The organism is Phenylobacterium sp. CCH9-H3, from assembly GCF_001557235.1.
Lineage (GTDB): Bacteria > Pseudomonadota > Alphaproteobacteria > Caulobacterales > Caulobacteraceae > Phenylobacterium.
In genome coordinates, this window is sequence record NZ_LSJI01000203.1 from 1 (window position 1) to 50,635 (window position 50,635).

Below are 50,635 nucleotides of genomic sequence, written 5' to 3' on the forward strand. Positions count from 1 at the left end.
GGTTTGCGGCGCGGCGGCCGGCGCGCCGCAGCCTCCGGTCCAGGCCGCCCCTCCGCCGGCCCAGGCCGCCGCGCCCGCGCCGCGTCCGCAGGCGCCTTCCGGCCCGCCGCCGGCCGGCCAGACCCGCACCTATCAGCCGTCGCACGATCGCCGTGACGACCGGCCGACCACCACCACCTACCGTCCCGAGCGTCCCCAGGGCCGCTACGAGAACGCCAACTTCGGCCAGCGCGCGCCTCGCGCCGACGGCCCGCGCCCGCCGCGGGACGATCGCGGCGCGCCGCGGCGCGACGACCGTGGCCCTCCCCAGGGCGGCGCGCCGCGTCCCGAGGGCGGCACCGTTCGCTATTCGGCCCTGGCCCCGCGCCCGGCGCCCGGCGGTGCCCGCGGCCCCGGCGGCCCGCGTGGTCCCGGCGGTCCCCGGACCGGCCCGGCCGCTCCGCCCGCCACGCCCGAAGTCCAGCGCGCCGCGCGCCAGGCTCCGCGCCCCGGCGGGGCTGCGATGGACCGTCGTCCGGACGAGGACGACCGTCGCCGCGACGCTGGCCCCGGCAAGGCGATCAGCCGCGTCAAGGGCGCGCCAACCCGCCGTGAAGGCCGCCTGACCATCCAGACCGTGGCCGGCGACGCCGAGGGCGCCGAGCGGATGCGTTCGCTCGCTTCCGTCCGCCGCGCCCGCGAGCGTGAGCGCGAGAAGCGCAGGGGCGGCGTCCAGGAACAGGCCCGCGTGGCCCGCGAGGTCGTCATCCCGGACGTGATCACGGTGGGCGAGCTCGCCAACCGCATGGCCACGCGCGGCGTCGAGATCATCAAGTTCCTGATGCGTCAGGGCGTGATGCTGAAGATCAACGACGTCATCGACAACGACACCGCCGAGCTGGTGGCCACCGAGTTCGGCCATACCGTGAAGCGCGTGTCCGAGGCCGACGTCGAAGAAGGCTTCATCGGCGCCGAGGACGTGGACGATCATCTGATGCCGCGTCCGGCCGTCGTGACCGTCATGGGCCACGTCGACCACGGCAAGACCTCGCTGCTCGACGCCCTGCGCTCCACCGACGTGGTCGCGGGCGAGCACGGTGGGATCACCCAGCACATCGGCGCCTATCAGGTGCGGCTGGAAAGCGGCGAGAAGGTCACCTTCCTCGACACCCCCGGCCACGCCGCCTTCTCCGCCATGCGGATGCGCGGCGCCAACGTGACCGACATCGTGGTGCTGGTGGTGGCCGCCGACGACGGCGTGATGCCGCAGACGGTCGAGGCGATCAATCACGCCAAGGCCGCCGGCGCGCCGATCATCGTGGCGATCAACAAGATCGACAAACCCGGCGCCGACCCGACCCGCGTGATCAACGAGCTGCTGCAGCACGAGATCGTGGTGGAAAGCCTGGGCGGCGACACCCAGGCGATCGAGGTCTCGGCCACCCAGAAGATGGGTCTGGACAACCTCATCGAGGCGATCCTGCTGCAGGCCGAAGTCCTGGATCTGAAGGCGAACCCCGACCGCACCGCGGACGGCGTCGTCATCGAGGCCAAGCTGGATCGCGGCCGGGGCGCCGTCTCGACCGTGCTGGTCAAGCGCGGCACGCTGAAGCGCGGCGACATCGTCGTGGCCGGCGACACCTTCGGCCGCGTGCGCGCCCTGCTCAACGAGCGCGGCGAGCAGCTGGACGAAGCCGGCCCCTCGGTGCCGGTGGAGATCCTCGGCCTGGACGGCACCCCCGCGCCGGGCGAGCCCTTCGCCGTCGTGGAGAACGACGCCCGCGCCCGCGAGCTGACCGAGTACCGGATCCGGGTGAAGCGCGAAAAGGCCGGCGCGCCGGTTCAGAGCGCGAGCCTGGCCGACATGATGGCCAAGCTGGCCGACAAGAAGGTCTCGGAGCTGCCGGTCATCATCAAGGCCGACGTGCAGGGGTCGGCCGAGGCCATCGTCGGGTCGCTGGAGAAGCTGGCGCACGAGGAGGTCCGCGCGCGGATCATCCTGTCGGGCGCGGGCGCCATCAGCGAGAGCGACGTCATGCTGGCCAAGGGCGCCGGCTCGCCGATCCTCGGCTTCAATGTCCGCGCCTCGAAGCAGGCGCAGGCGCTGGCCGAGCGCGAAGGCGTCGAGATCCGCTACTATTCGATCATCTACGACCTGATCGACGACATCAAAGGCGTGCTCTCGGGCATGCTGGCGCCGATCCAGCGGGAAACCTTCCTGGGCAACGCCGAGGTCCTGCAGGCCTTCGACATCTCGAAGGTCGGCCGGGTCGCCGGCTGCCGGGTCACCGAGGGCGTGGTCCGAAAGGGCGCGCGCGTCCGGATCATCCGTCAGGACGTGGTGGTGCTGGAACTGGGCGTCCTGCAGACGCTCAAGCGCTTCAAGGACGAGGTCAACGAGGTCCCGTCCGGCCAGGAGTGCGGCATGGCGTTCCAGGGCTTCCAGGACATCAAGCCGGGCGACGTCATCGAATGCTTCAACCTCGAAGAGGTGAAGCGGAGCCTGTAGGGCGCAATGGCCCGACGCGGACCCCATATCAGGCGTCCGCGCGGGAAGTGCTCGACGGCCGCCAGGTTCGACAAGCGGAAGGCCCCTCCAGCGATGGAGGGGCCTTTCTGCATTCGGCTGCTACAGGTTCAGCGAGACGACCGCCCGCTTGAAGGCTTCCATCTCCTCGCCCGATCCGATCGTGATCCGTGAGCGGGTCGGCCAGATCGGCCAGTTGCGGCCGATCTCGACGCCTTGCTCGGCCATCGCCTTCTTCACCTCGACCGCCGGCCGCTTCCAGTCGACCATGAAGAAGTTCGCCTTCGGCGGGATGTAGTCCAGCTTCCGCCTGTCGAGCAGGGCCAGGGTGTCGGCCCGGACGCGCTCCATCTCCTCGCGCCGCTTCCGGATCAGATCCGCCTGGGTCAGGCTCACCGTCCCGCAGACGACAGAGGGCGTCGGCAGGGCGAAGCTCGCCATCATCCCGTCGTAGCGCATGGTCTTGGCCATCAGCGCGGGCTTGGCGATGGTCGCGCCGAGCCGCATGCCGGCCATGCCGAACAGCTTCGAGAAGGTGCGCAGGACGATCACATCCTCGTCCTGCGCCGCCAGATAGGCGCCCGCCGGCGCTTCGCTGAAATGGATATAGGCCTCGTCCAGCAGCACGATCGAGCCGGCCGGCTTGTTGGCCAGCAGCCACTCCACGTCGGGCAGGCCGGTCAACGTGGCGCTCGGGTTGTTGGGCGTGCAGATGTAGTAGACCCCGGCGTTCGGGTCCGCCGCCAGCATCGCCTTCACGTCGTGGGCGTAGTCCTTGGTGAGCGGCACGCGCTTGACGGGCGCGCCGATGTAGCGCGCGACGCCCTCGGCCAGCTCGAAGGTCGGGTCCGCCGTGACCAGCCCGCGCGACGGCGAGCAATAGGTGACGATGATGCGGGACATCGGATCGCTGGATCCCGGCCAGACGCTGACATAGGCCGGAGGCACGTTCTCGACGCTGGCGAGCGCTTTCACGAAGTCGGCCCGCTCGGACCCGGTATAGCGGTTGCCGCCGGAGACGGCCGCGGCCGCGGCGTGGGCGGCTGGCTCCAGCGGTCCCGTCCAGCACTCGTTGGCGCCGATGCGGACCTTGCTCACGGCCTTGCCGGCTGCGCCGCCGGCCTGGGCATAGGCCGCCGGAGCCACGAGCGGCCCCACCGCGGCGCCCGCCGCCAGCAGGCTGAACACCCGTCCGATCGCCCGCCGCGAATAGCCGCGTCCCGCCAGATCGGCCGCGACATCGCCGCCCGCCTGCTTTTCAACCCGCATCGCGATCCGCCCCAATTCCATCCGAGGGGCGAAGGGAAGCGCATCCGCCCCGCCAGGCCAAGCGAGGCTTGCGTGGTCGCCCGGCGGGCGACCCTCCTGCGGCGTTCGCCATCATCGCCCGCCGATGGGCGCCCAGCGCGGCGGCACGCGCCGGCGCCCCGGGCGTTCATCTCCGGTTCGGGATCGGGTAGTCACCATGGTCCAGCTCTCGACGGAGGATCGATGTTTCGCACGGCCCTGATCGCCCTCGTGGCTGCGACGCTCGCGGCCTGCGCCACGGTGCAGAAGCTGGATTCCGCCGGCGACGTTCATGCCCTGCTGATCTCGATCCGCGATGGCGACGCCGCCACGTTCGAGACCCTGGTGGACCGCCCGGCCCTGAAGCGGGAAATTCAAGCGCGGCTGGTGACGGAGGCGTCCAGGGATGGGCGCGTGCCGATGGGCCTCGCCGCCATCCTGGCGCCGGGCCTGGCCGAACTGGCCGGCGAGGCGCTGGTGCAGCCCGGCGTCTTCCGCGCTGTGGCCGACTACTACGGCTATCGCCCCGACATGAAGATTCCCGGCCCCATCGGCATCTCGACCATGCTGCGCGAGCTGCCCGACAGCCGCGTCTGCGCCGTGACCAAGAAGGATGGGCCTTGCCTGCTTATCTTCGCCAAGGCGCCGGACGGCCGCTGGAAGCTGTCCGGCTTCGAGGGCGACCTTTCGATGCTGCGCCTCAAGCGCTGATCGGCTTAAGCTCCCTCCGAACAGGGGGATGGGCATGGGGCACGACGCCGCGCTGGCCGCGTACGACAGGTTCGACTTCACGCACGCGGGGCGGACCTATCCTGTCTATCGTCGCGGGGCTGGCCCGGCAGTGATCGTGATGCACGAGATGCCGGGCCTGCATCCCCTGGTGATCCGCTTCGCCGACCGAGTGGCCGAGGCCGGGATGTCGGTCTTCTGCCCCAGCCTGTTCGGCGCGCCGGGCAAGCCGGTCAGCCGCGGCTACACTCTGGCGACGGCGCTGGGGGTGCTGTGCATCCGGCGCGAATTCTACGTCTGGCGTGGCGATCGTTCGAGCCCGGTGGCCGACTGGCTGCGGGCGCTGTCCCGCAAAGCCCATGCCGACTGCGGCGGGAAGGGCGTCGGCGCGGTCGGCATGTGCTTCACGGGCGGCTTCGCCCTGGCGATGATGACCGATCCGTCGATGGTGGCGCCCGTGCTGTCGCAGCCGTCCCTGCCGATCAACAAGAAGGGCGCAGCGCAGATCGGCCTTTCGGGTGAGGAACTCGCCTGCGTGAAGGGTCGGCTGGCCGATGAGGACCTGTCGGTGCTGGGCCTTCGGTTCAGGAGCGACAAGCTCGTCCCCGATGCGCGCTTCGAGACCTACCGCCGCGAGCTGGGCGATCGCTTCGAGGTCATCGAGCTGGAGGACGGGGACGCCGCGCCCGCGATCATCCCGCCCCACTCGGTCCTCACCCTTCACCTGAAGGAAGAGGGGCCGACCAAGGCCGCCGAACAGCGGGTGATCCAGTTCTTCCGGGAGCGGACAGGGGCGACTTAGCGCCCTATCTCTTCCCCCGATTTGCGAGTGCGCCGCCCCGCATCTACGTCCGCATCTGACGCACTGCCGTGTTTCTGTGTCGCCCATGTCCGATGGACCCGACATGCCCTCCCGCGAGGAGGCGATGCTGGGGCAGCTGGCCGAGCTGGATCTCGCCGCCGCCGAGAAGGTCCATGCGCGCCTGATGGCCGCCGAGGACGCCGATGAGATCGACCGCTTCGGCCGCACCTATCACCGCTTGACCCGCTCCCTGCGCCAAACCCTCGCCCTGAAGGCCCGATTGGCCCGCGAGCGCGAGATCCACCGCATCCGCACGACGCCCTTGGCCATGACGCCGCGCGAGGCGAGCCGCCGGCATCTTACGCACCCCGTCCGCGCCCATATCGACAAGGCCGCTGCGGCGGCCCTGCGGTTCGTCGAGCGCGAGCGCGAAGCGCCCGACTACGACGGCGAATACGATTTCCTCGGCCGGACCGAGATCTACGAGATCCTCGAAGATCTGGCCCCAGGAGCACGCTTTCCTCGAAATCCCCGTCGACAACCTGATCGCCGCCGTCATCGACTGCCTCAAGGAGCCGACCGGCGGCGACGCGGACGATCCGTCCCCGCCATCGGCGCCGCCGCCCGACCCGGCTGCGCCGAGCTCGGCCTGAACGACCTTCAACTGACGGGATGACAACGGCGGGGTGATGCCCTAGAAGCCGCCGCTTTCCTGCGCGGGCGTCCGATCCGCCCGGCAGGGTTGCGAAGGCTGATCCCATGAAACGTTCCCCCTCCAATGGCCGCGCCGCGCCGCAGGGCCCGTCGCAGCGGCAGCTGCGCGCCGGCGAGCTGGTCCGCCACGCCCTGGTCGAGATCTTCCGCGAGGAGGAGATCAACGATCCGGTCCTCGCCGGCGTCTCGGTGACCGTGACCGAGGTGCGGATGAACCCCGACCTGCGCCACGCCACCGTCTTCGTCGAGCCCCTGGGCGGCGAGAACGCCGACGAGGTGGTCAAGGCGCTGAACAAGCATTCGAAGTTCGTGCGCGGCCATCTGGGCCGGATGATCGACATGCGCTTCACGCCCGACGTGCACTTCCGCCACGACGAGAGCTTCAACGAGGCGGCGCGGATGGCGCGCCTGTTCGACGACCCGCGCGTGCGCCAGGACCTCACCCCGGACGCCCCTTCGGACTCCTGGAAGGACGAGGACTGATGGCCCGCCGCAAGAGGGGCCAGGCCATTTCGGGCTGGATCAATCTCGACAAACCCTACGACCTGACCTCGACCCACGCGGTCGGCCGCATCCGCCGGCTGTTCGACGCGCAGAAGGCGGGCCATGCCGGCACGTTGGACCCGCTGGCCACCGGCATCCTGCCCATCGCCCTGGGCGAAGCCACCAAGACCGTCCCGTTCCTGGTGGACGCCGACAAGTCGTACCGCTTCACCATCGCCTGGGGCCGCACGACTGCGACCTATGATCGCGAGGGCGAGACCATCGCCCAGTCCGACGTGCGGCCGACCCTGGCCCAGGTGCAGGCCGTGCTGCCGCGCTTCGTCGGCGAAATCGACCAGGTTCCGCCGGCCTATTCCGCCATCAAGGTGGACGGAGAGCGCGCCTACGACCTCGCCCGCGCGGGCGAAACCGTCGAGCTGGCCTCGCGCAAGGTGAACGTGTTCGACGCCCGGGTGGTGGACGCCGAGGATCCGGATCACATCACCCTGGAAGTGGATTGCGGCAAGGGCACCTACGTCCGAGCCCTGGTCCGCGACATCGCCGAGGCGCTGGGGGCTTGCGGCCACGTCAGCGCGCTTCGCCGCACGCGTGTGGGGCGGTTCACGGAGCAATCGGCGGTCGCACTGGAATTGCTTGAGGATTTAGGGCATAAGGCCCGCCAATCGGAGGCCCTGCTTCCGGTCGAGACGGCACTGGACGACATCCCGGTGCTCGCCGTGACCGACGAAGACGCCTTTCGATTGAAGCAGGGACGATCGATCGTTCTCGTTCCCCGACAGGTGGAAGCGGTCAAGGCCGGGCTCAAGCCGGGCTCAAGAACCGTTTCAGCCATGTCGGGCGGGTCGATGGTGGCGCTCTGCGAGATGCGTGCGGGACGGCTCGAACCCTCGCGCGTCTTCAATCTCTAGAGCGGAGACACCCGATGTCGATCACGGCCGAACGTAAAGCCGAAGTCATCAAGACCCATGCCCGCGGCGACGCGGACACGGGCAGCGCCGAAGTGCAAGTGGCGATCATGTCCGAACGGATTTCGAACCTCACCGAGCACTTCAAGACGCACAAGAAGGACAACCACTCGCGCCGGGGCCTGCTGAAGCTGGTCTCCGCCCGTCGTTCGCTCCTCGACCACCTGAAGAAGGCCGACGCGGCCCGCTATCAGGCGCTCATCGAGAAGCTCGGCCTGCGTCGCTAGTTCTTCGAACGGACCCGTTTCCTGCCAGGAAACCGGGTCCGTTTCTCATTTGAGGCTGCTCCTCCGTCACAGGCCGGGGGATCCATGCGGCGACCGGGGGGCGTGAGTTCCCCCACACACGCCGAGGGTCGGACGAGATCCTCACCGCCTGTGCCATTGGAGAGGATTTCGGAAGACCGATCCCCTGTCCGCCCCCGTCGGGAATACGCCCGCGGGACGAGAAAGAAGCAGAAATGTTTGATATCAAACGCAAGACCATCGAGTGGGGCGGCAAGACGCTCACGCTCGAAACCGGCCGCATGGCCCGTCAGGCCGACGGCGCCGTCCTGGCCACCTACGGCGAGACCATGGTCCTGGCGACCGCCGTCTACGCCAAGAGCGCGAAGCCCGGTCAGGACTTCTTCCCGCTCACCGTGAACTACCAGGAGAAGTTCTACGCCGCGGGCAAGATCCCCGGCAGCTTCCCCCGCCGCGAGGGCGCGCCCTCGCAGAAGGAAACCCTCACCAGCCGCCTGATCGACCGTCCGATCCGCCCGCTGTTCGTGAAGGGCTTCAAGAACGAGGTCCAGGTCGTCACCACCGTGCTGGCGCATGACCTCGAGAACGATCCCGACATCGTCGCCATGGTCGCCGCCTCGGCCGCCCTGGTGATCTCCGGCGCCCCCTTCATGGGCCCCATCGGCGCCGCGCGCGTCGGCTTCATCGACGGCGAATACGTCCTGAACCCGACGACCGACGAGATGAAGGAAAGCCGGATGGACCTGGTGGTCGCCGGCACCCAGGACGCCGTGATGATGGTGGAGTCCGAGATCCAGGAGCTGTCGGAAGACGAAGTCCTGGGCGGCGTCACCTTCGCCCACAAGGGCATGCAGGCCGTGATCGACGCGATCATCGAGCTGGCCGAGCACTCCGCCAAGGAGCCGTTCGAGTTCACGCCGGACGACACCGACGCCATCAAGGCGGACGTGAAGAAGCTGATCGGCAAGGACGTGGCCGCCGCCTACAAGATCACCGCCAAGACCGAGCGGCACGCCGCCCTGTCCGCGGCGAAGGAAAAGGCCGTCGCCAAGTTCGCCAAGTCCGACGCCAACCCGACCGGCGTGGCCCCCGACAAGCTGGGCGGCGTGTTCAAGGAACTGGAGGCGGACGTGGTCCGTCGCTCGATCCTCGACACCGGCATCCGGATCGACGGCCGCAAGGTCGACCAGGTTCGCCAGATCGTCTCGGAAGTGGGCGTGCTGCCCCGGGCTCACGGCTCGGCGCTGTTCACCCGCGGCGAGACCCAGGCCCTGGTCGTGGCCACGCTGGGCACCGGCGACGACGAACAGCTCATCGATGCCCTCGACGGCAAGTACTATGAGAAGTTCATGCTGCACTACAATTTCCCCCCCTTCTCGGTCGGGGAAACGGGCCGCATGGGCGCGCCGGGCCGCCGCGAAGTGGGCCACGGCAAGCTGGCGTGGCGGGCGATCCGCCCGATGCTGCCGCCCTACGAAGAGTTCCCCTACACGATCCGCCTGGTCTCGGAGATCTTCGAGTCCAACGGCTCCTCGTCGATGGCCTCGGTCTGCGGCTCCTCGCTGGCCCTGATGGACGCCGGCGTGCCGCTGAAGAAGCCGGTGTCGGGCATCGCCATGGGCCTGATCCTGGAGAGCGACGGGTTCGCCGTTCTCTCGGACATCCTGGGCGACGAAGACCACCTCGGCGACATGGACTTCAAGGTCGCCGGCACGTCCGACGGCATCACGTCGCTGCAGATGGACATCAAGATCGCCGGTATCACCGAGGAGATCATGAAGCAGGCCCTCGCGCAGGCGAAGGGCGGCCGTGACCACATCCTGGGTGAGATGAACAAGGCCATGGAGGCGCCCCGCGCCGAGCTGGGCGAATTCGCACCGAAGATCGAGACCATCAAGATCGCGGTCGACAAGATCCGCGAAGTGATCGGTTCGGGCGGCAAGGTGATCCGCGAGATCACCGCCGAGACGGGCGCCAAGATCGACATCGGCGAGGACGGCACGATCAAGATCGCGGCCGCCGAGCAGTCGAAGATCGACGCGGCCAAGGACTGGATCAAGTCCATCGCCTCGGAGCCGGAAATCGGCGCGATCTACACCGGCAAGGTGGTCAAGATCGTCGACTTCGGCGCCTTCGTGAACTTCTTCGGCGCCAAGGACGGCCTGGTCCACGTGAGCCAGATCGCCAACGAGCGCGTGAACAAGGTCTCGGACGTCCTGCAGGAAGGCCAGTCGGTCAAGGTGAAACTCCTGGGCTTCGACGACCGCGGCAAGACCCGCCTCTCCATGAAGGTCGTCGACCAGGAGACCGGCGAGGACCTGTCCGCCAAGCAGGCCGAAACCGCCGACGCCTGAGCGCGGCAGCCTAGGCTGACATGACGAGGGCGGCCGCAGCGATGCGGTCGCCTTTTTCATTGCCCGGACGACCTCACGCGGGTTCGGAAACCCGCACGCCGTAGCGGGCTGCCGGATGGGGCCTGGACAGGTTGGGCTGCAGGTTGGCTCGGGCGGCCGCGACGGCGTCCCAGTCGGCCGCGTCGGGCAGGGACGGGATCGTCACCAGTTCGCCCTGGTCGAGGCCGGCCAGGGCCGCGTCCACCAGCTCATCCACGTGCATCAGGATCTCCTCGGGCACGTTCTCGATGCCGCGGCCCGAACGGTCCCAGATTTCGGTGCGCGTGGCGCCTGGCAGGACCGCCTGCACCGTCACGCCGGATCCGGCCAGTTCATCGTTGAGCGATTCCGACAGGTAGAGGACGTAGGCCTTGGTCGCGCCGTACACGGTGCTCTTGAACTGCGGCATCAGGCCAACGATCGAGCCGATGTTGACGATCTTGCCCCGGCCGCGCTGCGTGAAGCCTGCGGCGGCGGCGTTGGCCAGCCGGGTGACGGCGGTCACATTGAGCTGGATCAGGTCGTCCAGGCCGTCGGCGGCGGCGACCGCGAACGGCTCGAACAGCGCCGCGCCGGCATTGTTGATCAGCAGGGCCACACTGGCGTCATCGCGCAGCCGCGCCTCCAGCCGGCGCACGTCGTCGCGAACGGTGAGGTCCGCCTTGATCACGTCTACCGTCACGCCGGTCTCGGCGCGCAGGCGGGCGGTCAGGGCGTTCAGTCGAACCTCGTCGCGGGCGGCCAGGATCAGGTCGTAGCCTCGCTTGGCCAGGCGGTCGGCGTACACCGCGCCGATGCCGCTGGACGCGCCGGTGATCAGGGCCGCGCCCTTGGAAGTCTTGTCGTTCATTTCGCATCTCCTGCCGGTCGTACAGGTCGCCGGCGATGCGTAGTCAGATGGAAACGGAGCCCCACAGCCCTCAAGGCGGGAAGGGGCATACTTTTATATGATGGGCATCATATTTCCTGTGGACCCGGCGAGCTTAGCTGGGCGGCTGGAACGGCAAAGGGCCCGCCTCGCGGCGGGCCCTCCGTCAGCGCTCCCCACAAAAAGGGCGGTCAGCCGCGAAGCTTGCGCAGCAGGACGTCCACGTCGCGGGCGATCGTCGCGTCTTCGCCCTTCAGGGCCTCGATGCGGCGCACCGCGTGCAGGACGGTGGTGTGGTCACGCCCGCCGAAGCGGCGGCCGATGTCGGGCAGGGAGCGGGTGGTGATCTGCTTGGCCAGCCACATGGCCACCTGCCGGGGCCGGGCCACCGCGCGGGCGCGGCGCTCGGAGATCAGGTCGGCCTGCTTGAGGGCGTAGTGCTCGGCCACGACCTTCTGGATCATGTCCACCGTCACCTTGCGCTCGGTCACGGACAGGTGGGGCCGCAGGATGGCCTGGGCCTCGTCCAGGTTGAGGCGGGCGATCTCGCCGCCGACGCGGGCCACCAGGGTGTTCAGCGCGCCCTCGAGCTCGCGCACGCTGTCGGTGAAACGGTCGGCGAGGAACTGGAGCACCTCGGGCCGGGCCGCGGGGTGGAAACCGCCCTGGACGGCCAGGGTGTGGAGCTTGCGCTCCAGGATCCCGAGCCGCAGGGCGCGGTCGGCGGGCTCGATGCCGCAGACCAGGCCGGCCTGCAGGTGCGAGCGCAGGCGCGGCTCCATCTCGCTGAGTTCGGTGGGCGAACGGTCGGCGGTCAGCACCACGCGGCGGCCGTCCTCGACCAGGGCGATGAGCGTGTGGAACAGCTCTTCCTGGGTCTGGGTCTTGCCGGCCACGAAGTGGACGTCGTCGATCAGCAGCAGGTCGGCGTTGCGCAGCTCGTCCTTGAAGGCGGCGGTCTGCTTGTCCTGCAGCGCCTTCACGAAGGTGGAGGTGAAGCGTTCGGCCGACAGATAGACCACGCGCTTGTCCGGGCAGGCGCGCAGGGCCTCCCAGGCCAGGGCGTTGAGCAGGTGGGTCTTCCCAAACCCGTAGGGGCCATGGAAGACGACCGGGTTGAAGTGCCCGTCCGCCCAGGAGGCGACGCGGCGCGCCACGGCGAAGGCGAACTCGTTGGCGGGGCCGGACACGAAGGTGTCGAACGAATAGCGCTCCTGGAGGCCCTGAAGGCGTCCCTGGCGGGCGGCGACGGGGGCCACGGCTTCCACCTCGATCTCGAACACCTGCGCCGTCTGGGCGACCGCCTGCTGGGCGGCGGCCACGCGCGGAGCCGGGCCGTTGGCCGCGACGGGCGGGCGGGCGGCCATGGACACCGCCTCGACCTCCATCCGTGACTTCAGGTCCAGGCGGCGACCCAGGGGGTCGTTCTGCGCCCAGAGCTCGCCGATCCGGCGCCAGGCGTTGTGCCGAATCCAGTCGCGCGCCACGCCCGTGGCCGCCACGACGCAGACCTCGTCGCCGGACTCCCGCAGGGCCGCCTGGCCCAGCCAGGACCCAAAGGTCGCATCGCCCAGCTCGCGCTTGAGAACCTGGCAGGTCTTGCCCCACACGGCCAATGCCGGCGCGCTTGCCATAGCTCCCGCAGCCCCCCCGCTCGTCATTCCTAGCAACCCCATCGTTCCATGCTGGCAGGCAGGGCCCCGAACCCCCTGACTACCTATTTATTCAACACAAACAGGCTCTTGTTCGCCGAACACATGTGGTCCGCCGCCGTCCCGGTTTTCGCCGGGATCAAGTCAAAGACGCCTGTAAGACCCCCGACACTAATGGGGGGACCTAGGGGGTCAACGGTGATTCTTTGCGGCGTCGAGACTTATTTCTGTTGACTCGCGGGGGACCCTTTTCAGTCCAAGGGAAAGCCCCAAAACCGTGTGCGGAGGCTGAGCAAATCGGTCGCAGGCGGCGCATCCGAAAGCCAATTTCCGCGCACAAAAAAGCAGCGCCCGCGAGGGCGCCGCTGATCAGAATTCCTAGAGGCGAAGAGGGGGAATGGCGCCCCCTACGCTCAAGCTTGGCGCCGGTCCTGAAAGACCCGCGGTCGGGCGATCAGGCCGCCGACATCTTCTTGAGCTGAGCGGCCAGGCGCGAGACCTTCCGCGAGCCGGTGTTCTTGTGCACCACGCCCTTGCCGACGGCGCGCATCAGCTCGGACTGGGCCTTCACGAAGGCGTCCTTCGCGGCGCCGGCGTCGCCCGAGGTCACAGCCTCTTCGAACTTGCGCAGGAAGGTGCGCACGCGCGAACGACGGGCGGTGTTGACTTCGGTGCGGCGGGCGATCTTGCGGACCGCCTTCTTGGAGCCGGGCGTGTTGGCCATTCGGAACTGCTCTCGAAACGGGTAGCACCCGCCGGTTGGCCGGCGGGCGAAATTGGAGGCGCGGATATACTGAAACGGGCCGGGCGGGTCAATGCCGCTTCGGCGCCATCTCGCCGCGGCCTACTTGCCCTTGAAGTCGGGCTTCCGCTTTTCGACGAAGGCGGCCATGCCTTCCTTCTGGTCCTCGAAGGCGAAGAGCGAGTGGAACAGGCGCCGCTCCATGGACACGCCGGTGGCCAGGGTGGTCTCGAAGGCGGCGTTCACCAGCTCCTTGTTCATCATCACGGCCAGCGGCGACTGGGCGGCGATCTTGGCCGCGGCCGCCAGGGCCTCGTCCAGCAGCTTGTCGGCCGGCACGATGCGCGAGACCAGGCCCGCGCGCTCCGCCTCGGCGGCGTCCATCATCCGGGCGGTCAGGACCATGTCCATGGCCTTGGCCTTGCCCACGGCCCGCGGCAGTCGCTGGGTGCCGCCGATGCCGGGCATGACGCCGAGGTTGATCTCGGGCTGGCCGAACTTGGCCGTCTCGGCGGCGATGATGAAGTCGCAGAGCATGGCCAGTTCGCAGCCGCCGCCCAGGGCATAGCCCGCCACGGCGGCGATCACCGGCTTGCGGAACTGCTCCACCCGCCGGCCCGCGGCGCCGAAGAAGTTCGAGGCGAACATCTGGGCGTAGGACTTGTCCGACATCTCCTTGATGTCGGCGCCGGCCGCGAAGGCGCGGTCCGAACCGGTGAGGACCACGCAGCGCACCGCCTCGTCGGCCTCTGCGGCGTCCAGGGCGGCCGAGAGTTCGCCGAGGAGCTGGCTGTTCAGCGCGTTCAGCGCCTCGGGCCGGTTCAGGCGTATCAGGGTCACGCCCGCGCTGGGCGTCTCGACGATCAGGGTCTCATAGCTCATGGGGCGCTCCGGTCAGGTGGGGAGCGACTTACGGCCCCGTGACCGAATAGCCAAGCGCCCGCAGACGCGCGGGAAGGCCATCGGCGCCCACGAGGTGCCCGACCCCCACGACCACCACGGTCCGGCCCTTGCCCTTGAGCCGCCTGTCCAGCTCCACGACCCAGCGGGCGTTGCGGTCGGTCACCAGGCGCTGGAAGACCCCGGGAGAGGCCCGGCGCATGGGTTCCAGCGCCTCCTGGTCCAGCGTCGTCACGTCGCCCGCAAGCCAGGCGCGGACCAGCTTGTTGTACCCCTCCGGATCCTCCTGCAGTTCGCGGACGGTCTGGTTCAGGGAGGCGATCTGTTCGGCCAGGGGCGACTGGTCGAAGAGGCCGAGCTGCTCGGCGGGCGTTTCGAGCGCCTGGCGCCGAACGCGGGCCGGCGCGGCGGCCTCGACCATCTTCTCGACGCCGAACTGGGTGTCCGCCCCGGCGGCCCGGTAGGCGGCCGCCGCAATGGCCACCTCGGCCAGCCACGGCTCCAGCCGGTCGAGCGTCGTCTTGTCCACGCCCAGGCCCTCGGCCGCGCGGAGCAGCAGCTGGGCGTCCCTGGGCGTGAGCAGGGCGAACAGCGACTGCCCGGGCGGCAGCACGCCGGTCGAGGCGGCCAGCCGGCTGATCTCCTGCTCTGCGGCCGGGCCGGCCGGCAGCTCGAACCAGAGGTCGTCGGCCCGTTTCAGTCCGGCGTCGAGCGCGGCGGGGCGCCAGGCGAGGCCCGGCGGCAAAACGTGGATCGACCCGAACAGCAGCATTTCGGAATCGGCGTCCTTCACCACCCAGACCGGCGGCGCGGCGCGGGCCGGCGCGGCCAGGGCGGCGAGGGAGAGGGCGGCGCAGAGGCCCGTCAGGATACGCTTCACTTGGGATACGCTCACGTCTGGCAGACCGGGCAGAAGAAGGTGGAACGGCCGGCCTGGACCTCGCGGTCGATGATCCCGCGGCAACCGGGATTGCTGCAGGGCTGGCCCTCGCGGTCGTAGGTGCGGAAGCGATGCTGGAAATAGCCCAGCGCCCCGTCGGCCTGGGCGAAGTCGCGCAAGGTGGATCCGCCCGCGGCGATCGCCTCCTGCAGGACCGCCTTGATCTCGGGGACCAGCTTTGCCAGGCGCCGCCCGCTGATCCCGCCGGCGGGCTTGAACGGCGAGATCCGGGCCCGGTTCAGCGCCTCGCAGACGTAGATGTTGCCCAGGCCCGCGACGATCCTCTGGTCCAGAAGGAGCGTCTTCGGGCCCTGTCGGCGGTTCGCGAAGGCCGACTTGAGGTGAGCGGCGTCGAAGGCGTCCGACAACGGCTCCGGCCCCAGGCCGGCGAACCAGGGGTGCAGGTGCAGGGTCGCGGTGTTGACGAGGGCCATGTAGCCGAAGCGGCGAGGGTCGTAATAGGTCACCCGCGCCCCGGCCTCGGTCTCGAAGACGATGTGGGCGTGCTTGGGGTCCGGGTCGGGGGCGTAGTGGAACTGGCCCGGGCGGCTGGAGCCCTCGGGCCGGGCGATCTCGAACCGGCCGCTCATGCCCAGGTGCATCACCAGCGTGTCCTCGCGGTCCAGCCGCGCCAGCAGATATTTGGCCCGCCGCTCCAGTTTCTCGATCGTGGCGCCGGTCAGGAACTGTACGAAATTGGGCGGCAGGGGGAAGCGCAGGTCGGGACGCCGCGCTTCCACGCGCGCCAGCCGATGGCCTTCCAGCACGGGCGCCAGGCCACCCCGCACCGTCTCGACTTCGGGCAATTCAGGCATGCGCTTCCGCTTGGCACGCCATCGCTGGCGCGCCAAGGCCCCACCCGCTAAAGACGCCGCATGACGGGACCTTCGGCCACCTTCGGCTTCCGCGACGTCGACGCCTCCGAGAAGGCGAGCCTGGTGCGCGGCGTCTTCGACCGCGTGGCGAAGCGATACGACCTGATGAACGACCTGATGAGCGGGGGCGTGCACCGGCTCTGGAAGGACGCGGTGGCCGCGCGCCTCAATCCGCAGCCGGGCGAGGTGATCGTCGACTGCGCCGGCGGCACTGGCGACATGGCGCGGCGCTTCGCCAAGCTGGCCCGGCGGGCGCAGGAACGGCGGGGCGGGGCGGACGCGAAGGTGTTCGTGATTGACTACAACGCCGAGATGATCATGGCGGGCCGGGAGAAGGGCTCGCCGCCCGAGATGGCCTGGGCCGTGGGCGACGCGCAGCGGCTGCCACTGCCGGAGGGCTGCGCCGACGCCTATTCGATCAGCTTCGGCATCCGCAACGTGACCGACATCCCCGCCGCGCTGCGGGAGGCCCGGCGCGTGCTGAAGCCGGGCGGGCGGTTCATCTGCCTGGAGTTCTCGCGCCCCACGACCGAGGCGCTGCGCGCGGCCTACGACGCCTATTCGTTCAAGGTGATCCCCGAGATCGGGGCCCGCGTGGCCAACGACCGCGAGAGCTACCAGTACCTGGTGGAAAGCATCCGGCGGTTCCCCGACCAGAAGGCGTTCGCGGCGATGATCGCCGACGCCGGCTTCAGCCAGGTGGGCTGGACGAATTTCTCGGGCGGCGTGGCGGCCATGCACACCGGGCGGGCGATCTAGGCTCGATGGCCTCGCTGGGCGCCTATGGTCGGCTGTTCGGAGCCGGGTGGACGCTGGTCCGCAACGACGCCCTGCTGCCGCGCGAGCTGGACGCCTTCTATTCCCCCGCGGTGCGGGTGCTGGCCGACACGCTCCGGCTGTTCGCGACGCGGCGCCAGGGCCGCCCGGGCGAACGGCTGGCGCGGTCGCTGGAGGGGCTGGGGCCGGTGGCCATCAAGCTGGGCCAGCTCCTGTCCACGCGCGGCGACATCTTCGGACGCCAGTTCGCCGAGGATCTGGGGCATCTGAAGGACCGACTGCCGCCGTTTCCGATGGCGCAGGCGCGGGCGATCGTCGCCCAGGAGCTAGGCCGGCCGGTGGACGACGTGTTCGCCCGTTTCGGCGAGCCGGTGGCGGCGGCGTCCCTCGCCCAGGCGCATGACGCGACGCTGACGGACGGCCGGCGGGTGGCGGTGAAGGTGCTGCGCCCCGGCATCGAACGCCGCGTGGCGGCGGACTCGGCGGTGCTGGAGCTGGCCGCGCGCCTGCTGCAGCGCTGGGCGCCGCCGATCCGCCGGCTGGAGCCGGTGAAGTTCGCCGATACGGTGGTGCGGGCCACCGAGCTGGAGCTGGACCTGCGGCTGGAGGCGGCCGGCGCGGACGAGCTCGCCGAGGTCATGGCCAAGGACGGCTACATGTCGGCCCCGCGCGTGCTGTGGGAGGGGGTGGGCAAGCGGGTCCTCACCCTGGAATGGGCCGAGGGCCTTGCCCTGTCCGACGAGGCGGCGCTGAGCCAGCCGGGACTGGATCGCAAGACGCTGGCCGACAACCTAACCCGGGCGTTCCTGGCCCAGGCGCTGGACCACGGCGTCTTCCATGCCGACCTGCACGAGGGGAACCTGTTCGCGGCGGCTCCGGCCCGGCTGCAGGCGGTAGACTTCGGGATCATGGGCCGGCTGGGCGCGGTCGAGCGGCGCTACCTGGCCGAGATCCTGTGGGGCTTCCTGCAGCGGGACTATCCCCGGGTGGCCCAGGTGCATTTCGACGCCGGCTATGTGCCGAGCCGCCACAGCGTCGCCGCCTTCGCCCAGGCGCTGCGCGCGGTGGGCGAGCCGGTGTTCGGCCAGCGCGCCAACGCCGTGGCCATGAGCCGGGTGCTGACCCAGCTGTTTGAGATCACCGCCCTCTACGACATGCACCTGCGGCCCGAGCTGGTGCTGCTGCAGAAGACCATGATGACCGTCGAGGGCGTGGCCCGGCGGATCGATCCCGAACACGACATCTGGGCCGCCTCCGAGCCGGTCGTCCGCCGCTGGATCGCCCGCGAGCTCTCGCCCGTCAGCCGCGTGAAGCAGTTCGCGGGCGAGGCCGAGACCGCGCTGCGCAACATCGCCCGCCTGAGCCAGCCGGTGGCCGTCGTCGAGGCCGAGCCGCCGAGAAGCAACGCCTTTCTCTGGTTCGCCCTGGGCGCGCTGGTCTCGGGCGTGGCGTTCCTGGCCGGCGGCTGGCTCACGTAGAGCCTGTGAGCCTAGGCCTCGTCGTCGTCGCGGCTGCGGCGGGAGGCCTGCCGGCGGGCCTCGCGAGCCTTCTGTTCTTCCCAGTAGGCCATGCCTTCATCGGGCTTGAACATGGTGCGCGGCGCGCCGGCCTTGCTGGCGACGGCGAAGACGTTGCCCTTGGGGTCGTAGAACAGCCGATCGCCGTTGTTGCGGGTGAGCGTCAGCGTGCCCTTCGGCGGGTTCGAGACGAAGCCGTGAGCCTTCTGAACGAACGCCTCGACGGTGTCGGCGCCGAACGCGCGGCCGTTGCGGTCGAAGGCGCGCTGGGCGTTTTCCTGGGCGGAGTATCGGCGGCTGGCCGACCACATGGGCTTGCCGTCGACCTCGGGGACCGGCTCGCGGCGGCGATCCTCCCGCGGTCCATTGTCCGAACGGAAGCTGGCGTCGGAGCCGGCGTCGTCGGCGCTGGCGGCCATCTGGGTTCCGGCGGCCTGCTTCTGCGCCACGGCCGAGGGGCCATTGTCGCAGGCGGCGAGGATCAGGGTCGCGCCGGCGAGCAGGAGGGCCGCCCTTGCAATCGTCGATTTAGCCATCTCGTCTTCCGTCTTATGGTCGAGCTGGAACAAAGAATGAACACAAGCTGTGGCGTTTGTCGAGTCCCGCCGGATGACCTACATCGGAGCCCTCTTTGACGGGGTGTCGGGCCTTGGCCGAGCAACGGGTTCTCCTCATCGTCGGCGGCGGGATCGCGGCCTACAAGGCGCTGGAACTGACCCGGCTCCTGCGCAAGGCCGGCGTTGCGGTCCGGCCGATCCTGACCAAGGCGGGCCACGAGTTCGTGACGCCGCTGAGCCTGTCGGCCCTCAGCGAGGACAAGGTCTATTCCGAGCTCTTCAGCCTCACCGACGAGGCGGAGATGGGCCACATCGAGCTCAGCCGCTCGGCCGACCTGGTGGTGGTCGCGCCGGCCACCGCCGACCTGATGGCCAAGGCCGCCAACGGCCTCGCGAGCGACCTGGCCTCGACGACGATCCTGGCCACCGACAAGCCGGTGCTGATGGCGCCGGCCATGAACGTGCGGATGTGGGAGCACGCGGCGACCCGCCGGAATTTCGAGCGTCTGAAGGCGGACGGCGTGCTGTTCGTGGGGCCCGACGAGGGCGCCATGGCCTGCGGCGAGTTCGGGCCGGGGCGGATGGCCGAGCCGCCGGCGATCCTTGAGGCGATCCTCACCGCGCTCAGCGGCGCGGCGGCGCGGCCGCTGGCGGGCAAGCGCGCGATCGTCACCGCGGGCCCGACCGCCGAGCCTATCGATCCGGTCCGGTTCCTCAGCAACCGCTCGTCGGGCAAGCAGGGCTACGCCATCGCCTCGGCGCTGGCGGCGCTGGGGGCGGAGGTGACGCTGGTCAGCGGGCCCACCGCCCTGACCGCGCCGGCGGGCGTGAAGCGCGTGAACGTGGAGACCGCGCGGGAGATGCTGGCCGCCTGCGAGGCGGCGCTGCCCGCCGACATCGCGGTCTGCGTCGCGGCGGTGGCCGACTGGCGGCCCGAGGCCGTCGGAACGGGCAAGATCAAGAAGGGCGCGGGCGGCCCCCCGGCCATCGCCCTGGTGGAGAACCCCGACATCCTGGCGACGCTGTCGAAGGCAGGCGCGCGGCCGAAGCTGGTCGTAGGCTTCGCCGCCGAGACCAACGACGTGGAGGCCTATGCCCAGGCCAAGCTGGAGCGGAAGGGCTGCGACTGGATCGTGGCCAACGACGTCAGCATCGAGGGGACCATGGGCGGCGACCAGAACGCCGTCGCCATAGTCTCGAGGGGTGGAATCGAGCGATGGGACCGCATGGCCAAGGGCGAGGTCGCCCGCCGGCTGGCCGCCCGCATCGCCGAGGAATTCTGAGTGTCCCCCACCGTCCCGATCACCCGCCTGCCGCACGGCCAGGGCCTCCCGCTCCCGGCCTATGAGACCTCGCAGGCGGCGGGCATGGACCTGCGCGCGGCGGTCCCGGCGGACGAGCCCCTGGTGCTGCATCCGGGCGACCGGTTCGCGGTGCCGACGGGGCTGGCCTTCGCCCTGCCGGCCGGCTTCGAGGCCCAGGTGCGGCCGCGATCGGGCCTGGCGTTCAAGAACGGCGTCACCTGCCTCAACAGCCCCGGCACCATCGACGCGGACTATCGCGGCGAGGTGAAGGTGATCCTGATCAACCACGGCCCCGAGGCCTTCACGATCCGCCGGGGCGACCGCATCGCCCAGCTGGTGATCGCGCCGGTGGTCCAGGCTGCCTGGGCGGAGGTCGAGAGCCTGGACGAGACCGCCCGCGGCGCCGGCGGCTTCGGGTCCACCGGTTCCGGCTGACCGCAAGGAACAAGCTCCGCCTGCAGCGGTTCTCACCCCTGCGTGCGGATAGCCACCTACAATGTGAACGGCGTCAACGGCCGGCTGGACACCCTCCTGGCGTGGCTGGAAGAGACGCGGCCCGATGTCGTCTGCCTGCAGGAACTGAAGGCGCCGGAGGAGAAGTTCCCCGAAACGGCCCTGCGCCGCGCGGGCTACGAGGCGGTGTGGCACGGGCAGAGCCGCTGGAACGGCGTGGCGATCCTCGCCCGGGGCCGCCGCCCGATCGAGACGCGGCGGGGCCTGCCCGGCGACCGGGGCGACATCCAGAGCCGCTATGTGGAGGCGGCGGTGAATGGGGTGCTGGTCGCCTCGCTCTATGCCCCGAACGGCAATCCGCAGCCGGGGCCCAAGTTCGAGTTCAAGACGGCCTGGCTGGCCCGGCTGGAACAGCACGCCGAAAGCCTGCTGGCCACCGGCCAGCCGGTGGTGCTGGCCGGCGATTTCAACATCATCCCCGAGCCGCGGGACGTCTATGCGCCGGAGCGCTGGCTGGACGACGCCCTGTTCCACCCCAATGTGCGGGCGGCCTATGCGCGGCTCCTGGCGCAGGGCTGGACCGACGCGCTGCGGACGCGGTTCCCGGACGAGCGGGTCTACACCTTCTGGAAGTACTGGCGCGGCGCGCTGGAGCGCGACGCCGGCCTGCGCATCGACCACCTGCTCTTGAGTCCGGCAGCGGCGCCGCGGCTGAGGGACGCCGGCGTCGACCGGGCGTTCCGCGCGCGCGCCGGCGCCAGCGACCACGCGGCGGTGTGGGTGGAGCTGGCCGAGGCTTAGCCGAAGACGCCGGGCCTACCGCGGCGGCCTGACGTAGCCGCGGATGTTCTCGTCGATGGCCTGGGCGATGGCGAGGGTGCGGGCGTCGCCGGCGTGGGGGCCGATGAGCTGGGCGCCCACGGGAAGGCCGCCGGCGGTGAACCCGACGGGCACGGCGGTGGCGGGGAGGCGCAGGGCCGTCGCCACCGAGATCCAGGTCAGCATCGAGTTGTAGGGCAGCGTCCGGCCGTCGGAGGTGGCGAGGGTGCGGCGCTGGAACGGGCGCCTGTCGTGCGGGAAAGCGGCCACCGGCGCGATGGGGGCCAGGATCGCGTGCCAGCCCTCGAACGCGCCCGCGATCTCGGTGCGCAGGCGGGCCCTGACGGCGTCGGCGGCCATCCACTCCGTATGTCGGGCGGTGTAGGCCATGACCATGGCGGCGTTGGACAGGGGACCGGCCCGCTCCACCTGTCCGCGCATGACGAAGCGCATCCGCTCCATGCCGCGCAGCGTCTTGGGCGGCAGGTCCTCGCCCAGCACTCCGCCCAGGAGGGTCATGTAGGCGTGCAGCAGGGCGCGCATGTCGACCGGGCTGGGGATGGTCTCGACCTCGACGCCGGCCTCGCGCAGCTGGTCGGCGAAGGCCTGGATCGCGGCGCGCACCTCGGAATCGAGCGGGCAGAGCGGATCGTCCAGCCAGAGGCCGATGCGGGTCTCCTTGAGGTAGGCGGGATCGGCTTTGGGCGCGCGGGGGCCGTTCTCGATCACCGACAGCAGCAGGCGCAGGTCACGGGCGGACCGCGCCATCGGGCCGATGACGTTCAGGTCGCGTTCGACGTGGGAGCCGGGGGCCGGCGGGACGTGGCCGCGCTGGCTGACCAGTCCCCAGGTCGGCTTGTGGCTGAACACGCCGCAGAAGCTGGCGGGAACGCGCAGGGAGCCGCCGATGTCGGAGCCGATCTCCAGCGGCGTCACCCCCGCCGCGAGCGCCGCCGCCGCGCCGCCCGACGAGCCGCCGGGCGTCCGCTTGAGGTCCCAGGGGTTGTTGGTGGCGCCGTAGAGGGCGTTGGCGCTCTGCCAGTCGGCGGCCAGGACAGGCACGTTGGTCTTGCCCCAGACGATCGCCCCGGCCCGCCGGGCATGGCCCACGGCGGCGGCGTCCTCGGTCATCCGGCGGCGGAATCCGGGCAGGCCGGAGGAGGCGGCCATGCCGGCCACGTCGAAGGTGTCCTTCACCGTCATCGGCAGGCCGGCCAGCGGCCCCAGGACCTCGCCGCGCGCGCGGGCGTCGTCCAGCGCCCGGGCGCGCTCCAGCGCCCGCTCGGGATCGGCGGCCACCACGGCGTTCAGGTCGCCGTGCGTCTCGGCGTGGCGGGCGAGGACAGCCTTCAGCAGCTCCACCGCCGAGACGCGCCTGGAGGCCAGGGCGATGAGCTGGCTGGTGGCGTCCTGGTCGAGGAACTCGCCCATCAGCCTCAGGCCTTCGCGAAGCCCAGCACGTCCTGCATGTCGTAGAGGCCGGGCGGCCGGCCCGCGACCCATCTCGCCGCGGCCACCGCGCCGCGAGCGAACAGTCCCCGGTCGCGCGCCGAGTGGCTGAGGGTCAGGATCTCGTCGTCGGCGGCGAAGGTGACGCTGTGCTCGCCGACGATGCCGCCGCCGCGCAGCACCGAGAAGCCGATCTCCTGCGCCGGCCGCTCGCCGGTGATGCCGTCGCGGGCTCTACGGGCCACCTGGGAGAGGCTGACGCCCCGCCCCCGGGCGGCGGCCTCGCCCAGCATCAGGGCGGTGCCCGACGGGGCGTCGACCTTGTGCCGGTGATGGGCCTCGAAGATCTCGATGTCGTAGGTCTCGGCGGGCAGCGCCCGGGCCGCCTGGGCGACGAGGCCCATGAGCATGTTGAGGCCCAGGGAGTAGTTGCCGGCGAAGACGATGGGCGTGCGCCGGGCGGCCTCCGCGATGTCGGCCCGCTGGTCGTCGGTGGCGCCCGTGGCGCCGATCACCAGGGCGACGCCGGCCTGGCCCGCGCGCTGCGCCAGGGCGGCGGAGGCGGCCGGGGTCGTGAAGTCGATGACCACACCCGCGGCGGCCAGCGCCTCGTCCGCCGTGACCAAGCCCTCGCCCTCGGCCCCTGGACGGTCGAACCGGGCGACAAGGTCGAGCGTGGGATCGGCCCGGACGGCGGCGGTCACCGCCTGGCCCATGCGGCCCAGCGCGCCGGCGACGGCGATCTTGATCGGGGCGGCGGACAGGACGGTCTCTCCAGGTTTCCGGCGGGCCAACGCTAGTTCCCGCGCGCCGCGCGTCGGGTCAATGGCCGGTTGAGGCCGTCAGGCCTTCACCGCATGGTCCTTGAGCACGCCCAGCGGCACGATCGCCAGGGTCTCCTCGTGGGTGCTCTCCAGGACCACCTGCGGCGCGGCGCCGGAGTCGAGGGCTTCCTTCCAGCGCGGGGCGCACAGGCACCAGCGGTCTCCGGGCTTCAGGCCCGTGAAGCCGAGGTCGGGCCTGGGCGTCGACAGGTCGTTGCCCACGCTCTTGGAATAGCTGAGGAATTCGGCGGTCATCACGGCGCAGACCGTGTGCATGCCCACGTCGTGCGGACCGGTCTCGCAGCAGCCGTTGCGGAAGAACCCGGTCACCGGGTCCAGCGAACAGGGGACCAGTTCGCCGCCGAGGACATTCCGGGCGCCGGCGTCGTAGCGGATTGGGCGCGTAGCCATGGGCACATCCTAAACGCTAGAACCTGCGTATCGCCAATGCGCGAAGGAGCCGCCGTCCACATGAACCGCATCGCCCGCCCCCGACGCAGCGCGCTCTACCTGCCGGCGTCCAATGCGCGGGCGGTGGACAAGGCGCGCGCCCTGCCCTGCGACGTGGTGATCCTGGACCTGGAGGACGCGGTCGCGCCGGACGCCAAGGCCGAGGCCCGCGCTGGCGCGGTGGAGGCCGTGAAGGCCGGCGGCTTCGGGGGCCGCGAGGTGGTGATCCGGGTGAACGGCCTGGATACGCCGTGGGGCGAAGAGGATCTGGCCGCCGCGGTCGCGGCGCGCCCCGACGCGGTGCTGATCCCCAAGGTCTCGACGCCGGAAGACCTGTCCGCGGCCCGGGCGCGGCTGGGCGAGGGCCTGCCGATCTGGGCGATGATCGAGACCTGCGCGGCGATGTTCCGGCTGGACGGCCTGGGTGCGGAATCGGTGAACGTCGGCGTCGACGCCTGGGTGATCGGGTCCAACGACCTGGCCAAGGAGATGCGCTGCGTCCTCACCGTGGACCGCGAGCCGCTGGCGGCCGCCTTGTCGCTGGCCCTGATGGCCGCCCGCGCGCACCGCCTGACGATCCTGGACGGGGTGTTCAACGAGATCGCCGACGCCGAGGGCCTCGTGCGCCAGTGCGCTCAGGGCGCCGCCTTCGGCTTCGACGGCAAGACCCTGATCCATCCGACCCAGGTCGAGCCCGCCAACGCCGCCTTCACGCCCGATCCCGACGCCGTGGCCTGGGCCCGGACCGTCGTGAGCGCGTTCGAACAGCCGGAGAACGCCGGCCGGGGCGTGCTGAAGGTCGAGGGGCGCATGGTGGAGCGGCTGCACTTCGCCGAGGCCCAGCGGCTGCTGTCGGTCGCCGAGGCGATCGCCGCGCGGGAAGCCGCATGAGGCGGGCCGCGGCGCGATTGGCCCTCGGCCTGGCGGTGCTGGCCGCGCCCGCGGCGCGATCGCAGCCCGCCCAGGATCCGATCGACGCCCTGCTGCGGCCGCTGCCGAAGGACGCCGACGTCGAGGAGGAGGCCGAGGCGGCTCCGGCCTCGTCAGACGCGGCACAAGATCCGGCGCTGCCCGCCGGGCCGCAGCCCTACCGCCCCTACGTCCCGCCGCCGCATCCGACCCTGACCGCCCCGGTCTTCGTGCATGAGACCGGCAAGAATCCCGACCCGCCGGCCACGCCGACCGAGGCGGCCTACGACAGCCGCCTGCGCTCTTCGGCGGCATCCGTGCAGGGCTTTCAGGGACCGATGGACGGGGGCTGGACGCTCTCGGCGGGCGGACAGGCGCTGTATGCCCTGCAGCTCACCGACCGGAACGGGACGGTGGAGGGCGCCTGGCGCGACCTGCGGCGAAGCGGGGCGCTGGACGCCTACGGCTTCTTCGACATCATCGAGCGGACGGGCGGCCGCCTCACGTTCCGCTTCGCGGACGGGATCGTGGCGGAGTTGCATCCGGACGGCGGACGATGGACAGGAGAGCTCGTCGAAGGCGCGCGGCGTGAGACGGTGAGCCTGATCCGACGCTAGCCAATCCCGCCTTTGTCATCCCGGTTTTGGCGCAGCCAAAGACCGGGACCCCGATCTGTTGCGGCGGGGAAGGGGCGAACCGGCGCCGCTGTGATTGCTGGGCTGAAGCAACACATCGGGGTCCCGGTCTTCGCTTCGCGAAACCGGGATGACAGAGGGGGGTTACAGGCCCAGGGCCACTTTCGCCGCCGCAATCGCCTCCGCCAGGGCGTCCGGGGCATAGGCCTCCGCCGTCCCCACGCCCCACACCGGTCCCGGCCAGGCGGGGTCGTCGGCGCGGCGGCCGACCACATGGATGTGGAGCTGGGGCGTGACGTTGCCGAGCTGGCCGACGTTGAGCTTCTCGACGGGGCGGCCCAGGGCGGCGCCCACGGCCCGGACCGCGGCGCCGGCGCGCACGATCTCTTCCATCAGGGCGGCGCGGTCGTTCGCGGACAGGTCCTCCAGTTCGCGAGCGCCCGCGACGCGCGGGATCAGGACGATCCAGGCATAGCGCGCGTCCGCCTGCAGACGCACATGGCTGAGCGCCAGGTCGCCCAGCGCTTCGGAGGTCGGCGGGAAGGCGGGTTGCAGCTCGAACATGGCCGATAGCGCGTGCGGCATTGCAGCATGGGCGTCAACGGGCTACGGACCCGCCGACATTTCAACACGGAGCAGTATCATGGCGAAGAAGCCCATTCGCGTGGCGGTCACCGGCGCGGCCGGCAACATCGGTTACGCCCTGCTGTTCCGCATCGCCTCGGGCGAGATGCTGGGCAAGGACCAGCCGGTGATCCTGCAACTGCTGGAGATCCCGGTCGAAGGTCCGCAGAAGGCGCTGAAGGGCGTCGCCATGGAACTGGAAGACTGCGCCTTCCCGCTGCTGCAGGACATGGTGCTGACCGGCGACGCCGACGTGGCCTTCAAGGACGCGAACTGGTGCCTGCTGGTGGGTTCCAAGCCGCGCGGCCCCGGCATGGAGCGCGCCGACCTCCTGAAGGACAACGGCAAGATCTTCATCGCCCAGGGCCAGTCCATCGACAAGGTCGCGGCCGATGACGCCCGGGTCGCGGTGGTGGGCAACCCCTGCAACACCAACGTGATGATCGCCGCCAGCCAGGCCAAGCGCCTGACCGCCGACCGCTTCACCGCCATGGTGCGCCTGGACGAGAACCGCGGCCGCGCCCAGCTGGCCAAGAAGGCGGGCGTGTCGATCAACGAGGTCAGCGACCTCTTCATCTACGGCAACCACAGCCCGACGATGTTCGCCGACTTCACCCACGCCAAGATCGGCGGCAAGGCGGCGGCCGACGTGATCAACGACCGCGCCTGGCTCGAGAATGAGTACCTGCCCACCGTCGGCAAGCGCGGCGCGGCGATCATCGACGCCCGCGGCCAGTCCTCGGCGGCGTCGGCGGCCAACGCCCTGATCGACCATGTCCGCGACCTGTCGACCCCCGGCGCCATCCACTCGGTGGCGGTGTCCAGCGAGGGCCGCTACGGCTTCGCCGAAGGGGTCTGGGCCGGCATGCCGGTGAAGACCACCGCGCCGGGCGCGTACGAGGTCATCACGTCCTACGAGATGGACGACTTCGCCAAGTCGAAGATCAAGATCACCAACGACGAGCTGATCGGCGAGCGCGACACCGTCAAGGATATGATCGGCTAAGGCGCGAAGCGCCGCTTCCGCCACGCGGGAGACGTGCGCGCCGCAGCGATTGAGGGGGCCGCGCGGCATGTCCGGCGGCCCCTTCTTCATTTCTGAGGTGCGCCAGCGCGGGGAAGAGCACCGCCAAGACGCCAAGGACGCAAAGAGTCCGAAGCGCCGAGAGCCCCTTGGCGAACTTGGCGTCTTGGCGGTTCCGGACGGCGCCAGCGGCGCCCGGCTCAAGCCGGCTGGAAGAGGGCGAATTCTTCCTGCATGGCCTTGCTCACGGCCGGTCGGGCCATAAGGCGCTGCTGGTAGGCCTGGATGGCGGGGTACGGCGAGAAGTCCAGCTTCACCGCCATGTTCCAGTTGAGCACCGCGGCCAGGTAGGCGTCGGCGACGCTGAACTCGTCCAGCAGCCATTCGCGCCCGGTCAGGTGGTCGTTGAGATAGGCCAGGCGGGAGGCGGCGTCCTCCTCGGCCTGGGCCTTGCCGTCCGCCGGCCAGGTCGGGCTGAGCAGGGGGGTGAACACCGTCTTGTGCAGCTCCGAGCCGATGAAGCTCAGCCACTGCTGGAGCTGGTAGCGGGCGACGCCCGACGGCGCGAGGCCCGCCTCGGGCTTCCGGTCGGCGAGGTACTGCAGGATCGCCGCGTTCTCGGTGAGCACGAGGCCGTCGTCGGTGCGGAGCGCCGGCACGAGGCCCTTGGGGTTGATCCGCCGGTAGTCCTCGCCCGAGGCGGTTCGGCCGGCCTTGGTGTCGACCCTCTGGAACGCGGCCTCCTGGCCGCTCTCGTACAGCGTGATGCGGCTGGCCAACGAGCAGGCGAGCGGCGAGAAATAGATGTCCATGGGATCCTCCCGGGGGCGCTGTTGATATTCGTACCGTTTCGCACAAAATAGAGGCGGTCAAGGATTCTTTGCGGAATGGTACAAAAAGAGCCGAAGCCTCGGGGCCGGCCGCGTTCGTTCGATCCGCACGAGGTGCTGGATCGCGCGCGCGCCGTGTTCTGGAACCTGGGCTACGCGGCCACGTCGCTGGACGACCTGGCCGCGGCGACCGGCCTGAATCGTCCGAGCCTCTACGCGGCGTTCGGCGACAAGCATGCGCTCTACATGGCCGCGCTCGACCGCTCGCGGCAGGAGGCGGGCGCCGCGCTCTCGGCGGCGCTGGCGACGGCGTTGCCGCTCCGGCAGGTCCTGGGGGTCATCTTCGACCGGACCGTCGACATCTATCGCGCCGGCGAGGCCGGTCAGCGCGGCTGTTTCCTGATCGGCACGGCGGTCACCCAGGCCGTGGACGATCCGGCGGCGCGGGACCTGCTCTCCCGATTCATCGCCGAGACGGACGCGGCCTTCACCGGCCGGTTCGAGCGCAGCGCGGCCGAGTTGGCGCCCGGCGTGACGCCGACCATCGCAGGGCCCATGGCGAGCGCCACGTTCCATACGCTGGCGGTGCGGGCCCGAACGGGTGTCGGCGGCCCGGAGCTGAAGGCGATCGGCCGCGGGGCGGTGGCGCTGATCTGCGGGCCCGCTGCCCACGCATGAAAAAGGGCGGCCAGGCCGGCCGCCCTCGTTCAGGCTTCGCCGAAGAGACTACTTCTTCTTCAGCATGCCCTTGATCTCGGCCTGGGTGGCGTTGACCGTCGCGGCGCCGCCATCGACGGCGAGGCTGGACGTGTCGACCGCGAAGGTGTCGGCGCCCATCTTGATGGTGGCCGTCTTCTTGCCGTCGGCGCCGGTCTTCACGTCGGAGATCTTGCCGATGGTGGCGCCGGTGTTGTCCTTCACGTCCATGCCGGTGGTGACGCTGACGTCGGCGCCGGCCGCCGAAGCGCTGGCGGCGGAAGCGCCGGTGGCGCTCGCGCCAGTGGAGGTGGTGGCCGTGTCGTCAGCCGGCGGCGTCGCGGCCGTGGCCGGAGTCGCCGGCGTGGCCGACGAGACACCGGGTTCGGCGGGCGTCGCCGGGGTGGCCGGTGTCGCCGGCGTCGCGGCCGTGGACGGCGGCGTCGCAGGATTGGCGCTCTGCGCCAGGGCCGGCGCGGAGGTCAGGGCGAGCGCCGCAGCTGCGGCGAAGGCAAGGCGTTTGTTCATAGGCATGCATGCTCCCATATGCGCGCCCCCGCACCCGGCTTCACACAACCCATAGCGCCGGTGATGGTTCCTCACGCTGAAGCTCCCCCTGCGTGACAGACCGCCGCAGCAAGCGTTGTCCGCCTGGGCCCGGGTCTATAGGTTGGCGCTTCTTTTCAGACAGAGCCCGGGGGACGGGGCAAAGCGCGCATGGATCAGGTCGAGAAACGCACCTTCACGGACGAGGAGGCGCTGAGCTTCCACCGCTACCCGACGCCCGGGAAGATCGGCGTCACGGCCACCAAGCCGATGAGCACGCAGCGGGACCTCAGCCTGGCCTATTCCCCGGGCGTGGCCGTGCCGGTCCTGGCCATCGCGAAGGATCCCGAGCTGGCCTACGAGTACACGTCCAAGGGCAACCTGGTGGCCGTGATCTCGAACGGCACCGCCATTCTCGGCCTGGGCAACCTGGGCGCGCTGGCGTCGAAGCCGGTGATGGAAGGCAAGGGCGTGCTGTTCAAGCGCTTCGCCGACGTCGACGCGATCGACGTGGAGATGAGCTGCACCGATCCCGACGAGATCATCACGGTGGTCAAGAACATCGGGGTCACCTACGGCGGCATCAACCTGGAAGACATCCGGTCCCCCGACTGCTTCCGGATCGAGACCGAGCTGCAGGAGCTGCTCGACATCCCGGTCTTCCACGACGACCAGCACGGCACCGCCATCATCTGCTCGGCGGGCCTGATCAACGCCTGCGAGATCACCGGCCGCAAGCTGTCGGAAGTGAAGGTGGTCCTGAACGGCCCCGGCGCGGCGGGGATCGCCACCCTGGGCCTGATCAAGGCCATGGGGGTGAAGCCGGAGAACGTGATCGCCGTCGACCGCAAGGGCGTGCTGTACCGCGGCCGCCAGGAGGACATGAACCAGTGGAAGTCCGCCCACGCGGTCGAGACCGACAAGCGGACGCTGGCCGAAGCGCTGGTCGGCGCGGACGTGTTCATCGGCGTGTCGGCCAAGGGCGCCCTGACCAAGGACCTGGTCGAGACGATGGCCCCGCGACCGATCATCTTCGCCATGGCCAATCCGGACCCCGAGATCACGCCGGAGGAAGTCTATGAGGTCCGCCCCGACGCCATCGTGGCCACCGGGCGCAGCGACTATCCGAACCAGGTCAACAACGTGCTGGCCTTCCCCTACCTGTTCCGGGGGGCGCTGGACGTGCGCGCCCGGCAGATCAACATGGAGATGAAGATCGCCACGGCGAACGCCCTGGCGATGCTCGCGCGGGAGGACGTGCCGGACGAGGTGGCCGCCGCCTACCACGGCGCCCAGCTGAAGTTCGGGCCCGAGTACATCATCCCCACGCCCTTCGACCCGCGGCTGCTCGCCTACATCCCGCCGTTCGTCGCCCAGGCGGCCATGGACACCGGCGTGGCCCGCAAGCCGATCGCCGACATGGACGCCTACCGCGCCTCGCTGGCGCAGCGGATGGACCCCACCGCCGCCTTCCTGCAGAAGCTGCAGGGGGTGGTGCTCAGCGGGCCGCGCAAGACCATCGTCTTCGCCGAGGGCGAGGAGCAGAGCGTCATCCGGGCCGCCTACGCCTTCCAGACCCAGGGCCTGGGCAAGGCGATCCTGGTGGGCCGCGAAGACCTGGTGCACGAGAACATGCGCGCGGCGGGCCTCGACCCGGACGAGGCCAATATCGAGGTGCTGAACGCGCGGGTCTCGCACCACAACCAGGCCTCGGTGGACTATCTCTATGGGCGTCTCCAGCGCGAGGGCTATCTGCGCCGCGACGTCCAGCGCCTGATCAACCAGGACCGCAACAGCTTCGGCGCCGCCCTGGTCGCCCTGGGCCATGCCGACGGCATGGTCACCGGCGTGACCCGCAACTTCGACCAGGTGCTGGAAGAGGTGCTCAACGTCATCGACCCCGCGCCGGATGGGCGGGTGATCGGGATGAGCGTGGTCATGGCCAAGGGCCACACCCTGTTCATCGCCGACACCAACGTCACCGAGATGCCGGTGGCGGAAGAGCTGGTGGAGATCGGGATCGAGGCCGCGCGCGCGGTCCGCACCCTGGGCTACGAGCCGCGGGTCGCCTTCATGAGCTATTCCACCTTCGGCAACCCGATGGGCGAGCGGTCGGAGCGGGTGCGCGACGCCGTCGCCATGCTGGACGAGATGGAGGGCATCGATTTCGAGTACGAAGGCGAGATGCCGCCCGAACTGGCGCTGGATCCGGAAAGCCGCGGCGCCTATCCGTTCATGCGCCTGACCGGCCCGGCAAACGTGCTGATCATGCCGGCGATCCACTCGGCGGCGATCTCGACCCAGCTGGTCAAGTCGCTGGGCGGGGCCGAGGTGCTGGGGCCGATCCTGCTGGGCCTGTCCAAGCCGGTGCAGATCTGCCCGCTGGGCGCGTCGGTCTCCAAGATCCTGAACATGGCCACCATGTGCGCCTACGACCGACCGCCCGCCGACTGAAACAGGCGTTTCGTCGAGGCCGGCTATCCGGCCGGCCGTCCGACGAAATAACCTCCGACACGCGCGTATCGGCGTAGCGTTGCGGTGGAGTGAGGGTCGTGTCGTCCAGCTATCTCATGACGCTCGACCCGCCGTATGAACTGGGCGACGACGCGACCACCTTCACCTTCGGCGGCTGGACCGAGGTGAATGACGAGGGCGCGCCGCGGGTTGCGCTGAGCCTCAACGGCCGCCCGGCGCCGCTGACGGTCTATCCGCGCCCGCAGGTCCGCGACCATTTCCCCGGCATCCGCGTGCGCGGCGTCCGGGCCGAGGTCGACTTCGCCGCCTTCCTGGCGGGCGTCGACCTGCAGCAGGACCGCGGCGGCTTCCTGATCGAGGCCGAACTGCGCTCGGACCACCGGGTGCGGGTGTTCGAGTACGCGGTCAGCCCGGGCTGGATGCGCCGGGTGTTCGGCGAGGGCCCGCGGGCGCGGCCCACGCCTCCGGCGCACCTGCAGATCCGCGTCGCCGGCGCGGCCGCGGGCGCGTACTGCCGTACGGGCGAGGCGGAGGCCGGGCGTGTCGTGGCGATAGCGGCGGAGGCGGGCTTCCCCTTCACGCCCGGGCAGCAGGTGCTGGATTTCGGGAGCGGGCCCGGCCGCCTGATCTCGGCGCTCGCGCCGCGCCATCCGGGGGTCCGCTTCCACGGTACGGACATCGATCCCGAGGCGATCGGCTGGGCGCAGCAGGCGCTGGCGGATTTCGGCGTATTCGGCGTCAACCCCCACCTGCCGCCCATGGCCTATGCGGACGGGACGTTCGACCTGGTCTTCAGCCTGTCGACCTTCACCCACATGCCCGAGGATCACCAGTTCGCCTGGCTGGACGAACTGCGCCGCGTGCTGAAGCCGGGCGGCCTGCTGCTCACCACGATCATGAATCCGTTCGCCTACGACCTGCCGCCGCACATCGCCGCGGCGGCGAGGTCGCACGGATTCGCCTATTGGGCGGACGCGGCCGAGACCGAGGGCTTGCCAAGTTTCTATCGCCTCGCCTACCACACGCACGACTACGTGCGCCGGACCTGGACGCGTGGTTTCGAGGTGCTCCGCATCGGCGGGCACGACCTCAACGACACACAGGATTCGGTTCTTCTCCGACGGATCTAACCCTCGCCAGGCCGTCCCAACCGCTCGCGCCGAGCGGACGCCGGCGCGTGGCCGGAGGGTGAGATGAGCGCGCCCTACAGCCTCGGCATCGATTTCGGGACGACCAACACCGTCCTCAGCCTGGCCGATGAGTCGGGCCCGGCCAGGCTGGTGCGGTTTCCGGCGCCGGAGGGAGAGCTGTTCGCCTTCCGGTCCTGCCTATCGTTCTACGCGCCTCCGGACGTCCCCAGCGAGCGGTCGATCGCGGCTGGCCCCTGGGCCATCGAGGCCTATGTGGAGGACCCGGCCGAGACCCGGTTCATCCAGTCGTTCAAGAGCTTCGCGGCCCAGGAGAGCTTCACCGAGACCCAGATCCTGGGGCGACGCTACCGGTTCGAAGACCTACTCTCCACCTTCCTCCTCAAGGTCCGGGACTATGCCGGGGGTGAGCTCACCGGCCTGCCGGAGCGGGTGATCGTCGGCCGGCCGGTGAAGTTCGTGGGCGGTTCGCCCAACGAAGCCCTCGCCCTCTCGCGCTATGAGACCGCCTTCCACCGGATGGGCGTGAAGGAGGTGCTCTACGCCTACGAGCCGGTGGGCGCCGCCTTCTTCTTCGCCCGTGAGCTCGACCACGACGCCACCGTGCTGGTCGGCGACTTCGGCGGCGGCACGTCGGATTTCTCGATCATCCGGTTCGAGCGCGAGGCGGGGGCAATGCGGGCCATTCCGCTGGGCCGCGCCGGCGTGGGCGTGGCGGGGGATGCGTTCGACTATCGGATCATCGACAACCTGGTGTCGCCCGAGCTGGGCAAGGGGTCGAGCTACACCTCCATGGGCAAGGTGCTGCCGACGCCCAACCGCTACTACGCCGCCTTCGCCCGCTGGGACCAACTCGCCCTGATGCGGGCGAGCCGCGACATGCGCGAGATCCGCCGGCTCGAGCGCGACGCGGTGGAGCCGGAGAAGATCGCTCGCCTGATCGAAACCCTGGACGAGAACTACGGCTACCGGCTCTACCGCGCCGTCTCGCGGCTGAAGGAGGCGCTGTCGTCGCAGGACGCCGCCGAGTTCCGGTTCGAGGCGGGCTCCATCGGCATCGTGCGCGATGTGGCGCGCTCCACCTTCGAGGGCTGGATCGCGCCGGAGCTGGGCCAGATCGAGACCGCCGTGGACGCCGCGCTCGCCGACGCCGGCCTGACGCCGCAGGGGGTGGACCGGGTGTTCCTGACGGGCGGGTCCTCGCTGGTGCCGGCGGTGCGGGCGATCTTCCATCGCCGCTTCGAGCCCGGAAGGATCGAGACGGGCGCGGAGCTGGAGTCGATCGCAGCTGGACTCGCGCTAATGGCGAGGGAATCCGATTTGAGCCGCTGGACCTCGCGTGTGGGGTGAATTCCTGCGTGGGAAGTCGGTCGTAACCCGCTGACTCGGCAAAAGTTTCGTCACAGTTTTATTGATCGGTCGCGAAGCCTCGCCGTAGGAACGGCCCCGATCGCGGAGCCTTTGCCTCGCCAGTATGGCGGGTCTCATCTGTTCAGGCGGCGCACCTTGGGCGTCGCGGCGGTTCCGGGCGCTGGCGTTGGCGGTGCTCTGTGGCGTTCTCGTTTTTCCTGGCGGCGTGCGTGCGCAGGATTGCGTCGAGCGGATGAGCCGCGTGCCCATGGCCTCGCCTGCCGGACCCTCGGCGCCTGCATACCGCGCTGCGATGATGCGCAGCGGGCCCAAGCCGCGCCCTGTGGCGAAGGCCAGGCCGCAGGTCGTCAGGGCCAGCGGACCCGCGGTTCGCAAGGCCCGCCCGGTTCGCAAGGCCGTCGCGCACCGGCCCGCACGCAGGAAGGCGGTCGCGCGCCGCGTCGCCGTCGCGAAGCCCGCCCGGGTCTATCCGACGCCCACCCCGATGCCTGTCGCCGCGGCCCGGCTGGCGACGCCGCTCTCCTATGCGCTGGTGTCCGCCACGATCTGCGAGACCGGCCCCGCGGCCGCGCCGGTCGCGCCGCCGAGGCTGGCCATGGCCCGCGCGCCTCTGGAGCCCGAAGCCACGACGCCCGGACCCGACACCGGGACCTTCGCGCCGCCCTTCGTCGCGCCGGGACCCGGGGGCGAGGGGCCGGTCCTGATCAGCCCTGGAACGCCCGGCAACCCGCCGATCCCGCCCATCGCGCCGCCCGGCGAAGAGCCGCCCACCGTCTCGCCGCCGGTCACCCAACCGCCTACGGGAGAACCGCCCGTGACGCCGCCGGGCGAAGAGCCGCCGACGGTGACGCCGCCGCCGGTCGCGCCGCCCATCGATGAGCCGCCGACGGTGTTCCCGCCGGGCATGGAGCCGCCGATCGCCCCGCCGCCGGTGACGCCGGTGACACCGGTTCCGGAACCGGGGACCTGGGCGCTCATGATCCTCGGCTTCGGCCTGCTGGGCGCGAGGCTGAGGCGGCGGCGGGAAGCGCGGGTCTGAACCCTCGCCTACTTCTTCCGCAGCGTGGGGCTCTCCAGGTCGAGCTCCCCGACCGGGATCACCTCCAGTGTCGGCAGCTTGGCCTTGAGGGCGGCCGTGAAGGCCTTGGCGTCGCCGGCGACGACGACGCTGGCCTGGGCCGGGTCGAACGCGCGACGGGCGAATGCCTGCACCTGGGCGGCGTCGACGGCCTCGACCTTCGTGGTGTAGCGGCCGATCTCGTCCAGCGGGACGCCGTAGAGGGCGAGGTTGCCGAGGATGTCGGCGAGGCCGCCTGAGGTCGCCAGGTCGCGGCCATAGTCGCCCACGAGCACCGATTTGCGGGCCTTCAGCTCGTCGGCCCCCGCCGGCGTGGCCGCCAGCTTGACGAGCTCGGCGTTGATCAGCTCCAGCACCTCGGGCGCCGACTCGTTCTTGGTCTGGGCGCTGGCGCGGAACGAGCCCGTGGTGCGCGCGGTCGAGAGGCTGGCCCGGGCGCCATAGGACAGGCCGCGCTTGATACGGATCTCCTGGTTCAGGCGGGCCGAATAGCCGCCCCCCAGCACCGTCGTCGCCACCATGGCAGGATAGTAGTCGGGATCGCCCCGGGCGATGGCCGGCTTCATCACGTTGACCGACGCCTGTCCGGTGCCCGGGATGTCGATGGCGATGGCGCGCGGCTTGCCCGCGGGCGTGATCGCGGGCGCCGGCGCCAGGGGCGATGCGGGCTTGCGCCATCCGCCGAAGGCCGCTTTCGCCAGTTCGAAGCCCTGCTCGGCCGAGATGTCGCCGGTCAGGACGAGGACGGCGTTGTCCGGCCGGAACCAGGCCCCGTGGAGCGCCGCCAGGTCGGTCGTCTTCAGGCGGGCCAGGGACGCGGGCGTGCCCTGCGGCGCGTGGCCGAACGGGGTGCCGCCATAGATGACCGGCGCCGCGGCGAAGCCCGCCACGGAACCGGGTTGCTGATAGGCGACGCGCAGGCCGTCCAGGGCCTGTTCGCGCTGGCGGTCCAACTCCTCGGCGGCGAAGGCCGGGTTCTGGGTGACGTCGGCCATGATCCCCAGGGCCGCGGGCAGCTTGTCGGGCATGGCCGAAAGCGTGACGGACGAGGATTCGAGGCCGCCGCCGGACGAGAGGCTGGCCCCGAGGCTCTCGACCTCGCTGGCGATCTGCTGGGCCGAACGCGTCTTCGTGCCCTCGGTCAGCATGCCGGCCATCATGTTGGCGGCGCCGGCGAGGCCCTGAGGGTCCGCCCAGGCGCCGGTCTTGACGGTGAGGTCGGCGGTGACCAGCGGCAGGTCGGACGAGCGGGCCACGATCACGCGCAACCCGTTGTCCAGCATCCGCTCCGCCGGCTTCGGCAGGACCGGCTGGATCGGTTCGCCGATGCCCGGCGGCTTCACGCGGTCGGCCTCGGGCGCGAGGGTGAAGACGGGGCCGTCGTAGGTGGCGACCTGTTTGGGCGGCGGCGGAACGGGCGGCGCAGCTTCGCCCTTGGGGCGTTCGCTTTCCGGGCGATAGCGGATCGTCATGCGCCGGTCTTCGGCCAGGTACTTGGCCGCCACCCGCTGGACATCGGCCGCGGTCACGGCCTGCAGTTCCGCCAGCTCGGTGTTCACCGCGTTGGGATCGCCGTCCACGATCAGGGCGTAGCCGATCGCGCTTCCCCGCCCCTCGATGGTTTCGCGGGACCGCAGCGCGCCGGCCAGCAGTTCATTCTTGGCCTCGGTCAGTTCGGCCGCGGTGGGCGGGGCGTCGCGCAGGCGCTTCACCTCGGCCAGCAGGGCGGCCTCGCCCTCCGCGATGGTCTTGCCGTTGGACATGATGGCGCCGACCATGAACAGGCCGGGATCCTGGGGCAGGTCGGCGTTGGAAAAGGCCTCCACGGCGATCTGCTTGTCATAGACGAGGCTGTTGTAGAGCCGCGACGACTTGCCTGCCGACAGGATGGCGTCCAGCACCTTGAGCGCCGGGGCGTCGGGATCTGAGGCGGCCGCCCCCTGCCAGGACAGCACCACCGCCGGCAGTGGGACATTGGGGCCGTAGCCGTCGAACACCCCGGCCTTGGCGCGCGGAGGCTCCTTCACCTTTACGCGGGGCAGCGGCTGGTCCGGGTTCTTCAGAGGGCCGAAATATCGGTCGACCCAGGCGTCCAGCTTCGCGGGATCGAAGTTGCCTACGACGACCAGGGCCGCGTTGTCCGGACGGTAGTAGGTGCGATGGAAGGCGCGGACGTCGTCGACCGTGGCGGCGTCCAGTTCCTCGATCGAGCCGATCCCGGGGCGCTTGTAGGGATGGGTCGTGTAGCTGGCCTGGGGCAGGTACAGCGCCATCAGCCGGCCGTAGGGCGAGGCCAGGACCCGCTGGCGCAGTTCCTCCTTCACCACGTCGCGCTCGGATTTGAACACGGCCTCGTCGACCACCAGCGTGCTCATCCGGTCGGCCTCGGCCCAGATCAGCCGCTCCAGGTGATTGGCGGGGACCACCTCATAGTAGTCGGTGAAGTCGTCGGCGGTGGAGGCGTTGTTGAACCCGCCCACATCCTCGGTCATCCGGTCGAAGGTCTCCGACGGCATGTTGCGCGTGGCCTTGAACATCAGGTGTTCGAAGAGGTGCGCGAAGCCGGAGCGCCCCTCCGGATCGTCCTTCGAGCCGACGCCGTACCAGACCTGGACCGATACGTTCGGAGTGGATCGGTCGAGCGAGGCGTAGACCTTCAGGCCGTTGGGCAGGGTCCGCGAGGTGAACTTGATCGGCGGCACTTCCGCCGCCTGGGCGAGACCTGGAAGCGCGGCGGGCGCGAGGGCCGTGGTGGCGAGGAGGACGGCGAGGCCGGCGGCGCGGAAGGTGCGGAGCATGGAGCATCCCGGTTTGGGCAAGGTCAGGCCTGTCTAGCACCCAACCACCGCGCCGGAAGCTTACGAGGATGTCATCTGAGCGGGACCGCCGGCCGCCAACGGGGGCGAGAGGATCGCCGCTGGCCCAGGGCCCGGCAATCAGCGCTCTTGCAGTTAGGCTCTGCACAACTGCAGAATGGCGCCATGTTCGACTGGAATGACCTGAAGGCGTTCCTGGCCGTGGCGCGCGGCGGCTCGACGCTGGCCGCGTCGAAGTCGCTGGGCGTCAACCAGACCACCGTCGCGCGGCGGATCGAGAGCCTGGAGCACGACCTGGGCTTCAAGCTGTTCGAGCGTGGCCAGACCGGCAGCCGCCTGACCGAGGCGGGCCAGTCGCTGATCGTCGAGGCCGAAGGGGTCGAGCGGGCGGCGATCCGCTTCGCCAATCATGCGGCCAGCCAGATGCGGGGCGTCTCGGGCGCGCTGCGGTTCACCACCAACGAACTCGTGGCCAACACGATGGTGATCCCGGCCCTGGTCGAGTTCCGCAAGGTGCATCCGGACGTCCAGGTGGACCTGGTGATCACGGACCGCCAACTCGACCTCCAGGCCGGCGAGGCCGACCTGGCGATCCGCACGACCAAGGCGTTGGAGGTTTCGGACCTAGTGGCCCGCAAGATCGGCGACCACGAGATGGCGCTGTACTGCAGCCGCGACTATGCCGCCCGGCGCGGCGTCCCGGCCTCGCCGGAAGGCCTGAAGGACCACGACCTGATCGACGTGACCACCGAGATGGGCGAACTGCCGGGCGCCACGTGGATGATGCAGCATGCCGGCGGCAAGCCGCCGATCACGCGGTCCAACAGCATGGGCAGCCTGATGTATGCGGTGAAGGCGGGCCTCGGCATCGGCGCCTTGCCCTGCACCATCGCCGACGTGGACCGCGACCTCGTCCGCTGCTCGGACATCATCGAGGAGGGGCGTTCCAGCTCGTGGATCGTCACCCGGCGCGAGCTGAAGGACACGCCCCGGGTGCGGGCCTTCATCGACTTCATGGCGCCCCACCTGCAGCAGGAGTTGCGCAAGACCGAGGAGCGCGGCCGCCGCCGTCTCGCCGAGGACGCCGCCACGGTCGTGCCTTTCCCGACGAAGAGCGTCGGCTAGGCGCCTGGGCCCGACTAAGCGGCCTGGGCGCGGAGCGCGAAGGCGTCATAGCCGCGGACTTCCGGCTGGTGCACGGGCACCGGGGCCCGCATCACCCGCTCGATCTCCACGCGCGAGGCCTGTTCGCGGTCGTACAGGGCGCGCAGCTCGACCGCCCGGGCGACCACCGGCGGAACCTGGCGCTCCTCGGGCGTGACCAGCAGGCCGAGGGTGCGGAACAGCTGGCCGAGGTCCGTGCGGGCCAGCAGCAGCGACAGCGGCGCCGACAGGAACAGGCCCAGCGACACCGGGCTGGTCCACCAGAAGATCGCCGGATCCAGCAGCCAGGCGATCACCGCGCCGGCCAGGCCGATCAGCACATGCCCCCGGTGCGAGCGCCAAGCCTCGCGCCGGGAGAGACGGCCCGCATCGCGCTGCTGAGCGTTCCAGCCGGAATCCCGGCCGATCAGGACGTCGAACACCGCGGCGCTCTGCATCAGCATGAGCACCGGCGCCACCAGAGCGCTGAGGCTGACCTCCACCGCCATGCCGGCCCAAAGGCGCAGGGTTCGGCGCACGCCGGACACCGTCCGCTCGCGCATCGCCAGGACGCCGGCCATCAGCTTGGGCGCGATCAGCAGGCCCAGGGTGACGGCGAACAGCCAGACGGCGGCGTTGCCGTCCACCCGCACGGTCTCGCCGATCTGTCCCAGCCAGGCGGTGGCGCCGAAGCCTACGAGCAGCAGCCAGAGGGGCGAGGTGACGTAGGAGAGGATGCCGCGCAGCAGGTGCAGCCGGCTGATCCAGTGCAGGCCCGCGGCGCCGATCACGCCCAGGTGCTGGAGGTTGCCCTGGCACCAGCGGCGATCCCGGCGGGCCATGTCGACGATGGTAGGCGGCGCCTCCTCGTAGCTGCCGGCGAGACGGCTGTTTAGCCGCACCGACCAGCCGCCGCGGCGGAGCAGGGCGGCCTCCACGAAGTCGTGGCTCATGATGTGGCCCCCGAAGGGGCGCCGGCCGGGCAGGTGGGGCAGGCCGGCGCAGGCGGCGAAGGCCTTCACGCGGATGATGGCGTTGTGCCCCCAGTAGTTGCCCTCGGCGCCCGACCACCAGTCCTGGCCGGCGGCCAGCATCCCGCCGTAGGTGCGCGCCGCGAACTGCTGGAGCCGGGCGAACAGCGTCTCGGCGCCCACAAGGGTCGGCGCCGTCTGCAACAGGCCGAGCCTGGGATCGGCTTCCATCTCCGCGGTCAGGCGGACGATGGTGTCGGCGCTCATCAGGCTGTCGGCGTCGAGGATGATCATGGCCTCGTAGGCGGCGCCGAACCGGCGCACCCAATCGGCGACGTTGCCGGCCTTGCGGTCGGTGTTCTGCGGGCGACGGCGATAGAACAGCCGCGCGTCGGGCCCCAGGCGGGCGCGGACGCGCAGCATGCCGACGACCTCGCCCCGCGCCGTGGCCTCGTCCCGCGTGTCGGAGAGCAGGAAGATGTCGTAGAGCTCGGACACCTCCAGCCGCACCAGGTCCTCGCGGATCGCCTGCACCGCGGCCAGGACCCGCCCCGGATCCTCGTTGTAGGTCGGCATCAGCAGGGCCGTCCGCGTGAGGATCACCGGCTGAGGATCGGCGCGCCGCGGCCGCGTCGCCCGCCACTGCACGCAGAAGCCGGCGGCCGCGCTGACGAAGCCGAACGCCGTCCAGCCGAACAGCACGAGGAACAGCGCGAAGGCGCAGGCGTCGAGGGCCGTGAAGCCTCCCGCCGCCAGGAGGATCGCCATGACCACGCCGGCCGCGGCCATGGCTGCGCCGGTCGCGCCGAACACCGCAATACGTCGGCCGCGCACGTCCATCAGCGGCGCGAGGCGGCCGGGCGCGGCCTGGAGGTCCTGCTCCGGCATGCCCAGGCGCGCCGGCGGCGGCAGGGACTGGAAGAAAGGCTCCGCGGCCTTCACAGGCGCGGCTCCCGGTACGCGCCGCGCTACGCTAGCCATCGATACATCCACGTTTCCGAAATGGGCGTTCCAGCCCGCATCAACGTCACCTGCAGGTCGCTGTTCTTGGCGCCCGCGGGATCCAGCTCGAAACTTACCCGGGCGCCTCCGATGGAGGCGTTCGGCTGCACCGTTTCCACACGGATGCCTCCCGCCGTGGCGCCGGCCTGGGCTCGGACGCCGTCCAGCCCCGCGGCGGACGCGGGGGCGAAGTCCACCACGAACCGGCGTCGCGAGGGGTCGTGGCTGTGACCGGTCCGCCAGGCCACCGCCCGGGCGAGCCGGGTCGCGGGCTCGGGCGAAGCCCCCCAAACGAGCCGATAGCGGAAGCGGTGCTCGCGCCCGGCGGCCAGGGGCTCGGCGGGCCGCCACATGGCCACGATATTGTCCTCGGCCTCGCTGCGCGCGCCCAGCTCCACCAGCCGGATGCTTCCGCGGCCGAAGCCTTCCAGCGGCTGCACCCAGGCGCCGGGGCGCAGGTGGTAGTTGGCTTCCAGGTCCTGGTAGGCGTCGAACCCCCGCTGGCGCTGCAGCAGACCGAAGCCCCGGGCGGGCCCCATGTCGAAGTCCGCAAGCCGGGTGGCCGGGGTGTGGACCAGCGGCCGCCAGATGCGCTGGCCGCGCCCGTCGTCGGTGAGCAGGCCGTCGCTGTCGTGAACCTCGGGCCGGAAGTCGTCGTAGCGGCGCGGCTGTTCGGGGCCGAACAGGTACATGCTGGTGAGCGGCGCGATCCCCGCCGAGGTCAGGGGACGGCGCGGGAACAGGCGCGCTTCGACCTCCATGGTCGTCAGCGCCCCCGGCGTCACGTCGAAGCGGAAGGCTCCTGTGGTGGAGGCGCTGTCCAGCAGGGCGTGGATCACGACGCTTCGGGCGTCCGGTCTGGGCCGCTCGATCCAGAAGGCGCGGAAGGCGGGAAATTCCTCGCCCGCCTCGCCGGCGCCCAAGGCGAGACCGCGGGCCGACAGGCCGTAGGTGACGCCCCGCGCCACCGCCCGAAAGTAGCTGGCGCCCAGGAAGGCCACCAGTTCGTCGAAGCGGCCCGGAACCTCCATCGGCGTGTGGATGCGAAAGCCGGCGAACCCCAGGTCCGCCGGCAGGGGGCCGGGCTTCTGGGCGCCATAGCTGAACAGGTCCTCCGAGAACCGGATCGGCCGGGCTGAGCCGCGGTCGGCTTCGAACAGGTCCACGGGATCCCTGAACAGGCCGCCGCGGTGGAACATCTGCAGCTGGAAGGGCAGGTCTTCGCCCCGCCAGACGGCGCGGTCGGGACGGAAGCGGAGGTCCCGGTAGGCGTCGTAGCCCAGGTTCGCGAGGCTGGGCTGCAGCGGCCGGTCCGCCGGCCGATAGCGGGTTCGGGAGAGGGCGCGCGCCCGTTTCCGCACCATCTCGCCGATGGTGCTGCTGGGCGCCCAGCCGGCCGCGATGAGCGCCGCCGGCGCCATGGCCATCAATTCTCGTCGGCGCAGACCCTGCGCGACCGCCAGACTCCGCGGCATGGCATCCCGTTTACGCGTCGGCCCCGAACGCTTGTCCCTCGCGTAACCGAAGGGCGAAAACATGGCCTATGGCCAAGCTGATCCCCAGTCCAGGCGCCGCGCCACGGCGTGTGCGGGCTTGTCACGGCGCGGCACGAGGCGCTGCTCCAGGCCCTCCTCGCCGCAGATCTTGAATTCGATGCCGGGCTTGCCGGCGCGGGGCCGCGCGAGGACGCGGCCGGCCGCCGCGCCGCCCGACACGCCAGGGCGGGCGGCGAGCAGATAGGCGAACTTCTCGTCCTCGAACGGAACCTCGGCGCCCTTGGCCAGCCGGTGGTCGCGCGAGCGGGGCAGGCGGACGTTGAAATGGCACCAGTCCGGTCCGGTGAGGGGACAGGGGCCCTGATGAGGGCAAGGCGCCAGGATGCGGGCCCCATCGGCGATCAGGGCGTCGCGGGCGGCGAGAATCCGCGCATAGCCGGCCGGCGTGCCCGGTTCGACCAGCGCCAGGAGGCCGTCGCAGGCCTCCCACAGGCGGCGCACCACGCCGGTCTGCGCGGCCGGCGGGATTTCGGCGAGGGCATAGCTGGCGAGGACGAGATCCGCCCTTGGGAAGGGGCCGGCCGTCAGGTCGCCGCTCTGCGTCTCCGCCTCACGGATCGCATCGGGCGCTTCGGCCGCGAGGCGCCTGGCCATATCGAGAAAGGGCGCGCTGGCGTCGAACCAGGTGATGCGATCGAGGGAGGGCCAGGCCTCGGCCGCCGCCCAGCTTCCGCCCCCGGGGCCACAGCCGGCGTCCAGCAGCGACCGCGGCGCGAAGGCCGGCGCGCGGTCCTGGGCTTCCGCGAAGACCGCCGCGTCGGCGGCATAGGTCGCGGGCAGCCGGGCCAGGGCGTAGGCCAGGGCGTCGTCGCGGCCCTTGATCACCGCGGACGATCCGCGGCCGGCGCGGTAGGCCTCCGTGGTCGCCGCCGTCCGCTGGGCGAGATCGCGACGGGATGCGCCCGAGAGCTCCCGGTCGATGGCGGCCCGCAGGCCGTGCGGGAGCTCGACGGCCATCAGCTCAGGGCGTCGGCCCGCAGCTTCGCCAGGTGCGCGGCTATGGCGGGATCGGCCAGGCCCGAGACGTCGCCGGGATCGCCGGTCTCGGCGATGCGTCGCAGGACGGGGCGCACGATGGCGCCCGCGAGCGTCTTGGGCAGGTGGCTGAAGATCACGTGGGCGGGCGCCGCCGCCTCGCCGATCTCGCGACGCAGGAAGCCCTTCAGCTCGGCGCCCAGCACGTCGGAGGCCATGATCTCAGGGTCGGGCTCCACGAACGCCCAGAGAACCTCGCCCTTGTGCGCGTCAGGCACGCCGACGATGGAGGCGTCGGCCACGGCGCCGTGGCTCTTCAGCGTCGCCTCCAGCTCGGCGCACGAGAAGCGCTTGCCGGCCACCACCACCTCGTCGTCGCCCTTCCGGGACGCGCGGTTCTTCACCAGGTCGTCGACCACGGCGGGTTCGGCCAAAGTCGAGGTGTCGCCCAGGTTGGAGAGGTCGTCCTCGGCGATCTTGCGCAGGATGCGGCGCATGATCTTGCCGGAGCGGGTCTTGGGCAGGCCCGGCGCGAACTGGATCACGTCGGGCGCCGCGAAGGGCCCGATCTCATGCCGGACGTGGGTGCGCAGGTCGGCCATCAGGGCGTCGGTCGCCTCGATACCCACCTTGAGCGTCACGTAGCAGTAGATGCCCTGGCCCTTGATGTCGTGCGGATAGCCCACGACCGCGGCCTCGGCGACCGCCGGGTGGCCCACCAGCGCGCTCTCGATCTCGGCGGTGCCCAGGCGGTGGCCGGAGACGTTGATCACGTCGTCCACCCGGCCCGTGATCCAGTAGTAGCCGTCGGCGTCGCGGCGGGCGCCGTCGCCGGTGAAGTACTTGCCGGGATAGGTGGTGAAATAGGTGTCGATGAAGCGCTGGTGGTCGCCGTAGACCGTGCGCATCTGGCCGGGCCAGCTATCGGTGATGCAGAGGTTGCCGCTGACCGCGCCGAACAGCTCCTGGCCCTCGGCGTCCACCAGCCGCGGCTTCACGCCCGGCAGCGGCTTGGCGCAGGATCCCGGCTTCAGCGCATGGGCGCCCGGCAGCGGGCTCATCAGGCAGGCGCCGGTCTCGGTCTGCCACCAGGTGTCGACGATGGGGCAGCGGCCCTCGCCCACCACGCGGTGATACCAGAGCCAGGCCTCGGGATTGATCGGCTCGCCCACGGTGCCCAGCAGGCGGATCGATTTGCGCGAGGTCCGCAGCACCGGCAGGTCGCCCTCGCGCATCAAGGCGCGGAGGGCCGTGGGCGCGGTGTAGAAGATCTCGACCTTGTGCTTGTCGCAGACGTCCCAGAACCGCGACGAGGTCGGGAAGTTGGGCACGCCCTCGAACATCAGGCTGGTCGCCCCGTTCGCCAGCGGGCCATAGACCACGTAGCTGTGGCCCGTGACCCAGCCCACGTCGGCGGTGCACCAGAAGACTTCGCCGGGCCGGTAGTCGAACACGACCTCATGGGTCCACGACGCCCAGGCCAGATAGCCGCCGGTGGTGTGCAGCACGCCCTTGGGCTTACCCGTGGAGCCGGAGGTGTAGAGGATGAACAGCGGATCCTCCGCGTTCATCGGCTCGGGTTCGCACGCGGCGGAGACGGTCTGCTTCAGGTCCGAGAAATAGGCGTCGCGGCCGGCGGTCATCGGCACGGTCCCGCCGGTGCGCTTGACCACGATGACGTCGGTCACGCCCGGGCAGGACTGCAGCGCCTCGTCGACGTTCAGCTTCAGCGGCACGATCTTGCCGCCGCGCAGACCCTCGTCGGCGGTGATGACCACCTTGGAGTCGCAGTCCTGGATGCGGCCGGCCAGGCTGTCGGGCGAGAAGCCGCCGAAGACGACCGAATGGATCGCGCCGATCCGCGAGCAGGCCAGCATCGAGGCCGCCGCCGCCGGGATCATCGGCAGGTAGATGGTGACCCGGTCGCCCTTCTTGACGCCCTTGGCCTTCAGCACATTGGCCCAACGGCAGACTTCGGCGTGGAGCTGCTTGTAGGTCAGGGCGTCATAGGTCTGGCCGTCGTCGCTCTCCCAGATCAGCGCCACGGTGTCGCCGTTGGACTTCAGGTGGCGGTCGAGGCAGTTGGCCGAGACGTTCAGCACGCCGTCGGCGAACCAGCGGATGCGGAAGGTGTGCTTGTCGAAGGAGACGTCCTTCACCTCGGTGAAGGGCTGGATCCAGTCCAGCCGATTGCCGATGTCGCGCCAGTAGCCTTCCGGGTCGGCGTCCTCGCGCCGCACCGCCGCGTCGTACGCGTCGGCGTTCATCAGGGCCTTTTCGGCCCATTCCTGGGGAACCGGGAAAACCTCGCCGTCGGACACCACTGAACCTCCGAAGGATCGCTCCCGGTCGAGTATCCGTGCCGCCGCGCTCGCGCAACCTCAAGCCTTGGCCGCCGGCCCGCGCGACGTTCCGGCGCACCGGAGAATTCGGCGCGGAGGGACGGCTCCGCTTGCGGCGACTCGGGGGGGAGGCGATTCTGCGCGGATGCTCCGTGTGTCCACGCTCCTCGCGCTCGCAGCCGTTTGCCTGTCGTCCTGCGGTGACAAGGCGCCGAAGGCGGCGACCGAGAGCGCCAGCCGGCTGCTGGCCGCGGCGCTGGCCGACGACCGGGTGGCGTTCGAGGCCGAGATCGATCGCCCCGCCGTGCGCGACGACGTCCGTCGCCAGGTGGCCGAGCTCGCGCGCAGCACCGCACTGGAGGTGGACGGCGGCCCCTCCGAGTTCGCCCTGGACCGGATGATCAGCCCGGACGCCCTGCGCGTCGTGGACGCCTCGGGGCAACGCCCGGCGCAGGCGCCCACCGCCAGCGAGGTGGCGCCGCTGATGAAGGTCGTGGACAAGAAGCACGTCTGCCTGCGCGACGCCGAGGCGCCCGAAGACTGCCTGCTGACCTTCGCCAAGGGCGCCGATCCCAAGGCCGGGGGTCGGTGGCGGCTGGTGGGGATGAAGGCGATGGACCTGCGCATCGAGGTCGCCAGCGCCGGCGGCTGAGCCAGTTCGGAATTTACTGTAGCCGCCGGCAGACCCTATGGATTGGAGGATCAGTTCCCCCAGTCGAAGGCTTTCCCATGCTGCTGCACCTTTCCACCTGGGCCGAGGTCGAGGGTTTCCTCGGCCGCTCGAAGACCATCGTCATTCCGATCGGGTCGAACGAACAGCATGGGCCTACCGGGCTTCTGGGCACCGACTGGCTCTGTCCCGAGATCATCGCCCATGAGGCGGAGAAGACCGGCGACATCATCGTGGCGCCGACCTTCAACATCGGCATGGCCCAGCACCACCTGGACTTTCCGGGCACCATCGCGCTCAGGCCCTCCACCTTCATGCTGGCCATCGGCGACTGGTGCCGCAGCCTCAGCCATGCCGGCTTCGAGAAGCTGTATTTCCTGAACGGCCACGGCGGGAACGTCGCCACGATCGAGGCGGCGTTCTCCGAACTCTACGCCGAGGCCAGCTACGCGGGTCGCAATCGGGGCTTCGCCTGCAAGCTCAAGAACTGGTGGGACCTGGCGGGGGTGACCGCCCTGGCCAATCGCCAGTTCCCCGTCGGCCATGGCAGCCACGCGACGCCGTCCGAAATCGCGGTGACCCAGTGGGCGTATCCGGACTCGATCAAGTCGGCGAACTACGCCCCGCAGATCGCGCCCACTGGTCCGATCCGCGAAGCCCACGACTTCCGCGCGCGCTACGCCGACGGCCGCATGGGGTCCGACCCCGGCCTCGCCACGCCGGAAAAGGGCGGCGAGCTGGTGAAGCAGGCGGCGGCGTTGCTGCTGCAGGACGTGGCGGCGTTCGGGGCGGAGGCGGGGCCGGCGTAAGCCCGTTCTCTCAGAGGGGGGCGCCTTTGGCGGTGCGCCAGGTCCTCCCCTGTTGGGGGGAGGTCCCGAAGGGGGATGGGGATTCAGCCTGAGCATCGGGGATGTGAACCCCCTCTCGCTTCGCGAGCTCCCCCAGAGGGGGAGCACCTTTGGACCTACGCCGTGAAGACTTCGCCGTCCCGCACCTCGACCGGCCAGTCGGTCAGGCGCTCGTCTGCGCACGGCCCCGCCACGCAGAGGCCCTCCAGGGTGAACAGCGCCCCGTGGCCGGCGCACAGGATGTGGCGGGCGTCGCGGGTGAGGTAGCGGTCGTCCATGGGGGCCAGGGGCCAGCCCGCGTGGGGGCAGCTGTCCACGAAGCCGCGCGCCTGGTCGCCCTGGCGCAGCACGAAACCGGCGAACATGCACGAGCCGTCCCGGAAGCGGAACGACTTGCCGCCGGGGTCCTTGATCTCGTCCAGTGCGCAGAGGCGCAGGCCCGCAGGCGGGCGCGCGGGATTGTCGCCCTCAGACCTGGCCAAACGTGATCTTCACCGCGTTCAGCTCGACCTGACGCCACAGGCCGGCCTGGGTGTAGGGGTCGGCGGCGTTGAACGCCTGGGCGGCGGCCTTGTCCGCCACGTCCAGGATGAACATCGAGCCGGCCATGCCGCCCGCCTCGTCGAACATCGGCCCGGCGACCTTCACGTCCGCGGCGCGGCTTTGCACATAGGCCAGGTGCCGCTCGCGGGTCGCCATGCGCAGGTCCAGGGAGTCGGGCTTGTCGAGGCAGTGCAGGACGAAGGTCGGCATTCAGTTTTCCTCTCGGAGCGGCCTTGAGAGCAGGCCGCGGATGGCCTCGTCGACGCCGGTCTCGCCAGCCAGGATGGCGGCCACGGCCTCGCAGATCGGGGTCTCGACGCGGAGCTTGCGCGCCAGCTGGCCGACCGCGGGGGCGGAGGCGACGCCCTCGGCCACCGACAGCTTGCCGGCCAGCGCCTCCTCCAGCGTCTGACCGCCCCCAAGGGCCAGGCCGACGCTCATGTTGCGCGACTGCGGGCTGGAGCAGGTGAGCACCAGGTCGCCCAGGCCGCAGAGGCCGGCGACCGTCTCGGCCTCGCCGCCCAGGGCCACGGCGATGCGGGTGAGCTCGGAGAAGCCGCGGGTGATCAGGGCCGCGTGGGCCGAGCGGCCGAGGCCGCGGCCCTCGACGATGCCGCAGGCGATGGCCAGGACGTTCTTCACCGCCCCGCCCGCCTCGGCGCCGATCATGTCGGTGGCGAAATAGGGTCGGAACGTGGGGGTGGCGATGGCCTCGGCCAGCTCCTCGGCGCAGCCGTCCTCCGGACAGGCCAGGGTGACGGCGGTGGGCAGGCCCCGGGCCACCTCGCCCGCGAAGCTCGGGCCCGACAGCACCGCGGGCGAGGCATGCGGGATCGTCTCGGCCAGGACCTCGGTCATCAGCTTGAGCGAGCCCTGCTCCACGCCTTTCGAGCACAGCAGGATCGGCAGGTCGGCCCGGGCGTAGGGGGCGAAGGCCGTCAAGGTCGAGCGCATGTGTTGCGCCGGCGGCACCGCCAGCACCAGGTCGCAGGCGGCCAGGTCGGCGAGGTCTCCGGTGGCGCGGATGGACGGCTCCAGCGGCACGCCCTTCAGGAACGTCGCGTTCTCGTGGGCGGCGTTGATCGCCTGCACCACCTCGGGTTCGCGCGCCCAGAGGATGACGTCGCGTCCGGCCCGCGCGCAGACCTGGGCCAGGGCCGTGCCCCAGGCGCCGCCGCCGATCACCCCTGCCGTGGTCATGCCTTCGCTCCCTTGCGTCCGGCCTTGTGGGTGGGGTTGGCGTTCGCGGCCGCCTCGTCCAGCGGCCACCGCGGCCGGGCCACGGCGTCGAGCGGGTCGGAGATCCCGGCCGCCAGGCGCTCGGCGCCGGCGAGGGCGATCATCGCGGCGTTGTCGGTGCAATACGCCAGCGGCGGAGCGGCGAAGCTGAAGCCGCGCTTGGCCGCGGTCTCCTCCAGCCGCGCGCGGACGGTCCGGTTGGCGGCGACGCCGCCGGCGACGACGAAGCGCAGGTCCCGGCCGCCATGCTGCTCGGCATAGGCCTTCATCGCGCGGTCCGACTTTTCGGCCAGCTGGCCGGCGATGGCGGCCTGGACGGCGGCGGCCAGATCGCGGCGCTGGTCGTCGGTCGTCACGCCCTCGGCCAGCCGGGCGGCGGCCGTCTTGAGGCCGGAGAACGAGAAGTCGCAGTCCTTGCGGCCCAGCAGCATCCGCGGAAGCTGGAAGGCCTCGGGGTCGCCGTCGACCGCCAGCCGCTCCAGCGCCGGTCCGCCCGGGTAGGGAAGGCCCATGGCCTTGGCGATCTTGTCGAAGGCCTCGCCCGCGGCGTCGTCGATGGTGGAGCCGAGCCGGCGGCAGGCCCCGACGCCATCGACGCTCAAGAGCTGGCAATGCCCCCCCGACACCAGCAGCAGGAGGAAGGGATAGGGCAGGTCCGCGCCCAGCCGCGCCGAGACCGCGTGGCCCTCCAGGTGGTTCACCGCCACCAGGGGCAGGCCGCGGGCGAGGGCCACCGCCTTGCCGAACGACAGGCCCACCATCACCCCGCCCACCAGGCCGGGTCCCGCCGTTGCGGCGACGCCATCCAGGTCCTCGTAGCCGAGACCCGCCTCTGCCAGCGCCGCCTCGGCGATGGAATCGACCGTCTCCACATGGGCGCGCGCGGCGATCTCGGGTACCACGCCGCCGAACGGCGCGTGCT

The 50,635-nt window shown here is 70.7% G+C and carries 47 protein-coding genes and 1 pseudogene; 24 read left to right on the top strand and 24 right to left on the bottom strand.

What is annotated here, in order from left to right; all coding sequences use genetic code 11:
- The coding region (gene infB, locus AX721_RS17700) for a translation initiation factor IF-2 (protein WP_068877304.1) at positions 1-2,488 on the top strand (2,488 nt) is incomplete at its 5' end.
- 120 nt (positions 2,489-2,608) lie between these two features.
- Here the strand turns inward: infB and AX721_RS17705 are convergent.
- The gene (locus tag AX721_RS17705; RefSeq protein ID WP_068877305.1) at positions 2,609-3,775 is read right to left on the bottom strand and encodes a pyridoxal phosphate-dependent aminotransferase; all 1,167 of its coding nucleotides are present in this window, start codon (positions 3,773-3,775) and stop codon (positions 2,609-2,611) included.
- A 222-nt stretch (positions 3,776-3,997) separates the two neighbouring features.
- On the opposite strand from AX721_RS17705, the gene AX721_RS17710 reads away from it, so the two are divergent.
- The 7 genes from AX721_RS17710 to pnp all read left to right on the top strand — a co-directional run bounded on the left by AX721_RS17710 (position 3,998) and on the right by pnp (position 10,106).
- A complete protein-coding gene (locus AX721_RS17710) occupies positions 3,998-4,504 on the top strand; it encodes a DUF2939 domain-containing protein (RefSeq protein ID WP_068877306.1) in 507 nt (168 codons plus the stop codon).
- A 34-nt stretch (positions 4,505-4,538) separates the two neighbouring features.
- Entirely contained in the window at positions 4,539-5,324 is a 786-nt protein-coding gene (locus tag AX721_RS17715; RefSeq protein ID WP_068877346.1) for a dienelactone hydrolase family protein, read from the top strand.
- Between the two features lie 103 nt (positions 5,325-5,427).
- Complete coding sequence (locus tag AX721_RS17720) at positions 5,428-6,000, top strand: hypothetical protein (RefSeq protein WP_068877307.1); 573 nt, start codon at positions 5,428-5,430, stop codon at positions 5,998-6,000.
- Positions 6,001-6,083: 83 nt separating this feature from the next.
- Positions 6,084-6,521 carry a 30S ribosome-binding factor RbfA gene (gene rbfA / locus AX721_RS17725; protein WP_068877308.1) on the top strand — a complete coding sequence of 146 codons (438 nt, stop codon included), beginning with the start codon at positions 6,084-6,086 and terminating at the stop codon, positions 6,519-6,521.
- On the top strand, positions 6,521-7,450 hold the full coding sequence (truB, locus tag AX721_RS17730) for a tRNA pseudouridine(55) synthase TruB (RefSeq protein ID WP_068877309.1): 930 nt from the start codon (positions 6,521-6,523) through the stop codon (positions 7,448-7,450). The genes rbfA and truB overlap by 1 nt, the downstream gene beginning before the upstream one ends.
- A 14-nt stretch (positions 7,451-7,464) precedes the next feature.
- Complete coding sequence (gene rpsO / locus AX721_RS17735) at positions 7,465-7,734, top strand: 30S ribosomal protein S15 (protein ID WP_068877310.1); 270 nt, start codon at positions 7,465-7,467, stop codon at positions 7,732-7,734.
- Between the two features lie 233 nt (positions 7,735-7,967).
- Positions 7,968-10,106, top strand: a complete 2,139-nt coding sequence (pnp, locus tag AX721_RS17740; RefSeq protein ID WP_068877311.1) for a polyribonucleotide nucleotidyltransferase — start codon at positions 7,968-7,970, stop codon at positions 10,104-10,106.
- Between the two features lie 73 nt (positions 10,107-10,179).
- On the opposite strand, the gene AX721_RS17745 is transcribed toward pnp, so the two are convergent.
- The 6 genes from AX721_RS17745 to mutM all read right to left on the bottom strand — a co-directional run bounded on the left by AX721_RS17745 (position 10,180) and on the right by mutM (position 16,062).
- A complete protein-coding gene (locus AX721_RS17745; RefSeq protein WP_068877312.1) occupies positions 10,180-10,995 on the bottom strand; it encodes an SDR family oxidoreductase in 816 nt (271 codons plus the stop codon).
- Positions 10,996-11,204: 209 nt separating this feature from the next.
- Positions 11,205-12,689, bottom strand: a complete 1,485-nt coding sequence (dnaA, locus tag AX721_RS17750) for a chromosomal replication initiator protein DnaA (RefSeq protein ID WP_068877313.1) — start codon at positions 12,687-12,689, stop codon at positions 11,205-11,207.
- 430 nt (positions 12,690-13,119) lie between these two features.
- Entirely contained in the window at positions 13,120-13,389 is a 270-nt protein-coding gene (gene rpsT, locus AX721_RS17755; RefSeq protein ID WP_068877314.1) for a 30S ribosomal protein S20, read from the bottom strand.
- Between the two features lie 120 nt (positions 13,390-13,509).
- The gene (locus AX721_RS17760) at positions 13,510-14,289 is read right to left on the bottom strand and encodes an enoyl-CoA hydratase (RefSeq protein ID WP_068877315.1); all 780 of its coding nucleotides are present in this window, start codon (positions 14,287-14,289) and stop codon (positions 13,510-13,512) included.
- A gap of 28 nt (positions 14,290-14,317) precedes the next feature.
- Entirely contained in the window at positions 14,318-15,187 is an 870-nt protein-coding gene (locus AX721_RS17765; protein ID WP_068877316.1) for a TraB/GumN family protein, read from the bottom strand.
- 11 nt (positions 15,188-15,198) lie between these two features.
- Positions 15,199-16,062 (bottom strand): bifunctional DNA-formamidopyrimidine glycosylase/DNA-(apurinic or apyrimidinic site) lyase, encoded by an 864-nt coding sequence (mutM, locus tag AX721_RS17770; protein ID WP_068877317.1) that lies wholly within the window; start codon positions 16,060-16,062, stop codon positions 15,199-15,201.
- 60 nt (positions 16,063-16,122) lie between these two features.
- Here mutM and AX721_RS17775 point away from each other — a divergent pair, with 60 nt between their 5' ends.
- Together AX721_RS17775 and ubiB are read left to right on the top strand one after the other, a co-directional pair.
- Complete coding sequence (locus AX721_RS17775; protein ID WP_068877318.1) at positions 16,123-16,881, top strand: class I SAM-dependent methyltransferase; 759 nt, start codon at positions 16,123-16,125, stop codon at positions 16,879-16,881.
- A gap of 5 nt (positions 16,882-16,886) precedes the next feature.
- Entirely contained in the window at positions 16,887-18,377 is a 1,491-nt protein-coding gene (gene ubiB, locus AX721_RS17780) for a 2-polyprenylphenol 6-hydroxylase (protein WP_068877319.1), read from the top strand.
- Positions 18,378-18,388: 11 nt separating this feature from the next.
- On the opposite strand, the gene AX721_RS17785 is transcribed toward ubiB, so the two are convergent.
- Complete coding sequence (locus AX721_RS17785) at positions 18,389-18,952, bottom strand: hypothetical protein (protein ID WP_068877347.1); 564 nt, start codon at positions 18,950-18,952, stop codon at positions 18,389-18,391.
- 113 nt (positions 18,953-19,065) lie between these two features.
- On the opposite strand from AX721_RS17785, the gene coaBC reads away from it, so the two are divergent.
- The 3 genes from coaBC to AX721_RS17800 are packed head-to-tail and all read left to right on the top strand — an operon-like array spanning position 19,066 to position 21,531.
- The gene (gene coaBC, locus AX721_RS17790) at positions 19,066-20,256 is read left to right on the top strand and encodes a bifunctional phosphopantothenoylcysteine decarboxylase/phosphopantothenate--cysteine ligase CoaBC (RefSeq protein ID WP_068877320.1); all 1,191 of its coding nucleotides are present in this window, start codon (positions 19,066-19,068) and stop codon (positions 20,254-20,256) included.
- Positions 20,257-20,712, top strand: coding sequence for a dUTP diphosphatase (dut, locus tag AX721_RS17795; RefSeq protein ID WP_068877321.1), 456 nt, complete (start codon positions 20,257-20,259; stop codon positions 20,710-20,712).
- Positions 20,713-20,754: 42 nt separating this feature from the next.
- A complete protein-coding gene (locus AX721_RS17800) occupies positions 20,755-21,531 on the top strand; it encodes an exodeoxyribonuclease III (protein ID WP_068877322.1) in 777 nt (258 codons plus the stop codon).
- Positions 21,532-21,546: 15 nt separating this feature from the next.
- On the opposite strand, the gene AX721_RS17805 is transcribed toward AX721_RS17800, so the two are convergent.
- Genes AX721_RS17805 through AX721_RS17815 form a run of 3 tightly spaced genes read right to left on the bottom strand, consistent with a single transcriptional unit; the run spans position 21,547 to position 24,233 of the window.
- The gene (locus tag AX721_RS17805; RefSeq protein WP_068877323.1) at positions 21,547-22,980 is read right to left on the bottom strand and encodes an amidase family protein; all 1,434 of its coding nucleotides are present in this window, start codon (positions 22,978-22,980) and stop codon (positions 21,547-21,549) included.
- A 5-nt stretch (positions 22,981-22,985) separates the two neighbouring features.
- Positions 22,986-23,792 carry a 4-hydroxy-tetrahydrodipicolinate reductase gene (gene dapB, locus AX721_RS17810; RefSeq protein WP_255373668.1) on the bottom strand — a complete coding sequence of 269 codons (807 nt, stop codon included), beginning with the start codon at positions 23,790-23,792 and terminating at the stop codon, positions 22,986-22,988.
- Positions 23,793-23,840: 48 nt separating this feature from the next.
- Entirely contained in the window at positions 23,841-24,233 is a 393-nt protein-coding gene (locus AX721_RS17815; RefSeq protein ID WP_068877324.1) for a DUF2237 family protein, read from the bottom strand.
- 60 nt (positions 24,234-24,293) lie between these two features.
- On the opposite strand from AX721_RS17815, the gene AX721_RS17820 reads away from it, so the two are divergent.
- Entirely contained in the window at positions 24,294-25,163 is an 870-nt protein-coding gene (locus AX721_RS17820) for a CoA ester lyase (protein ID WP_068877325.1), read from the top strand.
- On the top strand, positions 25,160-25,798 hold the full coding sequence (locus AX721_RS17825) for a hypothetical protein (protein WP_156467232.1): 639 nt from the start codon (positions 25,160-25,162) through the stop codon (positions 25,796-25,798). The genes AX721_RS17820 and AX721_RS17825 overlap by 4 nt, the downstream gene beginning before the upstream one ends.
- A gap of 162 nt (positions 25,799-25,960) precedes the next feature.
- On the opposite strand, the gene AX721_RS17830 is transcribed toward AX721_RS17825, so the two are convergent.
- Entirely contained in the window at positions 25,961-26,380 is a 420-nt protein-coding gene (locus AX721_RS17830; protein ID WP_082769869.1) for an HIT domain-containing protein, read from the bottom strand.
- 79 nt (positions 26,381-26,459) lie between these two features.
- Between AX721_RS17830 and AX721_RS17835 the strand changes: the two genes are divergently transcribed.
- Complete coding sequence (locus AX721_RS17835) at positions 26,460-27,446, top strand: malate dehydrogenase (protein ID WP_068877328.1); 987 nt, start codon at positions 26,460-26,462, stop codon at positions 27,444-27,446.
- A gap of 218 nt (positions 27,447-27,664) precedes the next feature.
- On the opposite strand, the gene AX721_RS17840 is transcribed toward AX721_RS17835, so the two are convergent.
- On the bottom strand, positions 27,665-28,276 hold the full coding sequence (locus AX721_RS17840) for a glutathione binding-like protein (protein WP_068877329.1): 612 nt from the start codon (positions 28,274-28,276) through the stop codon (positions 27,665-27,667).
- A 75-nt stretch (positions 28,277-28,351) separates the two neighbouring features.
- On the opposite strand from AX721_RS17840, the gene AX721_RS17845 reads away from it, so the two are divergent.
- The gene (locus AX721_RS17845; RefSeq protein WP_068877330.1) at positions 28,352-28,972 is read left to right on the top strand and encodes a TetR/AcrR family transcriptional regulator; all 621 of its coding nucleotides are present in this window, start codon (positions 28,352-28,354) and stop codon (positions 28,970-28,972) included.
- Between the two features lie 48 nt (positions 28,973-29,020).
- On the opposite strand, the gene AX721_RS28040 is transcribed toward AX721_RS17845, so the two are convergent.
- A complete protein-coding gene (locus AX721_RS28040; protein ID WP_082769867.1) occupies positions 29,021-29,518 on the bottom strand; it encodes a hypothetical protein in 498 nt (165 codons plus the stop codon).
- 189 nt (positions 29,519-29,707) lie between these two features.
- Between AX721_RS28040 and AX721_RS17855 the strand changes: the two genes are divergently transcribed.
- The 4 genes from AX721_RS17855 to AX721_RS17870 all read left to right on the top strand — a co-directional run bounded on the left by AX721_RS17855 (position 29,708) and on the right by AX721_RS17870 (position 35,569).
- On the top strand, positions 29,708-31,990 hold the full coding sequence (locus tag AX721_RS17855) for an NADP-dependent malic enzyme (RefSeq protein ID WP_068877331.1): 2,283 nt from the start codon (positions 29,708-29,710) through the stop codon (positions 31,988-31,990).
- Positions 31,991-32,088: 98 nt separating this feature from the next.
- The gene (locus AX721_RS17860) at positions 32,089-33,141 is read left to right on the top strand and encodes a class I SAM-dependent methyltransferase (RefSeq protein ID WP_068877332.1); all 1,053 of its coding nucleotides are present in this window, start codon (positions 32,089-32,091) and stop codon (positions 33,139-33,141) included.
- 63 nt (positions 33,142-33,204) lie between these two features.
- On the top strand, positions 33,205-34,509 hold the full coding sequence (locus AX721_RS17865; protein WP_068877333.1) for an Hsp70 family protein: 1,305 nt from the start codon (positions 33,205-33,207) through the stop codon (positions 34,507-34,509).
- Between the two features lie 253 nt (positions 34,510-34,762).
- Positions 34,763-35,569 carry a PEPxxWA-CTERM sorting domain-containing protein gene (locus AX721_RS17870; protein WP_197422633.1) on the top strand — a complete coding sequence of 269 codons (807 nt, stop codon included), beginning with the start codon at positions 34,763-34,765 and terminating at the stop codon, positions 35,567-35,569.
- A gap of 8 nt (positions 35,570-35,577) precedes the next feature.
- On the opposite strand, the gene AX721_RS17875 is transcribed toward AX721_RS17870, so the two are convergent.
- Positions 35,578-38,406: a pitrilysin family protein gene (locus AX721_RS17875; RefSeq protein ID WP_068877335.1), complete on the bottom strand. Its 2,829-nt coding sequence runs from the start codon at positions 38,404-38,406 to the stop codon at positions 35,578-35,580.
- A gap of 183 nt (positions 38,407-38,589) precedes the next feature.
- On the opposite strand from AX721_RS17875, the gene AX721_RS17880 reads away from it, so the two are divergent.
- Positions 38,590-39,549 (top strand): LysR family transcriptional regulator, encoded by a 960-nt coding sequence (locus tag AX721_RS17880; RefSeq protein ID WP_068877336.1) that lies wholly within the window; start codon positions 38,590-38,592, stop codon positions 39,547-39,549.
- Between the two features lie 14 nt (positions 39,550-39,563).
- Here the strand turns inward: AX721_RS17880 and mdoH are convergent, their stop codons facing one another.
- The 5 genes and pseudogenes from mdoH to acs form a co-directional block, all read right to left on the bottom strand.
- Positions 39,564-41,519: a glucans biosynthesis glucosyltransferase MdoH gene (gene mdoH / locus AX721_RS17885; RefSeq protein WP_156467234.1), complete on the bottom strand. Its 1,956-nt coding sequence runs from the start codon at positions 41,517-41,519 to the stop codon at positions 39,564-39,566.
- Positions 41,507-42,967 carry a glucan biosynthesis protein gene (locus AX721_RS17890; protein WP_068877338.1) on the bottom strand — a complete coding sequence of 487 codons (1,461 nt, stop codon included), beginning with the start codon at positions 42,965-42,967 and terminating at the stop codon, positions 41,507-41,509. Before AX721_RS17890 ends, mdoH begins: the two co-directional genes overlap by 13 nt.
- Positions 42,968-43,081: 114 nt before the next feature.
- Positions 43,082-44,053, bottom strand: a complete 972-nt coding sequence (locus tag AX721_RS17895) for a small ribosomal subunit Rsm22 family protein (RefSeq protein ID WP_068877339.1) — start codon at positions 44,051-44,053, stop codon at positions 43,082-43,084.
- Positions 44,053-44,475 (bottom strand): hypothetical protein, encoded by a 423-nt coding sequence (locus tag AX721_RS28400; protein WP_231733407.1) that lies wholly within the window; start codon positions 44,473-44,475, stop codon positions 44,053-44,055. The genes AX721_RS17895 and AX721_RS28400 overlap by 1 nt, the downstream gene beginning before the upstream one ends.
- Positions 44,461-46,395, bottom strand: a pseudogene (acs, locus tag AX721_RS17900) (acetate--CoA ligase); the annotation flags it as partial. The gene AX721_RS28400 and the pseudogene acs, both read right to left, overlap by 15 nt.
- Positions 46,396-46,567: 172 nt before the next feature.
- Here acs and AX721_RS17905 point away from each other — a divergent pair.
- Entirely contained in the window at positions 46,568-47,065 is a 498-nt protein-coding gene (locus tag AX721_RS17905; RefSeq protein ID WP_156467235.1) for a hypothetical protein, read from the top strand.
- Between the two features lie 77 nt (positions 47,066-47,142).
- Positions 47,143-47,892, top strand: a complete 750-nt coding sequence (locus AX721_RS17910) for a creatininase family protein (RefSeq protein ID WP_068877341.1) — start codon at positions 47,143-47,145, stop codon at positions 47,890-47,892.
- A gap of 155 nt (positions 47,893-48,047) precedes the next feature.
- On the opposite strand, the gene AX721_RS17915 is transcribed toward AX721_RS17910, so the two are convergent.
- The 4 genes from AX721_RS17915 to tsaD form a co-directional block, all read right to left on the bottom strand.
- Complete coding sequence (locus AX721_RS17915) at positions 48,048-48,413, bottom strand: Rieske 2Fe-2S domain-containing protein (RefSeq protein ID WP_068877342.1); 366 nt, start codon at positions 48,411-48,413, stop codon at positions 48,048-48,050.
- Complete coding sequence (locus AX721_RS17920; RefSeq protein WP_068877343.1) at positions 48,400-48,684, bottom strand: YciI family protein; 285 nt, start codon at positions 48,682-48,684, stop codon at positions 48,400-48,402. The genes AX721_RS17915 and AX721_RS17920 overlap by 14 nt, the downstream gene beginning before the upstream one ends.
- Entirely contained in the window at positions 48,685-49,674 is a 990-nt protein-coding gene (locus AX721_RS17925; protein WP_068877344.1) for an NAD(P)H-dependent glycerol-3-phosphate dehydrogenase, read from the bottom strand. It abuts the gene before it with no gap.
- Positions 49,671-50,635 (bottom strand): tRNA (adenosine(37)-N6)-threonylcarbamoyltransferase complex transferase subunit TsaD (tsaD, locus tag AX721_RS17930; protein ID WP_068877345.1); only part of this gene is annotated, 965 nt, incomplete at its 5' end. The genes AX721_RS17925 and tsaD, both read right to left, overlap by 4 nt.

Coding starts and splice junctions, on each gene's coding strand:
- AX721_RS17830 (WP_082769869.1), bottom strand. CDS start 26,380: ATGTTCGAGCTGCAACCCGCCTTCCCGCCGACCTCCGAAGCGCTGGGC.
- mdoH (WP_156467234.1), bottom strand. CDS start 41,519: ATGGCTAGCGTAGCGCGGCGCGTACCGGGAGCCGCGCCTGTGAAGGCC.
- AX721_RS17760 (WP_068877315.1), bottom strand. CDS start 14,289: ATGAGCTATGAGACCCTGATCGTCGAGACGCCCAGCGCGGGCGTGACC.
- AX721_RS17925 (WP_068877344.1), bottom strand. CDS start 49,674: ATGACCACGGCAGGGGTGATCGGCGGCGGCGCCTGGGGCACGGCCCTG.
- rpsO (WP_068877310.1), top strand. CDS start 7,465: ATGTCGATCACGGCCGAACGTAAAGCCGAAGTCATCAAGACCCATGCC.
- AX721_RS17835 (WP_068877328.1), top strand. CDS start 26,460: ATGGCGAAGAAGCCCATTCGCGTGGCGGTCACCGGCGCGGCCGGCAAC.
- AX721_RS17840 (WP_068877329.1), bottom strand. CDS start 28,276: ATGGACATCTATTTCTCGCCGCTCGCCTGCTCGTTGGCCAGCCGCATC.
- ubiB (WP_068877319.1), top strand. CDS start 16,887: ATGGCCTCGCTGGGCGCCTATGGTCGGCTGTTCGGAGCCGGGTGGACG.
- AX721_RS17910 (WP_068877341.1), top strand. CDS start 47,143: ATGCTGCTGCACCTTTCCACCTGGGCCGAGGTCGAGGGTTTCCTCGGC.
- AX721_RS17820 (WP_068877325.1), top strand. CDS start 24,294: ATGAACCGCATCGCCCGCCCCCGACGCAGCGCGCTCTACCTGCCGGCG.
- AX721_RS17845 (WP_068877330.1), top strand. CDS start 28,352: ATGGTACAAAAAGAGCCGAAGCCTCGGGGCCGGCCGCGTTCGTTCGAT.
- AX721_RS17720 (WP_068877307.1), top strand. CDS start 5,428: ATGCCCTCCCGCGAGGAGGCGATGCTGGGGCAGCTGGCCGAGCTGGAT.
- AX721_RS17880 (WP_068877336.1), top strand. CDS start 38,590: ATGTTCGACTGGAATGACCTGAAGGCGTTCCTGGCCGTGGCGCGCGGC.
- mutM (WP_068877317.1), bottom strand. CDS start 16,062: ATGCCTGAATTGCCCGAAGTCGAGACGGTGCGGGGTGGCCTGGCGCCC.
- truB (WP_068877309.1), top strand. CDS start 6,521: ATGGCCCGCCGCAAGAGGGGCCAGGCCATTTCGGGCTGGATCAATCTC.
- AX721_RS17865 (WP_068877333.1), top strand. CDS start 33,205: ATGAGCGCGCCCTACAGCCTCGGCATCGATTTCGGGACGACCAACACC.
- AX721_RS17815 (WP_068877324.1), bottom strand. CDS start 24,233: ATGGCTACGCGCCCAATCCGCTACGACGCCGGCGCCCGGAATGTCCTC.
- AX721_RS17875 (WP_068877335.1), bottom strand. CDS start 38,406: ATGCTCCGCACCTTCCGCGCCGCCGGCCTCGCCGTCCTCCTCGCCACC.
- rbfA (WP_068877308.1), top strand. CDS start 6,084: ATGAAACGTTCCCCCTCCAATGGCCGCGCCGCGCCGCAGGGCCCGTCG.
- AX721_RS17855 (WP_068877331.1), top strand. CDS start 29,708: ATGGATCAGGTCGAGAAACGCACCTTCACGGACGAGGAGGCGCTGAGC.
- AX721_RS17745 (WP_068877312.1), bottom strand. CDS start 10,995: ATGAACGACAAGACTTCCAAGGGCGCGGCCCTGATCACCGGCGCGTCC.
- AX721_RS17870 (WP_197422633.1), top strand. CDS start 34,763: ATGAGCCGCGTGCCCATGGCCTCGCCTGCCGGACCCTCGGCGCCTGCA.
- AX721_RS17775 (WP_068877318.1), top strand. CDS start 16,123: ATGACGGGACCTTCGGCCACCTTCGGCTTCCGCGACGTCGACGCCTCC.
- dnaA (WP_068877313.1), bottom strand. CDS start 12,689: ATGGGGTTGCTAGGAATGACGAGCGGGGGGGCTGCGGGAGCTATGGCA.
- AX721_RS17710 (WP_068877306.1), top strand. CDS start 3,998: ATGTTTCGCACGGCCCTGATCGCCCTCGTGGCTGCGACGCTCGCGGCC.
- AX721_RS17805 (WP_068877323.1), bottom strand. CDS start 22,980: ATGGGCGAGTTCCTCGACCAGGACGCCACCAGCCAGCTCATCGCCCTG.
- AX721_RS17705 (WP_068877305.1), bottom strand. CDS start 3,775: ATGCGGGTTGAAAAGCAGGCGGGCGGCGATGTCGCGGCCGATCTGGCG.
- AX721_RS17715 (WP_068877346.1), top strand. CDS start 4,539: ATGGGGCACGACGCCGCGCTGGCCGCGTACGACAGGTTCGACTTCACG.
- AX721_RS17890 (WP_068877338.1), bottom strand. CDS start 42,967: ATGGCCATGGCGCCGGCGGCGCTCATCGCGGCCGGCTGGGCGCCCAGC.
- AX721_RS17920 (WP_068877343.1), bottom strand. CDS start 48,684: ATGCCGACCTTCGTCCTGCACTGCCTCGACAAGCCCGACTCCCTGGAC.
- rpsT (WP_068877314.1), bottom strand. CDS start 13,389: ATGGCCAACACGCCCGGCTCCAAGAAGGCGGTCCGCAAGATCGCCCGC.
- AX721_RS17825 (WP_156467232.1), top strand. CDS start 25,160: ATGAGGCGGGCCGCGGCGCGATTGGCCCTCGGCCTGGCGGTGCTGGCC.
- AX721_RS28040 (WP_082769867.1), bottom strand. CDS start 29,518: ATGAACAAACGCCTTGCCTTCGCCGCAGCTGCGGCGCTCGCCCTGACC.
- AX721_RS17895 (WP_068877339.1), bottom strand. CDS start 44,053: ATGGCCGTCGAGCTCCCGCACGGCCTGCGGGCCGCCATCGACCGGGAG.
- AX721_RS17785 (WP_068877347.1), bottom strand. CDS start 18,952: ATGGCTAAATCGACGATTGCAAGGGCGGCCCTCCTGCTCGCCGGCGCG.
- pnp (WP_068877311.1), top strand. CDS start 7,968: ATGTTTGATATCAAACGCAAGACCATCGAGTGGGGCGGCAAGACGCTC.